General features: G+C 72.1%; 50 protein-coding genes (1 of these 50 running past the window's edge). 20 read left to right on the top strand and 30 right to left on the bottom strand.

Going from position 1 to position 57,295, the window contains the following annotated elements:
• Positions 1–437: 437 nt before the first annotated feature.
• The gene (locus tag NCI01_RS01355; RefSeq protein WP_254179665.1) at positions 438–1,307 is read right to left on the bottom strand and encodes a sigma-70 family RNA polymerase sigma factor; all 870 of its coding nucleotides are present in this window, start codon (positions 1,305–1,307) and stop codon (positions 438–440) included.
• 113 nt (positions 1,308–1,420) lie between these two features.
• On the opposite strand from NCI01_RS01355, the gene NCI01_RS01350 reads away from it, so the two are divergent.
• Both NCI01_RS01350 and NCI01_RS01345 read left to right on the top strand, forming a co-directional pair.
• A complete protein-coding gene (locus tag NCI01_RS01350) occupies positions 1,421–2,587 on the top strand; it encodes a prolyl oligopeptidase family serine peptidase (RefSeq protein ID WP_254179664.1) in 1,167 nt (388 codons plus the stop codon).
• A 78-nt stretch (positions 2,588–2,665) separates the two neighbouring features.
• Complete coding sequence (locus NCI01_RS01345; RefSeq protein WP_254179663.1) at positions 2,666–3,571, top strand: phosphatase PAP2 family protein; 906 nt, start codon at positions 2,666–2,668, stop codon at positions 3,569–3,571.
• On the opposite strand, the gene NCI01_RS01340 is transcribed toward NCI01_RS01345, so the two are convergent.
• A complete protein-coding gene (locus NCI01_RS01340; RefSeq protein ID WP_254179662.1) occupies positions 3,534–5,078 on the bottom strand; it encodes an alanine/glycine:cation symporter family protein in 1,545 nt (514 codons plus the stop codon). The two genes, NCI01_RS01345 and NCI01_RS01340, sit on opposite strands and share 38 nt — an antisense overlap.
• Before the next feature lie 89 nt (positions 5,079–5,167).
• On the opposite strand from NCI01_RS01340, the gene NCI01_RS01335 reads away from it, so the two are divergent.
• Positions 5,168–5,608, top strand: a complete 441-nt coding sequence (locus NCI01_RS01335; RefSeq protein ID WP_254179661.1) for an MOSC domain-containing protein — start codon at positions 5,168–5,170, stop codon at positions 5,606–5,608.
• A 110-nt stretch (positions 5,609–5,718) separates the two neighbouring features.
• Here NCI01_RS01335 and katG read toward each other — a convergent pair whose 3' ends face one another.
• From katG to NCI01_RS01300, 7 genes are all read right to left on the bottom strand, one after another.
• Complete coding sequence (gene katG / locus NCI01_RS01330) at positions 5,719–7,992, bottom strand: catalase/peroxidase HPI (RefSeq protein WP_254179660.1); 2,274 nt, start codon at positions 7,990–7,992, stop codon at positions 5,719–5,721.
• A 46-nt stretch (positions 7,993–8,038) separates the two neighbouring features.
• Positions 8,039–8,482 (bottom strand): Fur family transcriptional regulator, encoded by a 444-nt coding sequence (locus tag NCI01_RS01325; RefSeq protein WP_254179659.1) that lies wholly within the window; start codon positions 8,480–8,482, stop codon positions 8,039–8,041.
• Positions 8,483–8,595: 113 nt separating this feature from the next.
• Positions 8,596–9,150 (bottom strand): GNAT family N-acetyltransferase, encoded by a 555-nt coding sequence (locus NCI01_RS01320; protein WP_254179658.1) that lies wholly within the window; start codon positions 9,148–9,150, stop codon positions 8,596–8,598.
• A gap of 10 nt (positions 9,151–9,160) precedes the next feature.
• On the bottom strand, positions 9,161–10,147 hold the full coding sequence (locus tag NCI01_RS01315) for an SDR family NAD(P)-dependent oxidoreductase (RefSeq protein WP_254179657.1): 987 nt from the start codon (positions 10,145–10,147) through the stop codon (positions 9,161–9,163).
• A 16-nt stretch (positions 10,148–10,163) separates the two neighbouring features.
• Positions 10,164–11,033 (bottom strand): aldo/keto reductase, encoded by an 870-nt coding sequence (locus tag NCI01_RS01310; RefSeq protein ID WP_254179656.1) that lies wholly within the window; start codon positions 11,031–11,033, stop codon positions 10,164–10,166.
• 89 nt (positions 11,034–11,122) lie between these two features.
• Entirely contained in the window at positions 11,123–11,572 is a 450-nt protein-coding gene (locus tag NCI01_RS01305) for a BLUF domain-containing protein (protein ID WP_254179655.1), read from the bottom strand.
• 82 nt (positions 11,573–11,654) lie between these two features.
• Positions 11,655–11,966: a hypothetical protein gene (locus NCI01_RS01300; protein ID WP_254179654.1), complete on the bottom strand. Its 312-nt coding sequence runs from the start codon at positions 11,964–11,966 to the stop codon at positions 11,655–11,657.
• A 123-nt stretch (positions 11,967–12,089) separates the two neighbouring features.
• Here NCI01_RS01300 and NCI01_RS01295 point away from each other — a divergent pair, with 123 nt between their 5' ends.
• Positions 12,090–12,446 carry an MmcQ/YjbR family DNA-binding protein gene (locus NCI01_RS01295; RefSeq protein ID WP_254179653.1) on the top strand — a complete coding sequence of 119 codons (357 nt, stop codon included), beginning with the start codon at positions 12,090–12,092 and terminating at the stop codon, positions 12,444–12,446.
• A 57-nt stretch (positions 12,447–12,503) separates the two neighbouring features.
• Here NCI01_RS01295 and NCI01_RS01290 read toward each other — a convergent pair whose 3' ends face one another.
• The 5 genes from NCI01_RS01290 to NCI01_RS01270 all read right to left on the bottom strand — a co-directional run bounded on the left by NCI01_RS01290 (position 12,504) and on the right by NCI01_RS01270 (position 18,037).
• Entirely contained in the window at positions 12,504–12,917 is a 414-nt protein-coding gene (locus tag NCI01_RS01290) for a DUF6069 family protein (RefSeq protein ID WP_254179652.1), read from the bottom strand.
• Positions 12,914–13,903: an RNA polymerase subunit sigma-70 gene (locus NCI01_RS01285; RefSeq protein WP_254179651.1), complete on the bottom strand. Its 990-nt coding sequence runs from the start codon at positions 13,901–13,903 to the stop codon at positions 12,914–12,916. The genes NCI01_RS01290 and NCI01_RS01285 overlap by 4 nt, the downstream gene beginning before the upstream one ends.
• Positions 13,904–13,990: 87 nt before the next feature.
• Positions 13,991–14,671 carry a response regulator gene (locus NCI01_RS01280; RefSeq protein ID WP_254179650.1) on the bottom strand — a complete coding sequence of 227 codons (681 nt, stop codon included), beginning with the start codon at positions 14,669–14,671 and terminating at the stop codon, positions 13,991–13,993.
• The gene (locus tag NCI01_RS22510; RefSeq protein WP_254179649.1) at positions 14,668–15,858 is read right to left on the bottom strand and encodes a sensor histidine kinase; all 1,191 of its coding nucleotides are present in this window, start codon (positions 15,856–15,858) and stop codon (positions 14,668–14,670) included. Before NCI01_RS22510 ends, NCI01_RS01280 begins: the two co-directional genes overlap by 4 nt.
• A 49-nt stretch (positions 15,859–15,907) precedes the next feature.
• Positions 15,908–18,037, bottom strand: coding sequence for an MMPL family transporter (locus NCI01_RS01270; RefSeq protein WP_254179648.1), 2,130 nt, complete (start codon positions 18,035–18,037; stop codon positions 15,908–15,910).
• 199 nt (positions 18,038–18,236) lie between these two features.
• Between NCI01_RS01270 and NCI01_RS21915 the strand changes: the two genes are divergently transcribed.
• Together NCI01_RS21915 and NCI01_RS01265 are read left to right on the top strand one after the other, a co-directional pair.
• Entirely contained in the window at positions 18,237–18,365 is a 129-nt protein-coding gene (locus NCI01_RS21915) for a hypothetical protein (RefSeq protein ID WP_302181424.1), read from the top strand.
• A gap of 36 nt (positions 18,366–18,401) precedes the next feature.
• Positions 18,402–21,287, top strand: a complete 2,886-nt coding sequence (locus NCI01_RS01265) for a reprolysin-like metallopeptidase (protein WP_254179647.1) — start codon at positions 18,402–18,404, stop codon at positions 21,285–21,287.
• Positions 21,288–21,367: 80 nt separating this feature from the next.
• On the opposite strand, the gene NCI01_RS01260 is transcribed toward NCI01_RS01265, so the two are convergent.
• The 7 genes from NCI01_RS01260 to dnaB form a co-directional block, all read right to left on the bottom strand.
• Positions 21,368–22,654 carry a nucleotide disphospho-sugar-binding domain-containing protein gene (locus tag NCI01_RS01260; protein WP_254179646.1) on the bottom strand — a complete coding sequence of 429 codons (1,287 nt, stop codon included), beginning with the start codon at positions 22,652–22,654 and terminating at the stop codon, positions 21,368–21,370.
• Positions 22,655–22,667: 13 nt separating this feature from the next.
• On the bottom strand, positions 22,668–24,788 hold the full coding sequence (locus NCI01_RS01255) for a glycosyltransferase (RefSeq protein ID WP_254179645.1): 2,121 nt from the start codon (positions 24,786–24,788) through the stop codon (positions 22,668–22,670).
• A 168-nt stretch (positions 24,789–24,956) separates the two neighbouring features.
• Positions 24,957–25,625, bottom strand: coding sequence for a hypothetical protein (locus NCI01_RS01250; protein ID WP_254179644.1), 669 nt, complete (start codon positions 25,623–25,625; stop codon positions 24,957–24,959).
• Positions 25,622–26,443 (bottom strand): DUF2382 domain-containing protein, encoded by an 822-nt coding sequence (locus tag NCI01_RS01245; RefSeq protein ID WP_254179643.1) that lies wholly within the window; start codon positions 26,441–26,443, stop codon positions 25,622–25,624. The genes NCI01_RS01250 and NCI01_RS01245 overlap by 4 nt, the downstream gene beginning before the upstream one ends.
• Positions 26,444–26,525: 82 nt before the next feature.
• Positions 26,526–27,335: a mechanosensitive ion channel family protein gene (locus NCI01_RS01240; protein WP_254179642.1), complete on the bottom strand. Its 810-nt coding sequence runs from the start codon at positions 27,333–27,335 to the stop codon at positions 26,526–26,528.
• A 173-nt stretch (positions 27,336–27,508) separates the two neighbouring features.
• Positions 27,509–28,261 (bottom strand): TetR/AcrR family transcriptional regulator C-terminal domain-containing protein, encoded by a 753-nt coding sequence (locus NCI01_RS01235; protein WP_254179641.1) that lies wholly within the window; start codon positions 28,259–28,261, stop codon positions 27,509–27,511.
• 79 nt (positions 28,262–28,340) lie between these two features.
• On the bottom strand, positions 28,341–29,744 hold the full coding sequence (dnaB, locus tag NCI01_RS01230) for a replicative DNA helicase (protein WP_254179640.1): 1,404 nt from the start codon (positions 29,742–29,744) through the stop codon (positions 28,341–28,343).
• Between the two features lie 548 nt (positions 29,745–30,292).
• On the opposite strand from dnaB, the gene NCI01_RS01225 reads away from it, so the two are divergent.
• The 4 genes from NCI01_RS01225 to NCI01_RS01210 all read left to right on the top strand — a co-directional run bounded on the left by NCI01_RS01225 (position 30,293) and on the right by NCI01_RS01210 (position 38,278).
• On the top strand, positions 30,293–31,654 hold the full coding sequence (locus tag NCI01_RS01225) for an MATE family efflux transporter (RefSeq protein WP_254179639.1): 1,362 nt from the start codon (positions 30,293–30,295) through the stop codon (positions 31,652–31,654).
• 55 nt (positions 31,655–31,709) lie between these two features.
• The gene (locus tag NCI01_RS01220; RefSeq protein WP_254179638.1) at positions 31,710–32,867 is read left to right on the top strand and encodes a hypothetical protein; all 1,158 of its coding nucleotides are present in this window, start codon (positions 31,710–31,712) and stop codon (positions 32,865–32,867) included.
• 190 nt (positions 32,868–33,057) lie between these two features.
• The gene (locus tag NCI01_RS01215) at positions 33,058–37,758 is read left to right on the top strand and encodes a S8 family serine peptidase (RefSeq protein ID WP_254179637.1); all 4,701 of its coding nucleotides are present in this window, start codon (positions 33,058–33,060) and stop codon (positions 37,756–37,758) included.
• Positions 37,759–37,864: 106 nt separating this feature from the next.
• A complete protein-coding gene (locus tag NCI01_RS01210; protein ID WP_254179636.1) occupies positions 37,865–38,278 on the top strand; it encodes a DUF8738 domain-containing protein in 414 nt (137 codons plus the stop codon).
• 68 nt (positions 38,279–38,346) lie between these two features.
• Here the strand turns inward: NCI01_RS01210 and rplI are convergent, their stop codons facing one another.
• From rplI to rpsF, 4 genes are all read right to left on the bottom strand, one after another.
• The gene (rplI, locus tag NCI01_RS01205) at positions 38,347–38,793 is read right to left on the bottom strand and encodes a 50S ribosomal protein L9 (protein ID WP_254179635.1); all 447 of its coding nucleotides are present in this window, start codon (positions 38,791–38,793) and stop codon (positions 38,347–38,349) included.
• A 14-nt stretch (positions 38,794–38,807) separates the two neighbouring features.
• Positions 38,808–39,044 carry a 30S ribosomal protein S18 gene (gene rpsR, locus NCI01_RS01200; protein WP_056603689.1) on the bottom strand — a complete coding sequence of 79 codons (237 nt, stop codon included), beginning with the start codon at positions 39,042–39,044 and terminating at the stop codon, positions 38,808–38,810.
• Positions 39,045–39,241: 197 nt separating this feature from the next.
• A complete protein-coding gene (locus NCI01_RS01195) occupies positions 39,242–39,850 on the bottom strand; it encodes a single-stranded DNA-binding protein (protein ID WP_254179634.1) in 609 nt (202 codons plus the stop codon).
• Positions 39,851–39,977: 127 nt separating this feature from the next.
• Positions 39,978–40,268, bottom strand: a complete 291-nt coding sequence (gene rpsF / locus NCI01_RS01190) for a 30S ribosomal protein S6 (protein ID WP_186339658.1) — start codon at positions 40,266–40,268, stop codon at positions 39,978–39,980.
• A gap of 225 nt (positions 40,269–40,493) precedes the next feature.
• Between rpsF and NCI01_RS01185 the strand changes: the two genes are divergently transcribed.
• Positions 40,494–41,444 (top strand): serine/threonine-protein kinase, encoded by a 951-nt coding sequence (locus NCI01_RS01185; protein ID WP_254179633.1) that lies wholly within the window; start codon positions 40,494–40,496, stop codon positions 41,442–41,444.
• A complete protein-coding gene (locus NCI01_RS01180) occupies positions 41,441–42,241 on the top strand; it encodes a deoxyribonuclease IV (protein ID WP_254179632.1) in 801 nt (266 codons plus the stop codon). The genes NCI01_RS01185 and NCI01_RS01180 overlap by 4 nt, the downstream gene beginning before the upstream one ends.
• Here the strand turns inward: NCI01_RS01180 and NCI01_RS01175 are convergent, their stop codons facing one another.
• The gene (locus NCI01_RS01175; RefSeq protein ID WP_254179631.1) at positions 42,242–42,739 is read right to left on the bottom strand and encodes a class F sortase; all 498 of its coding nucleotides are present in this window, start codon (positions 42,737–42,739) and stop codon (positions 42,242–42,244) included.
• A gap of 166 nt (positions 42,740–42,905) precedes the next feature.
• Positions 42,906–44,393: a hypothetical protein gene (locus NCI01_RS01170; RefSeq protein WP_254179630.1), complete on the bottom strand. Its 1,488-nt coding sequence runs from the start codon at positions 44,391–44,393 to the stop codon at positions 42,906–42,908.
• 372 nt (positions 44,394–44,765) lie between these two features.
• Here NCI01_RS01170 and NCI01_RS01165 point away from each other — a divergent pair, with 372 nt between their 5' ends.
• Positions 44,766–45,911, top strand: a complete 1,146-nt coding sequence (locus NCI01_RS01165) for a lipid II:glycine glycyltransferase FemX (protein WP_254179629.1) — start codon at positions 44,766–44,768, stop codon at positions 45,909–45,911.
• A complete protein-coding gene (locus NCI01_RS01160) occupies positions 45,908–46,996 on the top strand; it encodes an alanine racemase (protein WP_254179628.1) in 1,089 nt (362 codons plus the stop codon). The genes NCI01_RS01165 and NCI01_RS01160 overlap by 4 nt, the downstream gene beginning before the upstream one ends.
• Here NCI01_RS01160 and NCI01_RS01155 read toward each other — a convergent pair.
• Both NCI01_RS01155 and NCI01_RS01150 read right to left on the bottom strand, forming a co-directional pair.
• The gene (locus NCI01_RS01155) at positions 46,907–48,187 is read right to left on the bottom strand and encodes a glycosyltransferase family protein (RefSeq protein ID WP_254179627.1); all 1,281 of its coding nucleotides are present in this window, start codon (positions 48,185–48,187) and stop codon (positions 46,907–46,909) included. The genes NCI01_RS01160 and NCI01_RS01155 overlap by 90 nt on opposite strands.
• An 8-nt stretch (positions 48,188–48,195) precedes the next feature.
• On the bottom strand, positions 48,196–50,565 hold the full coding sequence (locus NCI01_RS01150) for a transglycosylase domain-containing protein (protein ID WP_254179626.1): 2,370 nt from the start codon (positions 50,563–50,565) through the stop codon (positions 48,196–48,198).
• 74 nt (positions 50,566–50,639) lie between these two features.
• Here NCI01_RS01150 and NCI01_RS01145 point away from each other — a divergent pair, with 74 nt between their 5' ends.
• The 6 genes from NCI01_RS01145 to NCI01_RS01120 all read left to right on the top strand — a co-directional run bounded on the left by NCI01_RS01145 (position 50,640) and on the right by NCI01_RS01120 (position 56,342).
• On the top strand, positions 50,640–51,218 hold the full coding sequence (locus NCI01_RS01145; RefSeq protein ID WP_254179625.1) for a PadR family transcriptional regulator: 579 nt from the start codon (positions 50,640–50,642) through the stop codon (positions 51,216–51,218).
• Positions 51,219–51,284: 66 nt separating this feature from the next.
• Positions 51,285–52,367: an inositol-3-phosphate synthase gene (locus NCI01_RS01140; RefSeq protein WP_254179624.1), complete on the top strand. Its 1,083-nt coding sequence runs from the start codon at positions 51,285–51,287 to the stop codon at positions 52,365–52,367.
• Positions 52,368–52,516: 149 nt separating this feature from the next.
• The gene (locus NCI01_RS01135; RefSeq protein ID WP_254179623.1) at positions 52,517–53,890 is read left to right on the top strand and encodes a type 2 periplasmic-binding domain-containing protein; all 1,374 of its coding nucleotides are present in this window, start codon (positions 52,517–52,519) and stop codon (positions 53,888–53,890) included.
• Positions 53,866–54,849 carry a carbohydrate ABC transporter permease gene (locus NCI01_RS01130; protein WP_254179622.1) on the top strand — a complete coding sequence of 328 codons (984 nt, stop codon included), beginning with the start codon at positions 53,866–53,868 and terminating at the stop codon, positions 54,847–54,849. Before NCI01_RS01135 ends, NCI01_RS01130 begins: the two co-directional genes overlap by 25 nt.
• Positions 54,846–55,787, top strand: a complete 942-nt coding sequence (locus tag NCI01_RS01125; RefSeq protein WP_254179621.1) for a carbohydrate ABC transporter permease — start codon at positions 54,846–54,848, stop codon at positions 55,785–55,787. Before NCI01_RS01130 ends, NCI01_RS01125 begins: the two co-directional genes overlap by 4 nt.
• Positions 55,788–56,000: 213 nt before the next feature.
• Positions 56,001–56,342 carry an HAD family hydrolase gene (locus NCI01_RS01120; protein WP_254179620.1) on the top strand — a complete coding sequence of 114 codons (342 nt, stop codon included), beginning with the start codon at positions 56,001–56,003 and terminating at the stop codon, positions 56,340–56,342.
• Positions 56,343–56,468: 126 nt separating this feature from the next.
• On the opposite strand, the gene NCI01_RS01115 is transcribed toward NCI01_RS01120, so the two are convergent.
• Positions 56,469–57,295 carry the 3' portion of a CCA tRNA nucleotidyltransferase gene (locus NCI01_RS01115; RefSeq protein ID WP_254179619.1) on the bottom strand. The gene runs 622 nt beyond the window's last position, so the window shows 827 of its 1,449 coding nt (coding positions 623–1,449); its start codon lies beyond the right edge, outside the window; it ends in the stop codon at positions 56,469–56,471.

The following is a 57,295-nucleotide window of genomic DNA, read 5'->3' as shown; positions in this document are numbered from 1 at the left end:
GCCACCTTGGAGATCCGGCTGCGTACGCCGCCGCGGGGTGGCGGCGGATCGCGCATCCGCCGGCTCCCGGCGTGCGATGTGCCGCCACCTTCGACATCCGGCTGGGTACGCCGCCGCGGGGTGGCGGCAGATCGCGCATCCGCCGGCCCCCGGCGTGCGATGTGCCGCCACCTTCGCGACCGGCTGCCTACGCCGCCGCGGGGTGGCGGCAGACCGCGCATCCGCCGGCTCCCGGCGTGCGATGTGCCGCCACCTTGGAGATCGGGCTGCGTACGCCGCCGCGGGGTGGCGGCAGATCGCGCATCCGCCGGCTCCCGGCGTGCGATGTGCCGCCACCTTGGAGATCCGGCCGCGTACGCCGCCGCGGGGTGGCGGCAGATCGCGCATCCGCCGGCTCCCGGCGTGCGATGTGCCGCCACCTCGGAGATCCGGCTGGGTCACCTCGCCGTCGGCCCGTCCCGGCGCACGACGCGGGCCAGGACGGACGGCTCGGCACGGAAGGTGATCGCCCGGACCTTCCCGCCGGAGACCTCGAAGTCGAAGACCACGGCGGCCGAGCCCCGGTGGAACCACGCCGACGCCGGGCGGTCGCCCACGAAGACGGCCATCGCCGCCTGCGCACTGCCGTTGAAGAACGCAGCGACCTCGTCGCGGCCCTCGATGGAGGCCGGGGTGCCGGCGAGCACCGCGGCCTCGTCGGCACCGACCACCGCGTCGGGCGCCAGGAGCTGGAGGAGCCGCTCGAAGTCGCCGCCGCGGGCCGCGGCCATGAAGGCGTCGACGACCTCCCAGTCGGCCAGCGCGTCCTCGGGGGCGGGCTGCGCGACCTTCGCCCGGGCCCGGGAGGTGAGCTTGCGTGCCGCCACGGGTGAGGTGTCGAGGACCGCGCCGATCGTGGCGAAGTCGAAGCCGAAGCTGTCGTGCAGCACGAAGGCCACCCGTTCCCGCGGCGACAGCCGGTCGATGACCGCCTGCAGCGCGATGCCGACCGTGTCGGCCAGCGCGACGTCGTCCGCCGGGTCGGGCACCGGGTCGGACCACGGCTCGAGGGCGGCGTCCTCGAGGTGCGGGTCCTCCACCGGGACGGGCGTGCGGGCCCGCAGCCGGTCGAGGCAGAGGCGGGTGGTGACGGTCGTCAGCCACGCCGCGAGGTTGTCGATCTCGGTGCCGTCGCGTCTCACGGCCCGGTCGAGCCGGAGCCAGGCCTGCTGCACCACGTCCTCGGCCTCGGCGTGGTCGCCCAGCACGCGCGTCGCGATGCCGAGCAACCGGGGCCGTTCGTCCTCGAAGCCCTCGGTCCGATCCATGGGTCCCACCCTTCCGCGTGCCGGTCGTCTCGACCAGTCGACGCACCAGCCGGCCCAGACGTGACCGGACGGACGTGGCCAGCCGTGACCAGGCGTCGCGCACACTGGGGGACATGCCCGCCCTCCGGCCCCGGGCCGCCGGCCCGCTCGCGACCGCCACCGCCCTGCTGGTGCTGCTCACCGGCTGCTCCACCGGGAGCTCGGAGGCCGACCCGCCCGGCTCCGCCGACACCTCGAGCGCGACGCCGACCAGCGAGCCGACCAGCGAGCCGACCAGCGAGCCCACCCAGGAGCCGAGCAGCGAGCCCACCCAAGAACCGAGTAGTGAGCCGAGTGAGGAGCCCACGGAGAAGCCGGAGCCGAAGCCCGCGCGCCCGGTCTCGATGGCCGCCCTCGCCCAGGCCGACCTGACCGGCGGCGACCTGCGGCTGGGCGCGGTGCGCGAGCGCACCCCCGCCTACACGTCGTACGACGTCACCTTCGCCTCCACGACCATGGGGCGGGGCACCGAGCCGCTGCGGATCAGCGGCGTGCTCAACGTGCCGGCCGGGCGCGGTCCCCGGGGTGGTCAGGGATGGCCGGCGGTGGTGCTGGCCCACGGCTACATCGACCCGGCCGTCTACGTCCGCGGCCAGGGCATGACGCGCGAGCGCGGCTTCCTGGCGCAGCGCGGCTACGTCGCGCTGCACGTCGACTACCGCAACCACGCCGAGTCGACCGACGACCCGCGCATCGAGCAGGCCGTCCGCCTCGGCTACGCCGCCGACGCGATCGCCGCCCTCCGCGCCCTCCGGAGCTCCGACGACGTGCGGGTCGACCCCGACCGGATCGCGCTGTTCGGGCGGTCGATGGGCGGCGGCGTGATGATGAAGGCGCTCGCGGCCGAGCCCGGGCTCTTTGCCGCGGGTGTCGGCTGGGCGTCGGTCTCCAGCCTCGAGGCGGAGAACTTCGCGCAGTTCCAGCGCCCGGACGCACCGCTGACCGAGCTCAAGGCCGGCTTCCGCGGCCGGCACGGCCTGCCGGCCGAGGACCCGGAGTTCTGGCGCGGCGTCTCGCCGCGACCGCTCTTCGACGAGATCACCGAGCCGGTGCTGATGGTGCACGGGCGCTTCGACGACACCTGCCCGCCACCGTGGGCGCGCGCCACCCAGCGCGCCATGACGAAGGCCGGCGTGGACGCCACGTTGGAGTGGTACGACGACGGCCACGCGTTCGGCCCGGCCTTCATCGCCGCGATGGACCGGACCGTCCGCTTCCTCGACGCCCGGATGCCCGCCTGAGCAGGCCGACCCTCCAGACCGGCTGACCGGACCGGCTGACCAGAAAGGCCGCAGACGTCCCCGTGCCACGATGTCGGCATGACGGCGGAGCGCATCACCTCGGTGGCGCGGCCCGCCCGGAAGCAGTGGCGGCGCTGGCGCAGCACTGCGGCCTGTCTCGGCGTCTGCCTGCTGAGCTGGGTGGCCCTGCTGTGGCTGGGCGACCGCAGCCAGCAGACCCGCCTGGGCCAGGCGCTCGACCAGGCCGGCATGGACGTCGTCGTCGGTGACCGGATCGCCACCCGCCAGCTCGTCGCCGTGCTCGGCAACGTCTCGCTGGGTTCGGTCGCGCTCGCCGTCCTGCTGGTGACCGCAACGGCCGCGGTGCGCCGGCGCTACGCCGCCGCCGCCGCGGCCGCCGCCCTGGTGCTCGGCGCCAACCTCACCACCCAGGCGCTCAAGGCGTGGTCCGAGCGACCCGACTACGGCAACCTCACCGTCGCCAGCTACCCGAGCGGCCACGCGACCGTGGTCGTCTCGCTGGTGTTCGCGGCCCTGCTGGTCGTGCCGGGTCAGGCACGCACCGCGGTGTCGCTGGTGGGCTCCGCCGCCATCACCGTCACGGCCACTGCGATGCTCGTGGCCAGCTGGCACCGGCCCGCCGACATCGTCGGCGCCGTGCTCGTGTGCCTGTCGTGGGGGACCGCCGTCCTGGTGGTGTGGAGCGTGCTGCGCGGTGGCATGTCGGGCGTCGACCCCGGCCGCCCGCACCGCATCTTCGCCACCACCGGGGTGGTGCTCGCCGTCGCCGGCCTCCTCGCGGTCGGCGTACGCCCCGGCGGCGGCTGGTCGGGCTTCCTCGACGCCGGGGTCGTCCTGGCCGGCATCGCCCTGATCACCGCCCTGACCGTCACGACGTACGCCCAGCTGTCGGCGCCGATGGGGGTGGGCGAGGACCAGCGGCCCGTCAAGTCGTCGCGCGCTCCTCGACCGGGACCTCCTTGATCGCGCCCGTACGACGACCCTCCCGGAAGGACCGCAGCTCCTCGCGCACCTTCGGCAGGAGCAGGTAGCAGGCCAGCAGGTTGACGATCGCGCAGACGAAGAGCATCGAGTCCGCGAAGGTGAGGACCGAGGTGAAGGTGATGACGCTGCCGATCACGGTGAAGGTGCAGAAGACGATCTTGAAGATTGCCTCACTGCGCTTCGAACGGCCGAAGAGCTCGGTCCATGCCTTCATCGTGTAGTAGGACCACGTGATGAGCGTGGAGAACGCGAAGAGCGCCACCGCGATCGCCAGGATCACCGGGAACTGCGGCAGGAACGTCTCGAAGGCCCGCGAGGTGACGACGACGCCGTCCGGCGTGGGTCCCCCACCGGCCACCACCTCGCGCTGCTCGGCGTAGTAGGCGGAGTCGGCGATGACGATGGTCAGCGCCGTCATCGTGCAGATGACGACGGTGTCGATGAAGGGTTCGAGCAGCGCCACGAAGCCCTCGCTGACCGGGTGCTTGGTCTTCACCGCCGAGTGGGCGATGGGGGCGGAGCCGACACCGGCCTCGTTGGAGAAGGCCGCGCGCTGGAAGCCGATGATGAGCACGCCCAGGAAGCCGCCGGCCACGCCTTCGGGGTTGAACGCCCCGGAGATGATCTCGCCGATCGCCGCGGGGACGTTGGCGATGTTGCCGAGGATGACCAGGAGGCAGGTGCCGAGGTAGAGCAGTGCCATTGCGGGGACGAGTCGGGAGGTCACCCGGGCGATCGAGGTGATTCCGCCGATGATCACGGCGCCGACGAGGAACGCCAGCACGAGGCCGAAGATCAGGGCCGATCCCGACGAGCCGAGGAAGCCGTCCTCACCCCCGGTGACCTCCTGCGCCTGCGCGAAGGTCTGGTTGGCCTGGAACATGTTGCCGCCGACCGCCCCGAAGAGGAACAGTGCGACTGCGAAGACGACGGTCAACGTGCGCGACGTGGCCCAGCCGAACCGCTCGAAGGCCACCGGAAGGTAGCGGAACGGGCCACCCGTGACCGTCCCGTCCTCGTGGACCTCGCGGTACTTCACGCCGAGGGTGCACTCGACGAACTTCGTGCACATGCCGAGGAGTCCGGCGATGATCATCCAGAACGTCGCGCCCGGGCCGCCGAGCGTGACCGCCGCGCCGACGCCGGCGATGTTGCCCAGCCCGACCGTGCCCGACACCGCCGAGGACAGCGCCTGGAAGTGGGTGACCTCGCCGGGGTCGCTGGCCCGCGAGAACTTGCCCCGGACCAGGCCGATGCTGGTGCGCCACGAGACGAACTGGATGCCCTTGAAGTAGATGGTGAAGACGATCGCGGCCACTACGAGCCACAGCACGATCAGCGGGAACGAGACCCCGCCGATGCTCGGCGCGTAGAAGATCACCGAGGCCACCGCGTCGGCGATCGGGTTGAAGGCCGAGTTGATGGCCTCCTCGACAGTGGAGATCCACTCCCACTGGGTGGCCAGGACCGTCGCATCCGAGTACATCCCAGTGATGCAACCAGTTGTCGTCGGGCGACCTCAACGACGGGGATGTGACAGTTGTGTGGCAGAACTGGCGCAGTACGGTCGCACCCGTGAGCTCCCGCGTCCACGCCATCCACGTCGCCCCTGGTCGCAAGATCCCGACGAGGTCGGTCGCGTCCGTGGAGGCCGAGGCGGGCGTCGGCCTGGTCGGCGACCGCTACCACGGCAGCCGGCACCGGCACGTGACCGTGCAGGCGCTCGACGACCTCGAGGCGGCGGCCGAGGTGCTGGGCCGCCCGGTCGACCCGGGCCTCACCCGACGCAACATCACCCTCGACCACGGACCGATCCCCACGCGACCGGGCGAGCGGATGACGATCGCCGGCGTCGAGCTCGAGGTCGTGCGCATCGCCGCTCCCTGCCGCCTCCTCGACGACTGGCTGGGCCCGGGCGCGATGCAGGCGCTGCGCTCACCGCGCGGCGGCACGGTCTTCCGGCTGCTCTCGTCGGGCACCATCCGGGTCGGCGACGAGGCGGTCGCAACGTCATGAGCCTCGGCGGTCCGAGCCGCCGATTCCCATGACGTCTGCGGCTCAGGGTCCTGGCACGCACGACGGCCCGGCCTCCGCGAGGGAGACCGGGCCGACGAGGCGTACGACGGTCAGCGCAGGTCGAACCGGTCGTTGTCCATGACCTGGGCCCACGCGGCCACGAAGTCGCCGACGAACTTCTCGCTCGCGTCCTCGCTGGCGTAGACCTCCGAGAGCGCCCGGAGCTGGGAGTTGGAGCCCATCACCAGGTCGACCGCGGTGGCCGTCCACTTCAGGTCGCCCGAGGCGAGGTCGCGGATCTCGTAGACGCCCTCGTCGGACTGCGACGCCTTCCACTGCGTGCCCGGGGACAGCAGGTTGGCGAAGAAGTCGTTGGTCAGCACGCCCGGCCGGTCGGTGAGGACACCGTGCGAGGTGCCGCCGGCGTTGGCGCCGAGCGCCCGGAGGCCGCCGAGCAGGACGGTCATCTGCGGCGCCGAGAGGCCCAGCATGTAGGCCTTCTCGACCAGCAGCTTCTCCGGCTGCAGCTTCTCGCCCTGGCGCAGCCAGTTGCGGAAGCCGTCGGCGCGCGGCTCGAGCCAGCGGAACGAGTCGACGTCGGTCTCCTCCTGCGAGGCGTCCGTACGACCCGGGGTGAAGGGCACGGTCACGTCGTGGCCGGCGTCCTTGGCCGCCTTCTCGATCGCGGCCGCACCGCCGAGGACGATGAGGTCGGCCAGCGACACCTGCGCCCCACCGGCGCCGTTGAAGTCCTGCTGGACCTGCTCGATCGCCGCGAGCGAGGCGTCGAGGTCGAGGTCGGCGTGCGCCGCCCAGCTGCGCTGCGGCTCGAGGCGGATGCGGGCGCCGTTGGCACCGCCGCGCCGGTCGGTGTGGCGGTAGGTCGCGGCGGACGCCCACGCCAGGCCGACGAGCTGCGCGACCGACAGGCCCGAGTCAAGGAGCTTCTGCTTGAGGGTCGCGACGTCGGCGTCGCCGACGAGCTCGCCCTCGACCGGCGGGACCGGGTCCTGCCAGAGCTGCGCCTCGGGGACCCACGGGCCGAGCAGGTGCGGGCCGACCGGACCCATGTCGCGGTGCAGCAGCTTGTACCAGGCCTTGGCGAACGCCTTGGCGAACTCGTCGGGGTTCTCGAGGTAGCGGCGCGAGATCTTCTCGTACGCCGGGTCGAAGCGCAGCGCGAGGTCGGAGGTCAGCATCGTCGGGCGGTGCTTCTTCGACGGGTCGTGCGCGTCGGGGATGATCGCGTCGTCGGTCTTGGCGACCCACTGCTTGGCGCCGGCCGGGCTCTCGGTGAGCTCCCACTCGTAGCCGAAGAGGATCTCGAAGTAGCGGTTGCTCCACTGGGTGGGCACGTCGGTCCAGGTGACCTCGAGGCCCGAGGTGATGGTGTCGCCACCCTTGCCCGAGCCGTAGGAGCTGATCCAGCCCAGGCCCTGGTTCTCCAGCGGGGCACCCTCGGGCTCGGGGCCGATGAGGTCGGCGTCGCCGTTGCCGTGGGTCTTGCCGAAGGTGTGGCCACCGGCGATGAGGGCGACGGTCTCCTCGTCGTTCATCGCCATCCGGGCGAAGGTCTCGCGGATGTCGCGCGCCGAGGCGACCGGGTCGGGGTTGCCGTTGGGGCCCTCGGGGTTGACGTAGATCAGGCCCATCTGCACGGCGCCGAGGCCCTCGCCGAGCTCACGCTCACCGGAGTAGCGCTCGTCGCCGAGCCAGGTGTCCTCGGGGCCCCAGAAGATCTCCTCGGGCTCCCACACGTCCTCGCGGCCGAAGGCGAAGCCGAAGGTCTCGAAGCCCATGTCCTCCAGCGCCACGTTGCCGGCGAGCACCAGCAGGTCGGCCCACGAGATCTTCTGGCCGTACTTCTGCTTCACCGGCCACAGCAGGCGGCGGGCCTTGTCGAGGTTGGCGTTGTCGGGCCAGGAGTTGAGCGGGGCGAAGCGCTGGCCACCGTCGCCCGCGCCACCGCGGCCGTCCTGGACGCGGTAGGTGCCCGCGGAGTGCCAGCTCATCCGGATCATCAGGCCGCCGTAGTGGCCGAAGTCGGCGGGCCACCAGTCCTGCGAGGTGCGCAGGGTCTGCGCGATGTCGGCCTTGAGGGCCTCGACGTCGAGGGTCGCGAACGCCTCGGGATAGCTGAAGTCGGCGCCGAGCGGGTTGCCCTTGGGCGAGTGGGCGTGCAGCACCGACAGGTCGAGCTGGTTGGGCCACCAGTCCTGGTTGGTGCGCGGGCGGTGCCCCTTCGGGTCCGGCGCGTCGATGACCGGGTTCTCGCTCTCGCTGCCCTGGGCGGTCGCGGAGTCGTGCATCACCGGGCAGCCAGCCTCGGCCTTGCGGTCGACTCCCTGTGGGCTCTCGGGGGTGGTGTCCTGGCTGTCGGTCATGGCGAATCCTTTTCGTCGGTGGCGGTCGATCGGTCGTACGGGGATGTCACGGCGCGGCAGTGGCGCCGGTGGGGCTGGTGGAGCACGCGGGGCACAGGCCCCAGTAGGTGACCTCGGCCTCGTCGATGACGAAGCCGTGGGTGTCGGAGGCGTCGAGGCAGGGGCGTACGCCGATCGCGCAGTCGACGTCGGCGACGACGCCGCACGTGCGGCACACCACGTGGTGGTGGTTGTCGCCGACGCGCAGCTCGTAGCGCGCCACCGAGCCGGCGGGCTGGATCCGGCGGACCAGCCCGGAGTCGGTGAGCGCGCCGAGGACGTCGTAGACGGCCTGGTGGGAGACGGTCGGCTCCTCGGTGCGCACGGCGGCGAGGAGACTGCCGGTGTCGGCGTGCGGCTGGCGGCGTACGGCGCGCAGCACGGCGAGGCGCGGGCGGGTGACCCTCAGCTCAGCGCTGCGGAGCAGGTGCTCGAACTCGACGTCGTCCATCCCGATCCACCCTGCCGCCTTTTCTTGAACCAGTCAAGTCTTTCCGCGGGTCTCCGGTAGTCCACCGGGAAACGGCTGCCGAATGGTCCCGACGACGACAGGTTCCCGGTGGACTACCCCACGTGGGGCGGCAGGCCCGACCACTCGCGGGCCAGCAGCGACCAGACCTCGAGGTCCTGGCGCTCCTCGCGCACCGGGAACACCTCGCGCAGGGTGCCCTCGTGGGTGAAGCCGAGCCGCTCGGCGACGCGTCGGCTCGGGAGGTTGCCGGGGGCGCAGCGCCACTCGACCCGGTGCAGGCCGCGCTCGGTGAAGGCCCAGTCGAGCATGGCGGCGACGGCGCGGGTCACGATCCCACGGCCCCGGGCGGACGCCGCGAGGAAGACGCCGGCCTCCGCGGTGCGCGCGCGGGCGTTGATGCTCGGGAAGAGGGTGCCGCCGACGAGCTCGTCGTCGACCCAGATGCCGTAGAGCCGCCGGGTGCCCTCGCCGCGGGCCTTGGCGAAGGACTCGATGAAGCCGCGCGCGCCGTCGACCTCCTCGAAGCCCTCCCACGGCAGCCAGTCGTAGAAGTCGGCGCCGTGGGCACGGAAGAGCGCCGCGAGCTGGTCGGCGTGCCAGGGCTCGAGGTCGGCAAGGCGGGCGTCGTCGATGGGAAGGCTCAGCACCCGCGACACCCTAGGCGTCCGCGGACCCGCCCAACCCGGCCGCCTCCCGCAGCCAGGCCCACGCGCGGACCCGGTCGCGCTCGCTCGCGCGCGTCGTCGGCAGCAGGTGGGTCGCCCGCTCGACCCGGTCGTGCCAGAAGCGACCGGTCGGCGGAGACGGCTCGACGGCGGTGAGCCAGACGCTGGTGTCGGCGCCCTGCGCGTCGTCGCGCAGGACCGGGCGGGTGATCCGGCGGAACGCCGGCAACGAATCGCGTACGCCCGGGGTGTCGGCCCAGCCCGGGTGCATCGTCGCGATGCTGATGCCGTCGGCGGCCCACCGGTCGGCGAGCACCGGCGCCATCTCCACCTGCCAGCGCTTCGACCGCGCGTAGGAGGTGGTCGGCGAGTAGTCACCGGTCGTGTAGCCCGGGTCGTCGGCGCGCAGGGACTGCGCATACATCCCGCCGCTGCTGACGAGCACCACCCGCCCGCCCGAGCCAGCCGAGAGCGATCCGCGGAGCGCCTCGGTCATCACCACGGGCCCGACGAGGTGTACCGCCATGCTCAGCTCGAAGCCCTGCGGCGACTCGGTGCGCTCGGGCGGCATCACCCCGGCGTTGTGCACCACCGCGTGGAGGTCGGGGACCTCGGCGGCGAGAGCGGCTGCGAAGCGTCGTACGTCGTCGAGGTCGGCGACGTCGCACCGCCACAGCCGCAGCTCCACGCCGGGGTGCGCGGCCCGGATCCGGTCGGCGACCCCGGCGCCCTTGGCCTCGTCGCGCACCAGCATGTGCACCACCGCGCCGAGGCCCGCCAACCCCTCGACCGTCGCGACGCCGAGGCCGGAGCTCGCCCCGGTGACCAGGACGTGCCGGCCCTCCAGCGACCGCGGCAGCGGGTCGGCCGGCCAGCCGGGCAGCGCCTTGCGCACCGCGAGGCCGATGGTCGTGTAGCCGAGGACCAGCGTGCGGTCCATGACGGCGTCGACCACGCGGGTCAGGGTGGGGCGGGCCATGGCGCAGGGCCTCGGATCAGCTGGCGTCGAGCCGGGCGAGCTCGTCGGCGGTGAGCTCGATCCCGGCCGCTGCGGCCGAGTCGGTGATCGAGGAGGGTCGCTTGGCGCCCGGGATCGGGATCACGACCGGCGACTGGGCGAGCTCCCACGCCAGCGCGACCTGCTGGGCGCTGACCCCGCGGTCCTGCGCGATCTCGGCGAAGGCCGGGTGCTTGTCGGCCAGCTCCTTGGCGTCGGACAACCCACCGAGCGGGCTCCACGGCAGGAAGGCCAGGCCGAGCTCCTCGCAGACGTCGATCTCGGGCCTGCTCGAGCGGAACTTGGGGCTGAACTGGTTCTGCACGCTGGCCAGCCGGTCGCCGAGCACGGCGTGGGCGTCGCGGATCTGCTGCGGGTCGGCGTTGGACAGCCCGACGTGGGCGACCTTGCCGCTGTCGGCGATCTCCTTCAGCGTCCCGATGACCTCGTCGTAGGGGACCTTCGGGTCGGGCCGGTGGTGCTGCCAGAGCGCGATCTGCTCCACGCCGAGGCGCTGCAGGCTGGCGTCGACGGCCTCGTGGAGGTGGGCCGCGGAGCTGTCGGTGTCCCAGCCGCCGCCCTCGGTGCGCACGTGCCCGCCCTTGGTCGCGAGGACGACCCGGTCCCGGACGCCGAGCTCGTCGAGGATCGAGGCGATGAGCCGCTCGTTCTCGCCCTGCGCGCCGGCGCCCAACTCGTCGCCGGGGCCGTAGGCGTCGGCGGTGTCGAAGAGCGTCACGCCCGCCTCCAGCGCGGCCGTGACGGTGTCGAGGAGCTGCTGGCGCGGCTGCGTGCCGGTCTGGTCGAAGGTCATGAGGCCGAGGCCGATGGCGCCGACCTTCTGGTTGCCGAGGGTGCGAGTCTGCATGTCAGCGACACTACGACCCGCGCGGTCGGGGCCGTCCACCCCGCCGGGCGAGGGACGGCGTGGGTCCGGTCGCCCGACCGTGGCGGGCCTCAGGCGGTGTTGAGGCGGAACGTCTCGAGCAGCTCGAAGGCCGGCGCGGCGTGGGTGACGAGGTCGTGCCCCACCGACTGGCGGGCGAACTCGTTGAAGTCCTGCAGGTCGGCGATCTCGCGTGCCGACACGTTGCGGAAGCCCATCGACCACGACGCGAACGAACGGTCGTCGACCAGGCGCCGGTCCACCACGCGTACGTCGCCGTGGCGGGCGTCGGCCCGGATCGTGTCGAACACCGCGTCGACGGCGTAGGACGTGCCCTCGAGCGTCTGGATGACGTTGCCGCCGCTGTAGAGCAGGAGGCCGGTGAGTCCGAGGCGCTCGTTCTTGGGGCGGATCTGCTCGATCAGCTCGACGAGCTGGGTGACCGACATGAGGGTGGTCGCCGAGCTCGTGTAGGTCAGCGTGAGGATCCGGGGATCGTCGCTGGAGAGGTCCCTGCGCATGGTTGAGCGGGACGCTACTGGCGCCGCGGGCGGGCCGCACCACCCCAAGGGGGACTGTGACCCGCCTCCCGCGCAGACCAGCTCAGTCGAGGTCGATCGTGCCGACCCACCGCTCGCCGGCGTCGCCGCCCCAGGCGTCCCACGCCACGCGCCCCGGCGACGGGTAGCCGTCCCCGCCCCGCGTGAAGCCCTCGGCGTCCTTGTCGACGGTGTGGCGGGCGAAGTAGGCCTGCATCTTCTTCACGTCGCCGTCGCTCACCTCCTTGCCGTCGCCGAGCTGGTGGGCGCGGTGGCGTCCGACGTCGGTGAAGCCCTTGCCGGCCTTCCCCTCCTCGATCCAGCGGACCGCGCGCTGCGCGGCCTCCTGCACGTCCTTCGGTGGCTGGTGTCCCATGACTCGACGCTAGGAGGCTCGTGCGCCGTTCACCTCACCCCGTCGACGGGTCCCGTCATGGTTGCCGCAGCCGCAGCAGGAAACCCCGGTGGACACCGCATGTGGCGGGGGCGACACTGGCGCATGGCCGTGGTCGACGACGTGCTGGCCCTGGGCTCGGGCCTGGACCGGTCGTACGTCGTCACCGTCAGGGGGCGCCTGAAGTTCCGGGTGGGCTCGATCGTCTACACCGCGTTCTCGCACGACGAGTCGGTGATGGGGTTCGCGTTCCCCAAGGAGGAGCGAGCCGCGCTGGTCGACAGCGACCGGCGCTTCCACCTGCCGGCCGAGTCCGACATGCGCTTCAACTGGGTGCATGCCACGCTCGCGGAGCTCGAGGCGGCGGAGGCTCGCGAGCTGGTCGTCGACGCCTGGCGGATGGTCGTGCCCCAGAAGGTGTGGCGCGCCTGGGACGAGGCCCATCCCGACGGGCCCGGCTGAGTGACGGCGGCCCACGTCGACTGCCGCACGGTCGCGGCTGCCTGACGCGACCTGGGGTCAGGCCGCCAGCGACCGCGCCAGGTCGCGGTCCGGTCGGAGCGCGGCGGCGAGCGCCGGGACGACCAGCGCCGCGGCGAGCAGGTGGAGCAGCACGAGCGTCGTCGTGGTCGCCGCGTCAGCCCCGGCCAGGAACGGCGGCACGAGCGAGAGCGCGGTGAGCGCCGCGGTCGTCCGCACGAAGGCCGTGGCGGGCCGGCGGCTCCAGCGCGCGACGGCGGCGGCGATCGGGACGCCGACCAGCGACAGGACGCCGGTGACGAAGGCGATGCCTCCCACCGGGATGCTCTCGCCGGACGCCACCTCGAAGTCAACGCCGGCGGCGCGGGCGAGCCCCGCGGCGACCGCGTTGGCCGTGGCCGCGGCGGCGGCAGCCGCGACGCCCCGGGCGAGGACCCGACGTCCGCGGCTCATCGCCGGCCGCCCTCGTCCTCGAGACGCTCGGGGAGGCCGAGCGAGGGGAACCGGTCGGCGCCGAAGATGAACACCTCGCTCACCTTGCCGCCGGAGACGCGCAGCACGTCGATGGTGAGCGGAAGGTAGGCCCGCTCGCCGGCATCCCACTGGTACGCCGCCACCGCGGGCTGGCGGTTGACCGAGGTCGGGACCGCGCGCAGGCCGGTCATCTCCGGGAAGCCGTTGGCCGTCCAGTCGGCCACCACCTCGTCGCGACCGACCAGCAGCCCCGCCCACGGCGGCATGGCGTAGCGGACGTCGTCGCGCAGCATGCTCGCCACCGTGTCGATGTCCGCGGCCACGCTGGCGTCGGCGAATCGGCGTACGAGGTCGGCGTTGTCGTCGTCGGCGCCGGTCCACTCCTGACGGTCCGCGGGAAGGTGCTCCCGCATCCCGGCCCGGGCGCGCTGGAGCGCACTGTTGACCGAGTTGACCGAGTCGCCGAGCAGGTCGGCGACCTCCTTGGCCGGCCAGCCGAGCACGTCGCGCAGGATCAGCGCAGCCCGCGGGCGCGGAGCGAGGTGCTGCACCGCGACGACGTACGCCAGCTCGATGGTCTCGCGGGCGACGGCGAGCGCCTCGGGCTCGTCGGCGCCGGCGGCGGGCAGCTCGTCGAGGAGGGCGTCGGGGTAGGGCTGCAGCCACATCACCTCACCACCGGTGGCGGGCTGCGGTCGCTTCCGCGCGAGCATGTCGAGGCAGGTGTTGGTGGCGATCCGGTAGAGCCAGGCCCGGAACGTCGAGCGGCCCTCGAAGGTCTCCCGGCGACGCCAGGCGCGCAGGAAGGTCTCCTGCACCGCGTCCTCGGCGTCCTGGAACGATCCGAGCATCCGGTAGCAGTGCACGTGCAGCTCGCGGCGGTGCCGTTCGGCGGCCGCGGCGAACGTCGCCTCGTCGAGCTGGGCCACGCCGACCTCCTCGAGTCGCATGCCGAGCGTCGTCATCATGTCGTCCTTCCGTCCGTCGTGTCCTGGTGGAGGTATGACGGTCGGAGGGTCCAGAAACTCATCACTCGAGCCGGGGAGCCGGGCTCAGCGGCCGGCGGTGACCAGGCCTGCCTCGTAGGCCGCGACCACCAGCTGGGCGCGGTCGCGGGCCGCGAGCTTGGACATGATGCGGGACACGTGGGTCTTCGCGGTGAGCGGCGAGAGGACCAGCTCAGCGGCGATCTCGTGGTTGGACCGGCCGGACCCGACCAGGGCGAGGATCTCGCGCTCGCGCGTGGTCAGCTGGTCGATGCCCGGCACGGGAGCGGCTGCAGCGGGCTCGACCGCACCCGGCCCGACGAAGGCCTCGATGAGCCGGCGGGTGACCCGGGGCGCGAGGAGCGCCTGCCCGTCGTGCACGACGCGTACGGCGTCGATGAGGGCCTGCGGCTCGATGTCCTTCAGCAGGAAGCCGGAGGCGCCCGCGCGGAGCGCGCCGAAGACGTACTCGTCGAGCTCGAAGGTCGTCAGCACCACCACCTTCGTCGCGGCCAGCGCGGGCGTCGCGGTGATGCGGGCGGTCGCGGCGAGCCCGTCGACCCGGGGCATCTGGACGTCCATCAGCACCACGTCGGGCGAGGTCTCGGTCGCCAGGCGCACCGCCTCGGCGCCGTCGACCGCCTCGCCGACCACCGTGATCCCGGGGTCGGAGTCGAGCAGCGCGCGGAACCCGGCCCGGAGCAGGGCCTGGTCGTCGACCAGGAGGACCCGGATAGGGGCGGTCACGGGGTCGGCACCTCCGCGCCGTCCGGCACCGACGGGCTCGCCTCGGTGCCGACCGGGACCGTGGCCGCGACCCGCCACCCGCCCCCGTCGCGCGGCCCGGCCTCGAGGGTCCCGCCCAGGGCGGCGACGCGCTCCCGCATGCCCTGCAGGCCGTGGCCCGCGCCGGAGTCGCGCAGTGGCGTGGCCGACGTGCCCCCGTCGTCGACGACCTCCAGCACGACGCGATCAGCCGCGCGTGCCACGCGGACGCGTGCCGTGGTGGACCCGGCGTGGCGCAGCGTGTTGGTCAGCGCCTCCTGCACGATGCGGAAGCACGTCGCGTCGACAGCGGCGGGCAGCAAGCGGGCAGCCGGGTCGACGTCGAAGGCGACGTCCACCCCCGCCGCGAGCAGGCTCTCGCGCAGGACGCCGAGGTCGGCGAGCCGCTGGACCGGCGGCGCCGGCGCCTCTCCCTGCTCCTCGCGGAGCAGGCCGAGCATCGCCCGGAGGTCGGTGAGGGCGTCGCCGCTGACCTGCTTGATGGAGCGCAGGGTGTCGTAGGCCTGGCTCGGGTCGCGGTCGAGCAGGTGGGCGCCCACCCCGGCCTGGACGTTGATCGTGACCATCGCGTGCGCGACGACGTCGTGCACGTCGCGGGCGATCCGCAGGCGCTCCTCGCCGACCCTGCGCAGCGCCTCGGCCTCGCGGGAGTGCTCGGCCGCCTCCGCGCGCTCGATGAGCATCGAGGTGTAGCCGCGCCGGGCGTGGGCCGCGACGCCGAGCGCCAGCGGCAGGGGCACCAGTGCGAGGTTCTGCGCGGTGCCCCAGCTGAGGAGCTCGTGCGGGCTGAAGACCTGCAGGATCAGCAGCACGATCGGCAGCGAGCACACTCCCGTGACCAGGGCGGCACGCAGGCCGTGGCGCTCGGCGATGACGTAGGCGCAGAGCACCACGGGTGCCGGCATGGTGTTGTAGGTCGCGATGGTCGCGATGACGCCGTACATCGTGATGAAGCCGAGGACGTAGGCCACCACCGGCGCCTGGCTGCGCAGCAGCAGCGGCAGCGACGCGACCACGATGGCGAGGCTGCCGATCGCGCTCGGCTCCGCCTTGTCGTTGAGCGGGATCTCGAGGTGCATGAGCACGACGCACCCGACGGCGAGCGCGACGTCGACCCACCGGGGTCGTCGGAGCTCGAGCCGGGCCACCCACCCAACGGTAGCGGCGGGCGACCCGGCTCGGCGTGGGCTCACGGGATCAGACGCCCGCCGGCTCGGGCGTCCGGGACGGCTGGTCCGGCTCCGCGACGGGCGCGACCTCGCCGTGCTCGCTCAGGCCGACGCGGTCGTGGACCCGGCGCAGCCACATCGGGGACCACCAGTTCCACTTGCCCATCATGGCCATCAGCGAGGGCACGAGGAGCGAGCGGACGACGAACGCGTCGACCAGCACGCCGACCGCGGTGGCGATGCCGATCTGCTGCATGAAGCTGATCTCGCTGGTGCTGAAGGCACCGATCGCCACGGCCATCAGGATCGCCGCCGCCGTGACGATGGCGCCGGTGCGGCCGAGCCCGGTGGCGATGGCCTCGCGCTCGCCCAGGCCCGCGTCGCGCATCTCCTTGATGCGGCCGAGGAGGAAGACGCCGTAGTCGGTGGAGAGGGCGAAGACCACGGCTGCGGCGATGAGGAAGTTGCTCAGCTCGATGCCGCCGTTGGGGGTGTAGCCGAGCAGGTCGGTGAAGCGGCCGGCCTGGTAGACGAAGGTGATCGCGCCGAGCGAGACGCCGACGGTGAGCAGGTTCATCACGACCGCCTTGACCGGCAGCACCACCGAGCCGGTCATCAGCCACAGCACCAGCATGGTGAGGGAGACGAGCACGACGAGCGCGAGCGGAAGGGTGTCGGCGATGGCCTGGACCTGGTCGTCGAACTCGGCGGCGGCACCCGTGACGAGGGCGTCGACCCGGGCGGTGTCGGCGAGGGCGCGGACGTCGTCGACCACCTGCTGTGCATCGGTCCCGGCAGGGTCGCCGGTCACGGCGAGGTCGACCTGCCAGACGCCGTCGCCGAGGTCGGTGACCGTGGCCGGCGCGACGACGCCGTCCACGCTCGAGGCCTCGTCGGCGAAGGCCGTCACGGCGGCGCCGTCGGCGCTGCTGACGGCGACCGTGACCGGCGTCGCGCCGTCGCCGGCGTACTGCTCGAGGAGGGTGTCGTTGACCGTGCGCGAGCTCAGGTCCTCGGGGATGACGCTCCCGTCGACCGGGGTGAACTCGGCCCGGACCGCCGGGGCGGCGAGCACCACCATGACGGCGGCCGTCGCGGCCGCGATCGCGCCGGGGCGGCGCATGACGGCGTGGGAGAACCGGTACCAGCGCCCCTCGGCGGCCCGGTCCGTACGCCGGCGCCCGAGCTTGGCGCCCCACAGGCCGAACACGGCGGGCGAGATGACCAGGGCCGAGGCCGCGGCGACGAGCGCGACCGCGGCGCCGGCGATGCCCATCGTCCGCAGGAAGCCCAGCGGGAAGAGGGTGAGGGTGGCGAGCGCGACGGCGACGGTGGCCGAGGAGTAGACGACGGTCCGTCCGGCGGTGGCCATGGTGGTGCGGACGGCGCCCGCCGTCGGGCCCTGTGCGGCGAGCTCCTCGCGGTAGCGGCTGACCAGGAAGAGCGTGTAGTCGATGGCGAGACCGAGGCCCAGCCCGATCACGAGGTTGAGCGCGAAGATGCTGAGCCCGTAGACCTGGTTGATGCCGGCGAGCACGAGGAACGTGCCGAGCACCGTGGTGACGCCGACCACGAGCGGCAGCAGGGCGGCACGGCCGCGGAAGATCAGGATCGAGAGCAGCACGAGGATCGGCAGCGCCATCAGCTCGGCGCGGCTGAGGTCCTGCTCGACCTGCTCGCCCATCTGGAGCCCCATGACGGCCGGGCCGCCGACCGTCACCCCGTCGGTGCCCGCGAAGGCCTCGACCACGTCGGCGGCGACGTCCTCCTCCCCGACCGACGCCTCCAGCACGCCGGCGACGAGGGCGCTGGACCCGTCCTCGGCCACACCGGCCGGGACGGCGCTGGCGACGCCCTCGATCCCGCCCAGGGTCGCGACGGCGTCGGCGACACCGGCGTCGTCACCGCCGGGGGTGTCGACCAGCAGCAGGATGCCGGCGCTGGGCTGGACACCGGTCGCGTCCTCGATCCGCTCCAGCGCGAGCGCGGAGTCGGAGTCGTCCGGGGCGAAGCCACCCTCGGTCTCCAGGGCGCCGGCGACGGGGCCGCCGACGACGCCGGCGAGTGCGACGAAGAGCAGGACGGCCGCGAGCGACCGACGTGGGAAGTCGTGCAGGACCGTGATGATCCGGCGGGTCAGGGTGGGTGTCGTGTCCATGGCCCCACGCTCCCGTCGAGCGCCGGTGGTCCGCGTCCGCCGGGAGGAGTCAGTCGCGCCGGGGCGTACTCCCGGTGGAGTACGCCACTGGGTGACAAGGCTCGGGGAGGGTGGGCCGCACCCCCCTTCGGGTACTGCCCGCCGCCGTCGAACGCCCCTAGTCTCAAGCCCCGTCCTGCCGTGAGATCGAGGGTTCTGCATGTCCCGTCCGCTGCGTCACCTGGCCCTGCTCGTCGCCGTCGTGCTCTCCCTCGCGGGACTGCAGGCCCTGACCCTGTCCGGATCGGCCGCCCCACCGGGCGACGGCTACTGGACCGCGACCGACTAGCGGCCCGCGGGTGACCGGGGTGCCATCGAGCGGCGCGTGGAGCCGAGGCGCTACGCGGCCTTCACGCTCGACCGCGCTGGCATCCGCGCGGCCCTCGACCGCGCCCCGGCCGAGGATGCCGCACGCACCGACGACGACGGCATCGTCGTCAGCGTGCCCGCCCCCAACGGTGAGCTGGTCGACTTCCGCGTCCAGCAGGTCGCCGTGATGGAGGACGGACTGGCCGCCCGCCACCCCGAGCTGACGACGTACGCCGGCCGCGCGGTGGCCGACCCCACCGCCACCATCCGCCTCGACCTCACGCCGATGGGCTTCCACGCCGCCGTGCGCGGCGCCGGCGACCGCGCCGCGTGGTACGTCGACCCGGCCTGGAACGGTGACGACAGCCTCTACCTCTCCTACCGCCACGGCGACCTCCCGCGCAGCGACCGCGGCCTGGTCGAGCCCGAGCTCGACGAGGAGACCGTGAAGAAGATCGGGACGACCGCGGGCGAGGCCCCAGGGACGGAGGTCTCGCTGCGGACCTACCGGCTCGCGCTGGTGACCGACCCGTCCTACGCCACCTACTTCGGCACCGAGAACGTGCTGGCCGAGAAGGTCACCCTGATGAACCGGGTGAACCAGCTCTACAACGACGACCTCGCCGTGCGCATGGTCCTGATCAACGACACCGACAAGCTCAACCTCGACACCGCCGCCAAGGCCACCGAGGCCAACGGACCCTGCGGCTCGGCACCGTGCTTCCCGCCCGCCACGCTCGCCAACGGCTGCACCGGCGCGCTGCTCAACCGCAACCGTGTCGTGCTCGGCCAGCTCGTCGGCGCGTCCGCCTACGACGTGGGCCACATCGCGCTCGGCGTCAACGGCGGCGGCGTCGCCGGCCTCGGCGTGATCGGCGGCGACGGCAAGGCCCGCGGCTGCACCGGCCTGCCCACGCCCGAGGGCGACTACTTCGCCGTCGACTACGTGGCCCACGAGATCGGCCACCAGTTCGGCGGACCGCACACCTTCAACGGCACCGAGTTCAACTGCTCGGGCAACCGCGGCGGCTCGCCCTACGAGCCGGGCTCGGGCAGCTCGATCATGGCCTACGCCGGCATCTGCCAGCAGGACAACCTGCAGCCGCACAGCGACCCCTACTTCTCCCAGCGCAGCATCACCGACATCACCAACACGATGCTGGCCTCGCGGGCGCCGATCAACGACGTCCAGACGGTCTCGCTGCGCGGCTTCGACACCGACGGCGAGTCGTTCACGCTCACCTTCGAGGGCGAGCAGACCGCGCCGATCGTGCGTGGCACCACCTACGACCTGGTCGGCATCGACGCGGCGATCGAGGCCGTGACCGGCGTCGGCAGCGTCGAGGTGCGCGGGTTCGGCGACCTGAGGGTGCCTGCGACACCGCCCGCGACAGGCACCGTCCCGGCGCTGGACGACACCGGGTTCGAGGTGCGCTTCAACGGCGCGCCCTACGCCGGCACCGACGTCGCCGCACTCAGCTTCACGCCCGCCTCGGGCGACGTCACCGGCTTCGTGGGCGAGACCGCCCACGGCGGCCCGCAGCGCAACGGCGGCTACACCGTCGCCCCCAGCGGCAACCACGCCCCGGTCGTGACGGCCCCGGAGACCAAGACGATCCCGATCCGGACGCCGTTCGCCCTGACCGGCCAGGCGTCCGACCCCGACGGCGACCCGCTCGTCCACATCTGGGAGCAGAACGACCGCGGCGGTGCTGCCGGCACCGCTCTCGGCGCGCAACGCACGACCGAGACCGTGCCCACGCCCGTGGGCAAGATCGACGGCCCGCTCTTCCGGATCTTCGGACAGTACGCCCCGGTGACCCCGGCCGGAGCGCTTCAGATCGAGTCGCCCGGCGAGAACCTCGCCACGTCGAGCCCGACGCGGGTGTTCCCGGACATGGCGCAGGTCCTCGCCAACAACACCAACGCCAACACGGGGACCTGCCCGGCCATGCCGCCCAAGCCGCCGAGCGGTGGCGCGACCAACGTGCCGGTCCCGACCATCGAGTGCTTCTCGGAGTGGCTGCCGACCGCCGACTACGTCGGCTCCCCCGCGCAGCCGACGGTCGGATGGGCGGGCAACACCGAGCCGTCGCTCAACTTCCGGTTCACGGCGCGTGACCTCGCCCCCGAGGGCGGCGGCTACGCCTACGGCGACGTCAAGCTGCTGCTCGACAAGGCCAGCGGTCCGTTCCGGGTGACGTCCAAGGCCGCGACCACCGCAGCGGCTGTCGGCGGGCGCACGGAGACGGTCTACTGGACCGCCAACACGACGGCGCTGTCGCCCAACGTGAAGATCAGCCTGTCGCTCGACGGCGGCCAGACGTTCCCGACGGTGCTCGCGGAGAGCACGCCCAACGACGGCAACGCCCAGGTCACCTGGCCCGACGTGCCGTCGACGACGGCGCGCATCAAGGTCGAGGCGGTGGAGAACTACTTCTTCGACGTCAACGACGCTGACATCACGATCCTGTCCGACAACGTGCCGGACGACGGTGGCACCACGTCGCCGACCCCGACGCCCACCACGTCCCCGACCACGTCCCCGACCACGTCCCCGACCACGGCTCCGACCACGCCGCCGGCTGAGGCGGTCGCGTCGCGGATCTCCACCAAGATGGTGAAGCCGGTCGAGGTCAACACCCGCGTGAAGCTCCGGGTGACCGTGCGGGCCAAGGGCGTCGTCCCGTCCGGCAAGGTCAGGGTCAAGGTCAGGGGCGCCGGACGGTCGAAGTCCTGGACGAAGACGCTCAGCGTTCGTGGCCGGACCAGTGTCCTGCTGCCTCGCTACGCCCGGACCGGCAAGGTCAGGGTCGTCGTCCGCTACCGCGGCGACGAGGCGGTCGAGGCCAACACCAAGAGGATCAAGTTCGCGGTCGTCGACCGCGACCGCGTCCGCTGACCGGAGGACAGCTTGAGCGAGGGGCCGTCGGTGGAGACACCGGCGGCCCCTTCGCCGTAGGACCTCGTCCCGTGCGGGGGTCAGGCCAGCAGGGCCGCGCGGGCCACGTCGCGGCCCGGTGACCGGCGCAGGTCCTCGCCGATCGTGCGGGCCAGCTGCGGGGCGGGCCCGTCGAGGACCGCACGGACGGCGGCACACAGGTCGGCGGACGTCGCCGCGTTGGGGTCAAGTGCCACCCCCAGCTGCGCCGCCTCGATCGCGGCCGCGCCGGCGAACTGGTCGGTGGAGAACGGCAGCACCACCATCGGCACCCCGGCCGTGAGCGCCTCCGTCACGCTGTTGTTGCCTCCGTGGGTGACCATCACCGCGGCCTGCTCCAGCAGGGCCACCTGCGGCAGGAAGGACCGCACGAGCCAGTCCGGCGGGACGTCCGGCAGGCCGGTGGCGGACCCGGTCGCCACCGCCACCCGGAGCCCGAGGGGACGGAGCGCGTCCAGCACCCTCGCCAGGACGTCCCCGCGTGCGGACAGGAAGCTGCCGAAGCTGACGTAGACCACCGGCCGGTCGTCGGCCGCGAGCCAGTCCCGTACGTCGTCGTCGGCCGGCTCGTCGCGCACCGCCGAGCCGAGGAAGGCGTGCGGCGGCAGCAGCGCCGTACGTGTCGGGTCGTGCAGGGCCTGTGGGTAGTTCAGCATCAGCAGGTCACCGTGCTCGGCGAACGCGTCCTCCGACGGCGTGGCACCGGGCGCCAGCGCGCGCAGTGCGGCGTTCCACTCCGCGGTGAAGGCGTCGCGCACGTCGCGGCACAGCCGGTGCAGGTCGTCGAGGTCGGACTCGGAGGCGGCGAAGGCGGCCGGCCAGGCGGGCGGGTAGCCGTAGACCTCAGCACCCACCGGCAGCGCGGACGGGTGCCCGAGGACGACGTCGGCGTGCGGGACTCCCGCGACGGTGAGCGCCAGCCGGGCGCTGAAGGCCAGGTGGTCGACGATCACCTGGTCGGGCTGCACCCGGTCGACGACGTCCAGGACGGCCCGGGCCCGACCCACCGGGTCCCACAGCAGGTCGGTACGTCGTGCCTCGGCCTGGTAGCGAAGCGTCGCCACCATGCCGTGCCGGGTCGCGTCGAAGAAGCCGCGCAGCGCGGCGTCCTCGCCGGGCGGCTGCTGCTCGGCCCGGATGACGCCCGGGTTGGAGCCGCGACCCAGCACCAGGTCGACCCGCTGGAAGCCGAACCCCGCGACGATGCCTTCGGTCGCCGGCCCGGTCGCCACCACCACCGACTCGCCGGCCTCGCGCCACGGGGCCGCGAGCGTCGCCAGCGGGAGCAGGTGCGAGGCGTAGTCAGGGCTGATCACCAGCAGGGTCATGGGCGCAACCGTGTCACGCGGGGCCCACCGCACGAGCGGCGCCGGCGTAGATGTCGGTCAACCGGTCGGCCATGGCCTGCACGGTGAAGTCGGCGCTGACCCGTCGCCGGGCCCGGTCCACCCGTGCGGCCTGGTCGGGCGCGTCGGCGAGGTCGAACGCCTCGCGCATCGCGCGGGCCACCTCCTCGGGCCGGCGGGTGTCGACCAGCACGCCGGTCTGGCCGTGGTCGATGTAGGTGGCCGGCCCACCCGCTGCCGGCCCCACCACCACCAGCCCGGAGGCCAGGGCCTCGACCAGCGCCAGGCCGAACTCCTCCTTGAGGCTGCTGCACACGTACACCCCGCCCGGGCCGATGCCGCCCGCCCGGCCCGCCTGGGCGGCAGCCAGCCAGAGAGCCACGACGTCGTTGGGGCGGTGGCCGGGCATCATCAGGCCCGAGGCGGCCGCGGGGGACCGCCGCAGCACGCCGTCGATCAGGTCCAGCTGCTCGCGCTCGTCCGCCGAGGGGTCGGCCAGGTCCCCTCCGACGATCAGCAGGTTGGACCGCTCCACCAGCTCCGCGTCGCCGGCCCACGCCTCGACGAGCGTCGCCATCCCCTTGACGCGGTGCAGGCGTCCCACACTGACCACCAGCGGCAGGCCCCTGCGGTGCTCGGGGAGCGCGGCGACGAGGTCGTCGAGCTCGGCCAGCGCCGGGGTGGGCGGTCCCGGGCGCTCCAGCTCCGCGGCGGCAGCCGCGCTCACCTCGAGGTCGACACCCTCCGGCACCACGGTGTAGCGGCTGGGCTCGCCGGCGACGTCGAGGCCGAGCAGCTCGCGCATGTCGTGCTGCAGCTCGGGCCGGGGGAAGAGGACGACGTGGGCCGAGTCCGCGGCCAGGCGCTGCACCAGCCGGGCACGGAACCAGTAGTGCTCCCGTTCGTCCTCGGCACCGAAGTTGCCGCGGTGCAGGCCGCCGGTCATGTCGAGGGCGTGGATGACGGCGTGGGGGTCGGGCGCGAGGGTGAACACCACCGGGATCTCCAGCTCGCGGGCCACCTCTGCCGCGGCCAGGCTGCCCACCTCCGCCATGCGCAGGTGCAGCACGTCGGCACCGTACGTCCGCAGCACCCGCCGGATCCCTCGTCGGGCCGCGACCCGCGACGGCCACGCCTGTGCGGCACCGGCGGCTCCGGTCGGCAGGGGGATCGGGGTCAGGAGGTGCCCCTCGTCCGCGCCCAGCGCACCGAGGGCAGCGTCGACGCTGCCGCGGGACATCGTCAGCACCCGACCCACACCCGGCTCGTTCGCCAGCGCATCGCCCAGTCGCACCAGCAGCGTGGCGACACCCCCGTTGTCGCCGGCGCCGGCCCTGCTCAGGTCACGGTCGATGTCGGCGTGCAGGAAGAGCTGCGCCACGGTCAGGCCGGACCCGGCCGCACCGGTCGCGCCGAGGCCGATCGGGTCGATGCCGAGGTCGATCGCGGCCAGTCGCGCGACGGTGCCCAGGTCGCCGTCAGCGGTGCTGAGGCGGCGCACCGCCGCGACCGCGTCGGGATCGGCCGGGCGGTCACCGAGGGCGGCGACGGCGGTCTGCCGCACCACCGAGGGCTCGACGCTGTCGACGGCGAGCCGGAGCAGCGCGCGACCGGCGATCGGACCGGGCACGAGACCGAGGGTCTCGACCAACCGGCTACGCACCTCCGGACCGGCCGTCTCGACGAGCGTGGCTTCGACGGCGCCCGCGACCTGGCCCGGCGCGGAGACGGCCCACCGTGCGAGCGTGCGCTGGGCGAGCATGCCGGAGAACCCACCGCCCACGACGACCCCGACCAGCCGGTCGATCGCGTCGAGGCGCGGGAGCCTGGCCCCCAGCGCCCAGCTCGCGTGCTCGCGCACGAACGGCCGGGGGTGCGACAGGAGCTCGGACAGGACGGCGTCGGCACCGTCGTCGGACACCCGGGCGAGTGCGTGCACCGCGGCGACCGCGGTCAGCTCGTCGCGCTCACGGACCACCGCGGCGAGCACGTCCACCGCGCGCGGCGAGGCCTCACGGCTCGCGGCAGCAGCGAGCCGGTCGCCGCTGCGCAGCACGTCCACCACGAAGGGCGCCTGCTGGACCTCGTCGAGGATGCGCCGAAGAAAGCTGTCCACGCCGCGTGTTCGGAGCCGCGCACCACATCGGATGGGCCGCGGGCTCGACTTCATGGTCGTGCTCGGCATGGTGACGGTCGCTGGTGTGCTCGTCGTCCACGCAGGGGCCGCGACGAGGACAACCGCCCGCCCCTCCGGGGGGAGGGACGGGCGGCTGTGTGGGACGGGTCAGGCTCCGAGCCCCGTGCGGTCGACCTTGCGGTGGAACCGCATCCCGGCGAGGCCGCCGAGGATCGCACCGCCCAGGCTCGCGACGATCGCGGCCACGGCGGTGATGATGCCGCCGGTCGCCAGGTCGCCCTCGCTGATCGGCACCCGCGGCAGGCTGTTGAGCTGCGACAGCACGTTGTACTCGCTGCCCGCGACCGCCACGACCACCGCCACGACGACGGCGATGACCAGGGCCCACAGCCACACGGCGATGCCCTGCTTGGCACCGTCGAAGCGGGCCATCCGGCCGGCCACGTAGCCGCCCGCGTAGTAGGCGACGAACAGGACGACCAGCAGCGCGATCGCGCCGATCAGGCCGACCGTCTCGGCATTCTGCGTCGCCTCGCTCTCGGCCTGCTGCGGTCCGGAGAGGGCTCCGAGGCCCACGGCCGTGCCGATCGCGCTCAGCAGGGCGGTGACGAGGATGGCGGTGCCGGCGGCGGTGAGCCAGCCGAAGAAGGCCGAGCCCCACTTGATGCCACCGTGCTCCTCCTTCTCGCGCGCCACGACCGTCTTCCGGTCGGGGGTCCGGTCGGGTACGCCGTCGTGGTCGCTGTCGCGGACCACGTCGCCGTCGACATGGCGACCGTGGACGTCGTGACGCGGCTGGTCAGCGCTGGTGCTCATCGCGTGCCGCGACGATCGTCGACGTCGCCCTCGGCCTCGATGTGCTCCTTGCGGACCTCCTCGGTGACGGTCTCCTCGTCGGTGACCGTCTCGGTGCCGAGGCGTACGCGCTCGACGGGCTCCGTGGTCTTGCCGACGACGGGACGCTCCTCGTTCAGGACGACCTCGTGCTCCTCCTCGGAGATGGAGGGCCCCGAGAGCGCCTCGTCGCGGTTCCCGCCGGTCACCGGCTCGGTCTCGAGGACCGCCCGCTCCTTCTTCACCGGGACGGTGACGGTCTCCTGCTCGGTGGTGACGTACTTCCGGAGCCGGGCGCGGCCGGCCTCCTGCGACGTCGTCCCGACGTCGAGCCGCTCCTCCGAGCGGGTCATGGCCTCGTCGGTGTTCGGACCGGAGGTGTCGTGGCCCTCACCGGTGAAGGTGTCGGTCGTGCCGGTCGTGCCGGTGGTCCCGGCGGCGAGGCCGGTCCCGCCCTCGGGGAGGCCGGAGTCGCTGGCGCGCTCGGAGTAGCTCATGCCGTAGTGGCTGTAGAGCCGCTGCTCCTCGGACTGGTCGAGGTGTCCGCTGGCGACGTCGACGTTGGGCGCGTCCTTGATCTGGTCCTTGGTGAAGGGGACGCGTACGCCGTCACCGTTGACGTCGGCGTCGGCGGCCGGGACGAACGACTCGTTCATGCCGAACAGACCGGTGTTCACGGTGAGGAACTCGGGCCGGTCGGTCTCGTCGTCGAGGAAGACCTGGCCGATCTTGCCGACCTTCTCGTTGTCGCTGGAGTAGAGCGTCTGGCCGATGAAGCGGTCGTGGCTGGTGGTGTCCATTGCGTGTTCTCCTTCGTGGTCGTCGGGAGAGGACCGGTTGCGTCGCCCGCCCGACGGGTTGGATGGCTCGTTCTGGGCGTGCTCAGTACTGGCGCGGCGTGGAGCCGTAGCCACTGGTGTTGCCGTCGATGTCCTGGGTGGCGCTCTGGTCGTAGACAGCGGTGCTGCCGTTGCCACTCGCGCTGGTGCCGGACGGGCTGAAGTCCTGTGCAGCGGACGCCGCCTGGTCGCGCACCGACGGCGCGCTGTCGGCGTGTGCCTTCATGCGCGGCGCCTCACGCTCCGCGGTGGTGAGGTAGCCCTCCCAGCGCTGCTGCATGGGACGGATCAGGCCGCCACCGACCCCGACGATGATGACACCGGCCACGGTGGCCAGGATCGCGACGAGCACCGGGGTGGTGACCGTCGTCGCGACGCCGACCTGGTTGAGGGCGGCGATGACACCGAGGAAGAGGATGAACGCCGAGGCGATGTTGGCCAGCGCGCGTCCGTAGGACAGCCCGCCGATCATGTTCTCCAGCAGCCCCTTGACCGCGGCCGCGATGGAGGCGGCGACGACGAGGATGATGATCGCCACGATGAGGCTCGGGATGAACCGGATGACGTCCTCGATGAGGCGGCTGATCGGGTTGGCCCCGAAGACGCCGAACGCGAGCTGCAGGACGAAGAGCAGCAGCGTGTAGTAGATGAGCTTGGCGACGATGTCGCTGGCGTCCATCTTGGAGCTGGACAGCGCGCGCTTGATGCCGCCCCGTTCGACGGCCCGATCGAACCCGGCCCGCTCGAGCAGTGCGTTGAGCGCCTTTGCGATGACCTTGGCGACGATGATGCCGACGACCAGGATGACCAAGAACAGCGCCAGCTTCGGCACGAACTCGGCGATGGTGCTCAAGCCGTCACGTAGTGCGTCTCTCATGTGTCCTCCGTCCGCGGTGGACGCGCTGTCGCCCCGTCACGGAGTAGGGGCGTCGACGTGCCACCGCTGTGTAGTGGTTTACGTCGTAAGCCGTACCCAGACGATGGACAGCCATGCAGGACGCCGGAAACTCCACCCTCAGGAGGGGGTCAGCCCTCCACGTGCTCGTTGCGGACGACCGTCATGCGGTCCAGCAGTGCTTCGAGGGCTTCCTCGAACTCGATCGCGGACCGGTCCTCCGACAGCGCGTCACGCAGACGGGCCACGGTCGGGTAGGCCGAGACGCCGGCTTCGCCGGTCTGGTCGTCGAGGACGTCGAGGGGGCCGACGTCCGCTCCGTGCACGGCGACCTCGAGGAGCAGGTGGCCCAGCAGGAAGCTGGTGTAGGCGCGATATCCCTCGATGGCGGCCTCGTCGCTGAACCCCTCCTCGAGGAGGCCCGACAGGAACGTCTCGACCCACTCGAGGCTTCGCAGCGGCGGCCGCAGCCACGGCGCCTCCGCAGGCCGGGAGGCCACGAGCGGGAAGGCCTTCGGGTGGTCCAGCGCCATCCGCCGGACGCCGTGGGCCAGACGCTGCAGGAAGTCCTGCCACCCGTCCTGGGGGGCGTCCAGCACGACCTCGTCGGAGCGGACGTCGCGCACCAGGGACTCCACCACGGCGTCCAGCAGGTCCTCCTTGCTGGGCACGTAGCGGTAGAGCGCCATCGCCTCGACGCCCAGCTTCTCGCCGAGCCGGCGCATCGTGAGCCCGGGCAGGCCGTTGGCCTCGATGAACTCCAGCGCTGCCGCCACGATCCGCTCACGGCTCAGTGGCACCCGGCTGGACGGTGCCGGCTCGTCCTCGACCACCGCCCGGTCGGCGTCGGGATAGTCGTCACCCGTCGTGCTGTCGTCGCTCACGCTGACGCCCCCTCTCGCAGCCGTTCGCTCCACCAACGTAGCGCGCGACACCGCGGGGCCACGCCGCCCGTCAGGCTGCTCAGCCCTGGGCCATGTCCACGAAGCGGGAGTAGTGGCCCTGGAAGGCGACGGTGAGGTCGCGGGTGGGGCCGTTGCGGTGCTTGGCGACGATCAGGTCGGCCTCGCCGGGGCGGGTCGACTCCTTCTCGTAGACGTCGTCGCGGTGGAGCAGGATCACCATGTCGGCGTCCTGCTCGAGCGAGCCCGACTCACGCAGGTCGCTCATCATCGGGCGCTTGTCGCCACGCTGCTCGGGACCACGGTTGAGCTGGGACAGCGCGATGATCGGGCACTCGAGCTCCTTGGCGAGGAGCTTGATGTTGCGGGAGAACTCCGAGACCTCGAGCTGGCGGGACTCGACCTTCTTGCCCGAGCTCATCAGCTGCATGTAGTCGATGACGATGAGCTTGAGGTCGTGGCGCTGCTTGAGCCGCCGCGCCTTGGCGCGGATCTCCATCATCGTCATGTTGGGGCTGTCGTCGATGAACATCGGCGCCCCGGAGACCTGGCCCATCTTGCGGGCGAGCTTCTCCCAGTCGTCGTCGCGCATCGTGCCGTTGCGGATGTGGTTGAGCGGGACCTTCGCCTCGGCGGAGAGCAGGCGCATCATGATCTCCGAGCGCGTCATCTCGAGGCTGAAGAAGACGCTGGTGAGGTTGTTGTGGATCGACGCCGCCCGGCAGAAGTCGAGGGCGAGGGTGCTCTTGCCCATGGCGGGACGCGCCGCGACGATGATCATCTGGCCGGAGTGGAGACCGTTGGTCAGGTCGTCGAGGTCGGCGAAGCCGGTGGGCACGCCGTAGAGCCCGGCCTCCCGGTTGCCGATCGCCTCGATCTCGTCGAGGACGCCGCTCATGATGTCGCTCAGGGGCGCGTAGTCGACGCTCGCGCGCCGGTCGGTGACCTTGTAGACCTCGGCCTGGGCGCTGTCGACGACGTCGTCGATCTCGCCCTCGCCGGCGTAGCCGAGGGAGGCGATCCGGGTGCCGGCCTCGACCAGGCGGCGCAGGATCGCCTTGTCGCGCACGATCTCGGCGTAGTAGCCGGCGTTGGCCGCGATCGGCACGTTGGCCGAGAGGGTGTGGAGGTAGGGGGCGCCACCGATGCGCTGCAGCTCGCCGCGCTTGACCAGCTCGGCCGCCACGGTGATCGGGTCGGCCGGCTCGCCGCGACCGTAGAGGTCGATGATCGCGTCGTGGATCACCTCGTGGGCGGGGCGGTAGTAGTCGACGCCCTTGATCACGTCGACGACGTCGGCGATGGCGTCCTTCGACAGCAGCATCGAGCCGAGCACGCTCTGCTCGGCCGCGTTGTCCTGCGGAGGTGTCCGGTCACCCGGTGAGCGGGGCGAGGCACCGGGCTCGTAGGCCGCCGGCCCGTCGCCCCAGGCCTCGTCGGTGTCCCCCTCGAAGGTGACGCTCACCGGTGCTCCCTTCCCACTCGTTGGGTCTCGCTCGGGTCCGTTGACCACGACGTTAGGGACGACCACTGACATCGATCCGACATCGCCGCCGGCTCCGCTCGCGCCCGAGTTCCACCAGCAGATCCGTGACTGGCTCGCGCAGGACCGTACGTGCTCGCGGCCCCCGGTGGGAAGCCGACGACCCCGAGTTATCCACAGGCTCTGTGGAGAAGGTGGGCACGAGCGTGGACGACACGCGGTCCCACGTGCACACGCCGTGGACCACCCTGTGGACGCGCCGGGGAAATCTGACCCGTGTAGGCCGCTGACCTGCGCAAACAGATCCCACACCCTGTGGACACGAAATTGTTGCCTCACAGGACCGTTCACCTGCCCGCCATCTGGAGGATGCCCGCCGATCCGTCGTCCCGCGGCCGTGACCAGCGCCACCGCACCGTCATCCACACGGCCATGCACAGGTAGCTCCAACGGGCTATGTACGTCGATGCACAGTCCTCGCTACGCCGCCCCGGATTCGGTCGAGTCTGCGGGGTTCCTAGGGTGAACCCGTGAAGGCGCCCCACCGCCAGTCAGCCCGCGAGTCAGGCCGCGAGACGGACCGCGAGATCCTCCGCCTGGCCGTGCCGGCCTTCCTCGCCCTCGTCGCCGAACCGCTCTTCCTGCTCTCCGACGCCGCCATCGTCGGGCACCTCGGCACGCCGGAGCTCGCCGGCCTGGGCGTCGCCGCGGTCGTCCTGCAGACCGTGGTCGGGCTCTGCGTCTTCCTGGCCTACGGCACCACGGCGAGCGTCGCCCGCCACCTCGGGGCCGGCGACCTGCGCGGCGCGCTCGCCCAGGGCGTCGACGGCGTGTGGCTCGCCGTCCTCATCGGGGTCATCGCCACCGCCGGCGGCATCGCGCTCACCCCGGCGCTGGTCGGCGTCTTCGACACCGGAGCCGAGGTCGCCGGCCACGCGGAGACCTACCTGTCCATCGCCTTCCTCGGCACCACCCCGCTGCTGGTCATGCTCGCGGCGACCGGCGTGCTGCGCGGCCTGCAGGACACGCGTACGCCGTTGCTGGTCGCGGTCGTCGGCAACGGGCTCAACATCGTGTTCAACGTCGTGCTCGTCTACGGCCTCGACCTCGGGATCGCCGGGTCGGCCATCGGATCGGTCCTCGCCCAGGTCATCAGCGCGGTCTGGTTCCTCGTCGTCGTGGTCCGCGCCGCCCGCGAGCACGACGCGCCGCTGAGCCCGGACCGCGCCGGCATCGGCGCCGCGGCCCACGCCGCGGTCGCCCTCGTCATCCGCACCCTCGCCCTGCGCGCCTGCCTCCTCGTGGGCACCTACGCGGTGACCCGGGTGGGCACCGGGGCGACCGACGTCAACGTCGCCACCCACCAGATCGCCATCACCCTGTGGAGCTTCCTCGCCTTCGCCCTCGACGCGATCGCCATCGCCGCGCAGGCGCTCACCGGTCGCGCCCTCGGGAGCGGCGACGTCGAGGGCACCCGCCGCCTCACCCGGCGGATGGTCCGGTGGGGATGGGGCAGCGGCATCGCCGCGGGGCTCGCGCTGGCCGCGGTCGCACCCTTCATCGGGGCGCTCTTCACCACCGACCCGGCGGTGCGCGACCTGCTCGTGCCGGTCCTGCTGGTCGCCGCGATCGGCCAGCCGGTCGCCGGCCTGGTCTTCGTCCTCGACGGGGTGCTCATCGGTGCCGGCGACGGCGCCTACCTCGCGTGGGCCGGCCTCGTGGTGCTGGCGGCGTACGCCCCTGCGGCGATCTGGGCGGCCACCCTCCCGCACGGGATGGTCGCGGTCTGGGTCGCGATGACGGTCGTCTTCATGGGCGCCCGCGGCGTCCTCCTCTCCTGGCGGGCCCGCGGTGACCGCTGGCTCGTGACCGGAGCGGCCGCCGCTCGTTGAGCCCGGTGACGGGGCCCGGGAGGGGGCCTCGCGAGACGTCGGACGAGGGAGAACCATGCAACGTCACCGCATCGCCACCCGGCTCGGAGTGCTGGCCCTGCTCGGGGGCGGCCTGGTGCCGCTGGCCGCAGCGCCCGCCGGCGCGAGCCCGGGCTGCGTGGACGAGACCGCGCCGGGCATCCTGCAGAACGGCTGTGACGACAGCACGCCCCCCGAGACCACGCTGACGCCGTCCACGACGCCCAACGCCGCCGGCCTCGTGACCGTGTCGTCCATGACCTTCACGCTCGCGTGGCAGGTCTCCGACGGCGACCCCGGGCCCTTCGGCCTCGAGTGCCGCCTGACCGGCGGCCCGCAGGCCCACGACTGGCGCGCCTGCACCAGCCCGGTGACGTACGCCGACCTCCCGGACGCCGCGGCCGGCACCTACGTCCTCGAGGCCCGCGCCGTCGACACCGGTGACCGGGCCCGGACGCCGGACACCTCTCCGGCGCTCCCGCCCACCGTGCCGGACACCCCCGACGAGGACCCGACGCCCGCCACGTTCACGTGGGGACAGGACACCACGGCGCCGTTCGTGTTCGTCACCGGCACCTCCTACGACGAGACCACCCCGACCCAGCCGGTGGTCACCGGGGCCGGCGTGCCGATCCGCATCAACAGCAGCGAGCCGGGCTCACGCTTCGAGTGCACCGACAACGACCTGCCCGTCGCCTGCGCGGGCGGTCGGTGGGAGCTCCCCGACCCGGCCGCCGGTCGGCACCGCTTCTCCGCCCGCACGATCGACGCCGCCGGCAACGCCAGCGCGTGGTCGGAGCCGATCGAGTTCTTCGTCCCCCGCAACCTCACCCGACAGCGGGGCTGGAAGAAGGTCACCGACCCGGGCTACTTCCGCGGCGACGCCGTCAAGGCGTCGCGTCGTGGCGCGCGGCTCGTGCTGCCCCGCACCACGGTCGGCGAGCTCCGGCTCCTCGCCTCGGCGGGACCCAGGCACGGCAAGGTGCGGGTCCGCGTGGGCAGGCGCGACTGGCACGTCGTGAACCTCTCCGGGCCGAGGACGGCGATGAAGCAGCTCGTCGTCATCGACCGCTACTCCGGCCTGCGCACCGGCAGGATCGTCATCGAGTCGCTGAGCGCGAAGCCGGTCGTCCTCGACGCCGTCGTCGCGCGCCCCAACCGGTTCCCCGCCGCAACGCGCGACTCTGGACGCTGATCGCGACCGGACATCCTCCGGCGTTACGTCTTGGTTAAGGGACACGTTCCGTCGGTTGTTTCCGTTGACAGGTGCGACTCCTGTGACTTCAGATACGTCTGTTCACTCTCTGCCCGCACGGCGGGCGCACTCGATCTCGGGGGCGTTCCGGCGTGCAGTGGGGCCACTTCACTCCGAACGGGAGATCCGTGTGATCCGTCGTACCATCGCGGCCGGCGCCGCCACCAGCGTCGCAGCCGCACTCCTCGTGCCGTGGGGGACGGCTGCCAACGCAGCCGACTCCGACCCCGGCGACCTGTTGCCTGCGGAGTCCTCGCTGGCGAAGTCCCTCGAGCGGGGGACGGTGCTCGAGCTCGGCACCGGCTCGGCTCCGGAGACCTACTTCGTGCAGCTGCAGGCGCCGGCCGTTCCGCGGCGAGCGGTCGCTGTCGAGCGTGGGATGACCTCGACGAAGTCCGAGTCCGGCTACCGCCGCGAGCTGCAGGAGCAGCAGTCCGACCTGGTCGACTCGATCTCGCGCGTCACCAGCGGCGACGTCACCGTGCTCAAGCGCTACACCGAGGCCCTCAACGGCGTCGCCGTGCGGATGACCCGCGCCCAGGCCAAGAAGGTCGCCGACATCGACGGCGTCTCCGCGGTCCAGGTCGACTTCGAGCGCGAGCTCACCACGGACAAGGGCCCCGAGTGGATCGGCGCACCCACCGTGTGGGACGGCACCAACGTCCCCGGTGGCGTCGGCAGCAAGGGCGAGGGCGTCATCGTCGGCATCCTCGACTCCGGCCTCAACCCGGCCAACCCGTCGTTCGCCGACAGCGTCTCGGAGGCCGACGGCGGTGACGGCTTCGACCACACCAACCCGCTCGGCGCCGGCAACTACCTAGGCATGTGCGACTCCTCCAACGAGGACCAGTACTACGAGGGCTGGGGCTGCAACGACAAGCTCATCGGCTACTACAACTTCGAGGACCCGGAGAACCCCGCCTCCGACCCGTTCGACGACGTCTACGACGACGACGGCCACGGCAGCCACACCGGCAGCACCACGGCCGGCAACCAGGTCGAGGCGACGGCGTACGCCGCGAAGGGCACCGAGCACGAGTTCTCGGTGACCTCGAAGATCAAGGGCGTCGCCCCGCACGCGAACATCATCGGCTACGACGTCTGCGACGGCGGTTGCCAGGGCTACTCGATCGTCACCTCGATCGAGCAGGCCATCGAGGACGGCGTCGACGTCATCAACTACTCGATCGGCTCGAGCGCCCCCTCCAGCCCCTGGACCGACCTCGACGCCATCGGCTTCCTCAACGCCCGCGCCGCCGGCATCCACGTGGCCACCTCGGCCGGCAACGACGGTCCCGGTGCGGCCACCCTCGGCAGCCCCGGTGACGTCCCGTGGATGACGACGGTCGGCGCGACCACGCACGACCGCAAGTACGTCGCCTCGGTCACCGGCATCACCGCGACCGACGCCGAGACCCGGCCCGACATCACCGGCGCCGGCCTGTCCGGGCCGACCGACGGTGCGTTCCCGGTCGTCTACGCGGGCTCCGCGCCCTACAACAACGCCCGGTGCAGCCAGCCCGACGACGAGACCCCGGTCGGCTCCTTCCCGGCGGACACGGACCTGACGGGCCTCATCGTCGTCTGCGACCGCGGTGGCAACGGCCGCGTCGAGAAGGGCGAGAACCTCGCCGAGCTCGGCGCCGAGGGCATGATCCTGGCCAACGACCAGGCCAGCGGCACCTCGCTCAACGGTGACGCGCACGCCCTCCCGGCCGCGCACATCACCTACGCCGACGGCGTCGCGCTGAAGGCGTTCATGGCCGCCCACCCGGGCACCAAGGCCGCCCTGTCCGGCGCGGTGGCCGACGTCAAGGACGCCAACGGCGACATCATGGCCGCGTTCTCCAGCCGCGGCCCCAACCGGTCGGTCTCCTCGATCAGCCCGTCCGTCTCTGCTCCCGGCGTCGACATCCTCGCCGCCGCCGGCACCGACAACAGCGTCGAGTGGCACTTCATCTCCGGCACCTCGATGGCCAGCCCCCACACCGCGGGTGCCCTCGCGCTGCTCAAGGGGGTCCAGCCCGACTGGACCCCGGCGGAGTCGCAGTCGGCGCTGATGACGACGGCCGAGCGTGACATCACCGACAACGACGGCACCCAGGCCGACTGGTTCGACATGGGCTCGGGTCGCATCGAGCTCCGTCGCGCCGCGAAGGCGGGCCTGGTGCTCGACGAGACGCTCGCCGGCTACCAGGGTGCCAACCCGGCCGTCGGCGGCGACGTCCGCGCGCTCAACACCGCCAGCATGGCCGACGAGGAGTGCCTGCAGACGTGTGCCTGGACGCGTACGTTCACCGGCACCTCGACCGGTGTCGGCACGTGGAGCGTCTCGGTGGAGAACCTGTCCCCCGGCCTGACGCTGTCGACCGACAAGACCAGCGTCGCGGTCACCGACGGCGGCGACGTCGACGTGACGGTCACCGCCCAGCTCGGCCCGGACGTCGCGACCGACACGTGGCTCTTCGGCACCCTGGTGCTGACGCCGCCCTCCGGCTCGCAGGCCCCGGTGGCGCACCTGCCCGTCGGCGTCCTGCCGTCGGCCGGCGTGCTGCCCACCTCGATCGACATCACGACCCGTCGTGACGCCGGTTCGCAGGTGGAGGAGGGTCTCGAGGCGGTCGCCATCTCCGACCTGCAGGTCGACGCCAGCGGCCTGGTGCCCGAGGACAGGGTCGAGCTGACCATCCCGCAGGACACGACCAACCCCAACGCGTTCGACGGCAACGGCACGCACGCCGAGGAGCTCGCGGTGCCTGCCGGCGCCACGAGCCTCATCGCCGAGCTGCAGAACTCGACCGCTCCCGACTTCGACCTCTACGTCGGGACGGGCGAGGTCTCGGAGGCCAACGTGGTCGCGATGAGCGCGAGCGCCGGCTCCGACGAGCGGGTCGAGATCGCCGACCCGGAGCCGGGCACGTACTGGGTGCTGGTGCAGAACTGGCAGTCCTCGCCCTCCGGCACCGACACGACCGACCTGGTGACCGCCGTGGTCGCCGGCGACCAGGGCAACCTGCGCGCCGAGGGCCCCGACGGTGCCCTGCCCGCCGCCACGCCGTTCTCGATCCGCACCTTCTGGGACGAGGACGCCATGGAGGCCGGGCAGACCTGGCACGGCACGCTCACGCTCGGTACCTCGTCGGCCAACCCGGGTGACATCGGCGTCGTACCGGTGGTCGTCAGGAGGATCGAGGACGACGTGACCAAGACGGCGGACGTGACCGAGGCGGGACCGGGTGACACGATCACCTACACCGTCGAGGTGGCGCCCAACGTCACCCGCGAGGACCTCACGTACTCGATCACCGACACCCTGCCGGCGGGGACGACATACGTCGAGGGCTCGGCCACCGGCGGCGCCACCTACGCCGACGGCAAGGTGACGTGGACGGCAGACCTGCCCTCCACCTACGGCGAGCAGGGGACGTACGACATCACGTCGAGCAAGACCGACACGTCCTGCGTCAACCCGTTCTCGGGCAGGGCCGACTACACCGACCTCTTCGCCGCCACGGGTGGCGCCCTGAAGGCCGACCCGGCGGTCTCCGGCGACTCCAAGCTGTGGAACGCCTTCACCTCGACCGACCTCGGCCTCTACGGCGGGTCGTTCCGGGGTGTCGGCTACACCGACGACGGCTTCCTGGTCTACGGCGGGGCCGACAACTGGGCCCAGACCAACGACGACGAGCCCTGGGTCCCCCAGACCCTGCCCAACCCGGCGCTGCCCAACAACATCGCCGCGGGCATGTGGCGCGACGGCCAGGTCTTCTACGACGCCGCGTCGAACTCGGGCGTCACCACGGCCCAGACGAGCTCCGGCCTGCGGATCATCGAGTGGGACAACCACGGTGGCTGGAACGCGCCGGGCGACTCGCTCGACATGCAGGTCTTCCTGCAGGAGGGCAGCAACGACCTGGTGTGGGTCTACGACGACATGAAGGCCGACCTGTCGGAGGTGACCGTCGGCACGGAGAACGCGGACGGCACCAACGGCCAGGCGCTGGTCAACAAGGCCGACGTGGGCACGAAGATCACCGACGGGACCGTCGTGTGCATGACCTACGAGTCGGCGCTCGGCGACCCGGTGTCGTTCACCTACCAGGTGACCGTCGACGGTGACGTCCACGAGCGCCAGCGGCTGGTCAACGAGGCCGTCCACACCACGAGCGACCCGGGCGCCAAGCCGGCGTCGGTCACCAACACCGTCGTGGTGAAGGGCGCGAAGGAGCGTGCCGAGGTCGCACTGTCGATCAGCCCGGACCGCATCGAGACCGGCAAGACGACCGCGGCCACGGCCACGGTCTTCAGCGCGGGCGAGACGGTCGCGACGGGGTCGGTCGAGTTCTGGGCGGGCGACCGCCTCATCACCGCCGCCCCGCTCGACGCGGGGAAGGTCACTGCCACGCTGAGCGGTTTCCCGACGGCCGGGACCATCCCGGTCACCGCGAAGTACCTCGGTGACACCGCCAACCTGGCCAGCACCTCGGACCCGGTCAACCTGGTGGTCTCGGCCCCCGGTGCCCCCGCGCCGAAGGTGAAGTCGCGGCTCGAGGTGGACGCCCCGAAGGTGGTCAAGCAGGGCAAGAGGGCCAAGCTCAAGATCGCCGTGTCCGCTCCGAAGGTGACGCCTACCGGCACGGTGGAGGTCACCGTCAAGGGCGCGCTGAAGAAGCAGACCTGGACGCTGACGCTCAACCGCTTCGGCAAGGCGCAGCTCGTGCTGCCGAAGGCCCGGAAGGTCGGCAACATCAAGGTCAGGGTCGAGTACCTCGGTGACGCCGCGGTGCTCGGGTCCAAGGACCGGCTGAAGATCAAGGTCGCGAAGAAGTGACCTGATCCTCACCTCTCCACATGACGAGGGGCCGGCGGTGGCAACACCGTCGGCCCCTTCGTCATGTCCGGAACATCGATGTCGAGCGTGCCGTCAGACTGCCATGATGACCACGAGCCGTCGCCTCTCCCTGCTGCTCGCGTCGAGCGCCCTGCTCGCGTCGTGCGGCACGCCCGACGAGGGTGCCGACCAGCCGACCACCGACCCGCCCGTCGCCGAGGAGACGACCGTGAACCCCACCCCCAGCCCGACGGGCGCCCCCGCCCCCAGGCGCGACGTCCTCCTCGCGGTGGAGGACCTGGCCGCCACCCTCGTCGTCGACCCCGCCGAGGTCGAGGTCGTCTCGGTGGAGGAGGTCACCTGGCGCGACGGCAGCCGCGGCTGCGCCGAGCCCGGGATGTCCTACACGCAGGCGCTCGTCGACGGCTCGCGGATCACGTTGCGGGCCGGCGGGAAGACGTACGAGTACCACGCCGGCGGCAGTCGGCCGCCCGAGCGCTGCGCGAAGCCCACGCAGTGAGGGCGTCCGGACGCACCACGGCCCGCCACCCCTGAGGGGTGGCGGGCCGTGTGAGTGAGTCGGTCGCGTCAGGCGGGGACGACGTTGAGGGCCACCGTGGCGGACACCTCGTCGTGCAGCTTGACGGACACCTCGTGGGCGCCGAGCGACTTGATCGGGTTGACCACCACGATGGTGCGGCGGTCGACCTTCTCGCCGGAGACGTCCGTGATGGCGTCGGCGATCTCGGTGGTGGTGACGGCGCCGAACAGGCGGCCGCCCTCACCGGCGCGGACCTTCACGTTGACGGCGTTGGCCTCGAGCTTGGCCTTGACGTCCTTGGCGTGGTCCTCGTCGCGCACCGCGCGGGCGGTGCGGGCGGCCTTGATCGACTCGATGGTCTTCTCGCCACCGCGGGTCCAGCGGATGCCGAGGCCACGGGGGACGAGGTAGTTGCGGCCGTAGCCGTCCTTGACCTCGACCACGTCACCGGGGGCGCCGAGTCCGTCGACCTCCTGGGTCAGGATGAGCTTCATGTCCCGTGCTCCTCTCAGCGACCGGTGGACGTGTAGGGCAGCAGGGCGAGCTCGCGCGCGTTCTTGACGGCGATGGCCACGTCGCGCTGGTGCTGGACGCAGTTGCCGGTCACGCGGCGGGCGCGGATCTTGCCGCGGTCGGAGATGAACTTGCGGAGCAGGGTGGTGTCCTTGTAGTCGACACCGGTCGCCTTCTCCTTGCAGAACTGGCAGACCTTCTTCTTGGGCTTGCGCAGAATTGCCTTGGCCATTGTGGTGCTCCCTTTCAGTGAGCCCGGCCCTGAGGCAAATCAGGGACGGAATGGTGATGGATGCTTCTTGTCTGGTCTCCCGGACCGAGGTCGAGGGTCTCGATACGCCCTGGTCACGGCTTCGCGAGCTCAGCCGTGCGGGCTACTCGACCTGGCGACCCGTCACTGCCTCGCTTCGCTCGGCAGTGGGTCGCACATCAGAAGGGGGGCTCGTCGTTGCCGCCGCTGACCCCGGGCGTGGCCCACGGGTCGTTGGGCGGAGCGGACTGGCCGCCACCCTGCTGGCCGCCCTGGGGCTGACCGCCCCAGCCGCTGCCGCCACCCTGCTGCGAGGGAGCCGGTGTGGCCCACGGGTCGTCGGCCGGAGCGGACTGCTGCCCGCCGCCGCCCGAGTAGCCGCCGCCACCGCCGCCACCGGAGTAGCCGCCACCGCCGCCCTGCCGCGTCGTCTTGGTGACCTTCGCCGATGCACTGCGCAGCGACGGGCCGACCTCCTCGACGTCGATCTCGAAGACGGTGCGCTTCTCACCCTCGCGGGTCTCGTACTGACGTGACTTCAGGCGACCCTGGACGATCACGCGCATGCCCCGCTGGAGGGACTCGGCGACGTTCTCCGCGGCCTGCCGCCACACAGCGCAGGAGAGGAACAGCGTGTCGCCGTCCTTCCACTCGTTGCTCTGGCGGTCGAAGGTGCGCGGCGTCGACGCGATCCGGAAGTTGGCCACGGGTGCCCCCGAGGGGGTGAACCGCAGCTCCGGGTCGTCGACGAGGTTGCCGATCACGGTGATGGTGGTCTCGCCTGCCATGTCAGGTCTCCTCAGAATGTCCTGCTGCTGTGCAGATGATCCGGGTGGGTGCTCCCGGTGATGCGCCCATCAAACAGGCACTCACCGACAGCGGGAAGTGTCTTTCCACAGATGCCCGGGAGGGCGATCAGTGGGCGTCGGGACGCATGACCTTCGTGCGCAGGATCGACTCGTTCAGCGTGAGCTGGCGGTCGAACTCCTTGACCGTCGCGGGCTCGGCCGTCAGCGTGATGACGGCGTAGATGCCCTCGGCGTTCTTCTTGATCTCGTACGCCATCCGGCGACGACCCCACACGTCGAGCGACTCGATCGAGCCACCGTCCTTGCGGATCACGTTGAGGTACTTGTCGAGCGACGGCTCGATGGTGCGCTCGTCGAGACTCGGGTCGAGGATGACCATCACTTCATAGGCACGCATAGCGGTCTCCACCTCCTCTGGGCTAGAGCGGCCACGGGCTTTCCGTGGCAGGAGGGACTGTGCGTTCGCGGCGGGAGTACGACGTTGGGTCGCGCGCCGCGGTCGCCCGAAGGCAACCGGGGAAGATTACCAGCGCACCGGCTCGGCGTCGGAATCGTCGTACCCCCGGGCATGCAGGGCTGTGGACGACGCCCCGGCGGCCGCCGGGCGGGCTAGCGTCGGGGGATGCGTGCGCCCACCTCCTCGTGGACCGCCCCGCGGACCTCCACGGTGGTGGCGGGCCGCTACCGGCTGCTCGACCAGGTGGGGTCGGGAGGCATGGGGTCGGTCTGGCGCGCGCACGACCTGCGCACCGGCCACGACGTCGCGCTGAAGGTCCTCGGACGGCACGGCTCCACGCTGCTGGCGAGGTTCGTGCGCGAGCAGGCCGTGCGGGTGCGGCACCCGCACGTGGTGGCGCCGCACGGCTGGGCCGCCGAGGACGACCTGGTCGTGCTGGCCATGGAGCTCGTGGCCGGCGGGTCGGTGGCCGACCTGGTGCGCGAGCACGGCCCGCTCGACGCCGGCACCTGTGCCCTGCTCGTCGAGCAGCTGCTGCTCGGCCTCGCTGCCGTCCACGGGGCCGGGCTGGTGCACCGCGACGTCAAGCCGGCCAACCTGCTCCTCGAGGCGACGGGCGACGGCCCGCCGCACCTGCGCCTGGGTGACTTCGGGGTCGCCGCCCCCGTCGCGGACCGCCGCTTCACGACCGTCCCCGGCGCCATCGGCACCGACGGCTACATGGCGCCCGAGCAGGCACGGGGAGCACCCCCGGAGCCGAGCCAGGACCTCTACGCGGTGGGACGCGTGGCGCTGGAGCTCGTCACCGGCGAGCCGCCCGCGCGTCAGGGCCCCATCCCGTCGCACCCCCTGCGACCCCTCGTCGAGCGGCTGCTGGTGACCGACCCCGAGCAACGCATCGCGACCGCCGACGCGGCGCTGCGCCTGCTCCGGCGGCTGCCGGTGCCGGCGCCTGCGGGTCCTCCGGTGCCCGACCGGCTGGGTCCGCCGCCACGCGGACGACGTACGACGTCCCGGCCGGGCGCGGCGGTCGACTGGGTCGGGTGGGCTGCGGTCGCGGTCCTCGCCGGCGTGGTCGTCGGATGTCTGTGGGTCCTCCTAGGGTGGACCGCATGACCAGCTCCCTCGCCATCGGCGCCCACGTCGAGCAGACCGACCCGATCGCGGAGGCGCTGGCGCGCGAGACCTCGCTGGTGCAGTTCTTCCTCGGCGACCCCCAGGGCTACAAGGGTCCGGAGGTCCGCTTCGCGGGCGGCGCCGAGGCGCTGCGGGCCGCGGCCGAGGAGGCCGGCGTCGACCTCTACGTGCACGCCCCCTACGTGGTCAACGTCGCCACGACCAACAACCGCATCCGGATCCCGAGCCGCAAGCTGCTGCAGCAGCACATGGATGCCGCGGCTGCGATCGGCGCCAAGGGGCTCATCGTCCACGGCGGCCACGTCAACAAGAGCGACGACCCGGCCGTCGGCTTCGACAACTGGCGCAAGGCCGTCGAGGCGACCGACATCAAGGTGCCCCTGCTCATCGAGAACACCGCCGGCGGCGACAACGCCATGGCCCGCCACCTCGACCGCATCGCCGGCGTCTGGGACGCGATCTCCTCGGCCGAGGGCGCCGAGATGGTCGGGTTCTGCCTCGACACCTGCCACGCGTGGGCGGGCGGCATCGAGCTCGGCGACGCGGTCGAGAAGGTGCTCGGCATCACCGGTCGCATCGACCTCGTCCATGCCAACGACTCGCGCGACACGTTCGGCTCCGGCGCCGACCGCCACGCCAACTTCGGGCAGGGGCACCTGCCGGCCGACGAGTTCGCCGGCGTGGTGCGTGCCGCCGGCGCGCCGGTGATCTGCGAGACGCCGGGTGGTGCGAGCGAGCACCAGGCCGACTTCGCCTGGCTCCGCGAGCACCTCTGATCAGTCGACGGGCTGCGCCGTGACCACCACGTTGCTGCGGTAGCCGGTGCCGTCCCAGTCCTCGCAGGTGATGAGGACCAGCCGGGACGGCCCGGTCGGACCGAAGACCTCGCGGTTGCGCCGGGCGAGCTCGTCGCGGCTCAGCACCTCGACGGTGCCGACCCGGTAGGCGAGCGTCTCGGAGCCCGAGCGCACCACCACCCGGTCGCCCGGCGACAGCGCGTCGAGATCGTCGAAGGCCCCGCCCCCCGTGTGGACCGTGTGGCCCGTCACGACGGCGGCGCCCTCGCTCGCGCCGGGCCGTGCGCCGCCCGACCACCAGCCGACCTGCTGCGGGTCCGAGGGCGGCGTGAGCGCACCGGCCTGGATGCTGATGGGCGTCACAGGCGCCTCGACCCCGAGGGCCGGTACGACGACCACCTCGGGCCGCAGGCCCGCAGCCGGGGCAGCAGGCCGAGCCGACGACCCGGGCTCGGGCCGCCCGGTGGGGGCGGCCACGCGGATCGCGGGTGGCGGCGCAGGCTGCGTCGTCGCGGTCCGCGGCTGGACCGGTGGGGGCGCAGGCTCCTCCAGTCCCCTGTCCGCCAGGAACAGCCCACCCACGACGAGCGCGGGTGCGGCTGTTCCCAGCAGGAGTGTCGTCAGGCGACGACGGCGACGCGTGTCAGCCACGGACGCGGTGCCACCCCACTCGGGCGAGCGCACCACCGGCGAGCACCATCAGCAGGCCCAGCAGGGCCTCGATCGGGCTGGGGCCGACCGGCGTCGCGCCCGCGGCGCCGGCGTTGACGGCCGTGGGGAGCGCGGACTGCGGCGACGAGGACGACGGGCTCGTGCTCTCCTGCGAGCCGGCACCCGAGTTGTTGTCACCACCGAACGCCTGGACCCCCAGCACCTCGGGCGACTCGGTGTCCTCGGCCTCCTGCGGCTGCTCCGTCGCGGTGCTCGGAGCCACCGCGGGCGGGGTCGTCGGCGGGGTGACCGGCGGGGTGACCGGCGGAGTGACCGGCGGAGTGACTGGCGGAGTCGTCGGCGGGGTGGCCGGCGGGGTCGTCGGCGGGGTGGCCGGCGGGGTCGTCGGCGGGGTCGTCGGCGGGGTCGTCGGCGGGGTCGTCGGCGGAGTCGTCGGCGGAGTCGTCGGCGGAGTCGTCGGCGGAGTCGTCGGCGGGGTCGTCGGCGGGGTCGTCGGCGCGCAACCCTGGACCCAGAAGACCTTGGTCTTGGTGTCGTTGCCGATCGAGCCGGGCGTGTGGATGGTGAGCTTCACGTGGTAGCCCTGCTTCGGGTGGGGCTGACCGGTGAAGGACAACGTGTACTGCTGGCGTCCGTCGAGCCCGGTGGGGGTGCCCGCGCCGGACGCGGGGTCACCTCCGACGAAGACCCGCGAAGGACCGCTCACCGTCATGCCGACGCCCGTGGTCGGGGGGTGCTCGGCGAAGGAGACGGTCGAGATGATGTCGGCGCCCTGGTCGAACCCGTACCACTCGACGAGGAAGGTGCAGCCGACGTGCGGCGTGTTGTTGGGGATGCCGTCGAAGTCACCGAGGGGGGCGATCTTCACGGTGCCGTTGTTGCCGGCCGGGTCGCTGGACCCACCGCCGCCGTTGCCGCCGCCGTTGCCGCCGCCGGGCTGGCCGCCACCGTTGCCGCCACCGGGCTGACCGCCACCGTTGCCGCCACCGGGCTGGCCGCCACCGTTGCCCTGGTTGCCGCCGTTGCCCTGGTTGCCGCCGTTGCCCTGGTTGCCGCCGTTGCCCTGGTTGCCGCCGTTGCCCTGGTTGCCGCCGTTGCCCTGGTTGCCCTGGTTGCCGCCGTTGCCCTGGTTGCCGCCGTTGCCCTGGTTGCCGCCGTTGCCCTGGTTGCCGGCCTGGCCGCCACCATTGCCCTGCCCACCGCCGTTGTTGCCGGGGTTCGGGGGAGCCGGGGCCTGCGTGGCAGGAGGCGTCGGGGCAGAAGTCGGGGCAGGGGCCGGGGCGTTGGAGGGGGACTGTCCCAGGCCCTGCCCCTGTCCCTGTCCCTGTCCCTGGCCCTGGCCGTTGCCCGGGTCGGCGTGCGCGAGGGGCATGGAGGTGAGCGCCATGGCGCCGGTGCAGAGCACCGCGGCGAGTCCCAGGCGTGGAGCGAGTCGGTAGCGGTCGTCGTTCGAAGTCATGCTGGTCCCCCAAAAAGGATCGGTCGCGGCGCGAGGTGCGCCCTCGATGGCAGAGGCCGGGGCACCTGGTCTCCCACAGACCGCCCGGTCCCTACTTGTGCAACGTCCTCGGGTACCCGCCTGGTACGGCCCCATAGACCTTTGAGGCCAACCTTGTGGTCGTCTTGACGATGTCCTGACGATCTCCACGGTTTCTCTCAAGTGAGCCTCACCCGCACGGGTGGCAGACGAGTGTCGCGGGACTCGTCAGCGACATTCGCGCGGACGAGCTCGCCGGGACATGGCAACCAAAGACAGGCGGACTGCGTCTGTATCGGTGGAGGGACCAGACGCGTACGGGGGTCGTGTCTGGTCCCTTGTAACCTGTCCGGAGTGACGACTCCCCTGACGCTGCGTCCGATCTCCACCCAGCAGCACCGAGACCTGATCGCGAGCCGGTCGTCCGCCAGCTTCCTCCAGACGCCCGGCTGGGCCAGCGTGAAGGCCGAGTGGCGGTCCGAGTCCATCGGCTGGTTCCGTGGCAGCGAGCTCGTCGGCGCGGGCCTCGTGCTCTACCGCCAGCTGCCGAAGGTCCGCCGCTACCTCGCCTACCTCCCCGAGGGCCCGGTCATCGACTGGTCCGACGACGACCTCGGCTCGTGGCTGGCACCGATGGTCGCCCACCTCAAGGCGCAGGGTGCCTTCGCCGTCCGGATGGGCCCGCCCGTCGTGACCCGCCGGTGGTCCGCCGAGCAGGTCAAGGCCGGCATCGCCGACGACTCGGTGCGCCGGCTCGGCGACGTACCTCCCCTCGAGCGGACCAAGGACGGCGCCTGCGTGATCGCGCAGCTGCACGAGCTGGGCTGGCAGCAGCAGACGGCCGAGGGCGGCTTCTCCGCCGGGCAGCCGCAGTTCAACTTCCAGGTCCCGCTGGTCGACGACGAGGGCCGGCCGCGCACCGAGGACGAGGTCCTCAAGGGCATGAACCAGCTGTGGCGCCGCAACATCAAGAAGGCCGACAAGGCCGGCGTCGAGGTCGCACTGGGCGACCGCACCGACCTCAAGGCCTTCCACGACCTCTACGTCCACACCGCCGAGCGCGACCACTTCACGCCGCGCCCGCTGTCCTACTTCGAGACGATGTACGACGCGCTCGCCGCCGAGGACCCCGGCCGCATCCAGGTCTGGCTGGCCCGGCACGAGGGCGACCTCGTCGCGTCGACGATCGGGATCCGCGTCGGGACCCACGCGTGGTACTCCTACGGCGCCTCGTCCACCGAGAAGCGCGAGGTCCGTGGCTCCAACGCCGTCCAGTGGGCGATGATGCGCCACGCCCTCGACGCCGGCGCCCACGTCTACGACCTGCGCGGCATCACCGAGACCCTCGACGCGGACGACCCGCACGTCGGACTGATCCAGTTCAAGGTCGGCACCGGCGGCGAGGCCGTCGAGCACGCCGGCGAGTGGGACCTCCCGCTCAACCGCGCGATCTACAAGGCCTTCCAGCTCTACCTGGCCCGGCGGGGAGCGCGCGCATGAGCCTGGTCCTGAGGGTCGACGGCGAGCGGTGGCGCTCCCACCTGCTCCGGACGGTCCGCACCCACCCGGGCATCGTGCCGGTCGCCAAGGGCAACGGCTACGGCCTGTCGGTCGGGCGTCTCGCCCGCCGCGCGCAGTGGCTGGCCGACCACGCCGACGACACCGGGGCGCCCGTCGACACGATCGCGGTCGGCACCTACGACGAGGTCGAGGACGCCGCCAGCCGCTATGCGGGCGACCTGCTCGTGCTCACGCCGTGGCGTCCGTTCGGGGCGGCGCTCGACCTCGACCCGCGGCTCGCCTCCCGCGTGGTGCACACGGTCAGCCGGCCCGACGACCTGGCGGCCCTGCGCGAGCGCGACCCGGACGCCCGGTTCGTGCTCGAGCAGCTGACCTCCATGCTGCGTCACGGGATGACGCGTCGCGGGCTCGCTGCCGCGGCGGCGACGCTCGGACCCGGACGCAGTGACCGGCGCGGCCTCTCGGGCGTGGCGATGCACCTCCCCCTCAACACCACGTCCCACCTCGGCGAGGTGAGCCGGCTGATCAACGACATCGTGGCCTCCGGCCTGCCGACCCGCACGGTCTTCGTCTCCCACCTGACCGCGGCCGAGCTCGACCGGCTGGCGACGACCTACCCGGACTTCACCATCCGTCCGCGCATCGGCACCGACCTGTGGCTCGGCGACCGGGGGGCGCTCACCGTCACCGCGACCGTCCTCGACGTCCACGAGGTCGAGCGCGGCGACACCTTCGGCTATCGAGGGCGCAGCGCGCCCAAGCACGGCCACATCGTCGTCGTGAGCGGCGGCACCGCCCACGGCATCGGCCTCGAGGCGCCCACCGGCGACCAGTCGCTGAAGGCACGCGCCGCGACGCTGGCCCGCGGCGGCCTCGACGCGGTCGGCTTCGTCCGCTCGCCGTTCTCCATCGACGGCAAGCAGCGGCTCTTCGCCGAGCCGCCCCACATGCAGGCGTCCATGCTGTTCGTCCCGTCAGGGGCGCGCGTCCCCCGCATCGGCGAGGACATCGAGGTCCGGGTCCGGTTCACCGCGACCGACTTCGACCGCGTGGTCGTCGACTGACCCCGCACCTGCGTCTCGCAGCACGGCCGCCACCAGCCACACCAGCCCGCCCACCCGCAGCAGGACCGCGAGCCAGTAGGCGCGTGCGTCGTCGGCGACGGTCGGCACGAGCGCCTGCCCGACGTACCAGCCGGTGAGCACCCAGCTCACCAGGTGCAGCGCCTGCCACACCAGCAGGTCGCGCCAGCGTCGTACGGCGATCGCGGCCAGCGGCAGCAGCAGCAGGGCGGTCTCGGGGGGTGCCGACGACACCACCGCGAGCGCGGCCGCGAGGAGGACCAGTCCGGCGCGCGCGCTGGTCAGCGCGTCGGGTCGCCCCGCCCGCCGGACGAGCCACCACGCAGCGCCCGCCGCCAGGGCGAGGACGACGACCTGGACGACGGTGCGCGCGGTGGTGGAACCGCCGACACCCGTCCGGGCGAGCAGGAACCAGATCGAGCCGATGTCGGGCGTCTCCGCCGTGGCGCGCCCGGGCAGGGTGACGACGACGTAGGCGGCCGCCGCTGCGAGCAGCGCGTCCACCCGGTCGCGGAGACGACCGCCGACGGCGACCACCCCCACGAAGGCGACGGCCACGGGCAGGGCGAACGCCGCACCCACCCCGGCGCCGACGCCGGCGAGCCAGGGCCGCCCCGACGTCCAGCCCCAGAGCAGCACGGCCACCCCCACGGCCGCCACCAGCTCCCACGACAGCCAGTGCACGAGCAGCACGGGTCCGAGGGCCCACCCGGCAGCAGCCCAGGGGCGGCGCCGGTCGACGCGCACCAGCAGGGCGGTCGCGAGCAGCGCGAGCCCCGCGAGGAGGACGGCGAGGGCGGCGGTCGTGGCGACCGCGCCGCCTCCGGGCAGCCACTCCGCCGCCTGCCGCACCCAGTCGGCGACCCGGGGAGGTGCGCCGGCGTCCACCGACGTGCCCGCCAGGTCGGTCCAGCACAGCTCGGTGAACGGCTGGTCCTCGTTGCCCCACGCCGACGGCACGCAGGCCGTCTTGCCCACCATGCCCGCGGCCAGCGTGAGGGCCGTCGCACCGGCCAGCACCCGACCGGCGTCCCACCAGTGGTGCCCACCGGCGTGGTCGCCCAGCGGGCCGCCCACCACCTCCGACATCGTCGCGGCGACCGGGTCGGTGCGCGTGGGCGCGTCGTGGTCGTCGAGGACGACCTCGGTCGCGGGACGGACGTGGGCGTCCACCGGCGGTCTCAGGGTCGTGCGTCAGCCAGCGGCTGGCGCAGCTGGGGCCGCCCGGCGGGCGGCGGCGTGGTCGGGCTCTCCGGCGGCGGGGGCGGCGCGGGCGGCGTCGTCGGGACCGGCGTCTCCGTCGGCACCGGCGGCGTCGTCGGGACCGGCGTCTCCGTCGGCACGGGCGTCTCCGTCGGAACCGGGGTCTCCGTCGGCGTCTCCGTCGGGGTCTCCGTCGGCGTCGGCGGTCCGCCCGTCTCCGTCGGCGTGTTGGACGGCTGCGGGGGCGGCGGCGGCGCGGACGAGGACGGCGGGGGCGGCGGCGGGGTGTAGTCGTGGCCCTCCTCCGGCGCGTCGCCGTCGACGTACACCGGCTCCGGGAACTCCTCGACGTCCTTGCCCTCCATCACGCGCTGCATGATCGAGGTCCAGGTCTTCGCGGGGTAGTTGCCGCCGAAGTAGCCGGACTTGCCGTCCGAGCTGGTCGGCAGCCACAGGTCGGCGCCGTCGGGGCGCGGGACGTCGAGGCCCTCGCGACCCCGGCCACGGACGTACATCACCGCGGTCGAGATCTGCGGGGTCATCCCGACGAACCACGAGGAGGACACCTCGTCGTCTTCGTTGGTGGCCGTGCCGGTCTTGCCCGCGGCGGGCCGGCCGAGGGCGAGGGCCTCCGTGCCCGAGCCGGACTCGACGACCTGCTGCAGCGCGTAGGTGACGTCGGCCGCGATGTCGGGGTCGACGGTCTCCTTGCTGCGCTTCTTGGCCTCGTAGAGGACGTTGCCGTCCTTGTCGACGACCTTCTGCAGGACGTGGACCTCGTTGCGTACGCCGTTGTTGGCGAGGGTCGCGTAGGCGTTGGCCATGTTGATCGGGCTGACCTGGGCGGTGCCGAGGGTCACGCCGACGTTGTCCTGGAAGTCGATGGAGCGGCGCGGGATGCCCCACCTCTGGGCCTCGTTGCCGGGGATGCCGAGGTCCTCGGCGGCCTGGATGACCTTCTGCGGGCCGTCGGCCATCGAGTCGACCATGTCGACGAACGCGGTGTTGACCGAGTTCTCGGTGGCGGACAGCATCGACACGGCCGAGCCGTAGTCGGTGTCGCCCTGGTTGCTGAACTCGGTGCCGGCGATGTCGATGGGACTGTTGCCCTCGAAGGTGTCGTTGAGCGAGAAGCCGTCCCGGATGGCGGCGACGTCGGTGGCCGCCTTCAACGTCGACCCGGCCATGCCGCCCGAGACCGCCCAGTTGATCTGGGAGTCGAGGTAGTCCTGGCCGCCGTAGAAACCGAGGAGCTCGCCGGTCGCGGTGTCCACGGTGGCGGCGCCGATGTGGAGGTCCTTGTTGCCCGCCTCGCCGGGCATGCCGGCGTCGGGCCGCTGCTCGTTCACGGCCTCCTCGACGTCGGCCATCACCTGCGGGTCGAACGTCGTGGTGATGCGGAGGCCACCGCCGTCGATCTCGTCCTCGTCGGCGATGCCGCGCGCCAGGATCTCCTGCTTGACCAGGGCCAGCATGTGGCCGCGCTGCCCACCGAACTGGCTCTGGGCCGCGATCTTCGGGAACTTCGGCAGCTTCTTGACCGCCTTGTCCCGCTGCTCGGGGGTGATGGTCTCCATCTCCGCCATGCTGTCGAGGACGTAGGCGTAGCGCCCCTTGAGGTCCTCCTTGGCCTCCTTGCCGTTGGCCGGGTCGTACCTCGAGGGGTTGTTGAGCACGGTGGCGAGGACGGCGGACTCGCGGAGGTTGAGCTCGCTGGCCGGGTGGTCGAAGTAGGCCTCGGAGGCGGCCTCGATGCCGTAGGCACCGCGACCGAAGTAGATGGTGTTGAGGTAGCCCTCGAGGACCTCTTCCTTGCTGAGCTGCTGCTGGATCTTGAGCGAGACGATGGCCTCGCGGATCTTGCGCTTGTAGCTCTGCTCGCTCGTCAGGTAGAGGATCTTGACGTACTGCTGGGTGATCGTGGACGCACCCTGCCGGTCGTTGCCGCGGGCGTTGGAGAACAGCGCGCGCACGATGCCCTTGGGGTCGATGCCCTTGTCGGTCCAGAACGTCTGGTTCTCCGCGGCGACCACCGCGTCCTGCATCGTCTCGGGCATCTCGCGCAGCGGGATCGAGACGCGGTTCTGGTCCTCGTAGTAGGTGCCGAGCTGCCGCTCGCCGTCGCGGTAGTAGACGAACGTGGTCTGGGCCTCGAAGTCCTCGTTGGGCTCCGGGATGCTGATCGCCTGGTAGAGGACGACGACGACGCCACCGAGGACGAGGGCTCCCACCACGCCGAGGATCGCGAGGACCTTGGCGATCCGGGCCGCCTGCTGCTTGCCCGTGCGCCGCGTCTTCGGCCGCCGGGTCATGGCCTTGCCGTCGGCCCTCCGCTTCTTAGCACTCACAGGGCAACAGGGTACGGGGCGGGGTCCGACAACCCAGATTCGTCACCCGCGGATATATCGGTACGATAGGTCACATGGCACGCCGTGGAGACACCATCGAGCTGGCAGTCCTCGGGCTGCTGCACGAGGGACCCATGCACGGCTACGAGCTGCGCAAGCGCCTCAACCTCATGCTCGGCTGGGGCCGCGTGCTGTCCTACGGCTCGCTCTACCCGGCACTGAAGAAGATGCTGCGGGCCAACCTCATCACCGAGGTCGCCACCACGACGACGCCGACGAGCCGCCGGCCCCGCATCGTCTACGAGGTCACCCCGGCCGGCAACGAGCAGTTCCAGCGCCTGATGTCGGAGGTCGGGCCCACGGCGTGGGAGGACGACAACTTCGACATCCGGTTCGCGTTCTTCTCCTCCACCGACATGGAGATCCGCCTGCGCGTCCTCGAGGGACGTCGCTCACGGCTCCAGGAGCGGCTCGCCCGGGTGCAGGACGAGCTGGCCCGCACCCAGGCCGAGGTCGACCGCTACGCCGGCGAGCTCCAGCGCCACGGCGTGGAGTCGGTCGAGCGTGAGGTCCGCTGGCTCTCCGACCTCATCAAGGCCGAGCGCGGCGACGAGCCCGGCAGTCCCGCCAACCAGACCAGCCAGACCAGCTGAGACCACAGCACCGAAGACCACCACTGACCAGCAGCCAGAAGGCCCAGCACAGAGAAGGAGAGCCCCATGGGTTCGGTACGAGTAGGGATCGTGGGAGTGGGCAACTGCGCCACCTCCCTCATCCAGGGTGTGGAGTACTACAAGGACGCGGACCCCTCCGGGACCGTCCCCGGGCTCATGCACGTCGTCTTCGGCGACTACCACGTCAAGGACGTGGAGTTCGTGGTCGCCTTCGACGTCGATGACAAGAAGGTCGGCAAGGACCTCTCCGAGGCCATCGACGCCTCCGAGAACAACACGATCAAGATCTGCGACGTCCCGACGCTCGGCGTCGAGGTCAAGCGCGGCCCCACGATGGACGGTCTCGGCAAGTACTACCGCCAGACCATCGAGGAGTCGGCCGCCGAGCCGGTCGACGTCGTCCAGGCCCTCAAGGACGCCCAGGTCGACGTGCTCGTGTCCTACCTGCCGGTGGGCTCGGAGGAGGCCGACAAGTTCTACGCCCAGTGCGCGATCGACGCCGGCGTCGCCTTCGTCAACGCGCTCCCCGTCTTCATCGCCTCCGATCCCGTGTGGGCCAAGAAGTTCGAGGACGCGGGCATCCCGATCGTCGGCGACGACATCAAGAGCCAGGTCGGCGCCACCATCACCCACCGCGTGATGGCCAAGCTGTTCGAGGACCGCGGCGTCGCGCTGGACCGCACGTACCAGCTCAACGTCGGCGGCAACATGGACTTCAAGAACATGCTCGAGCGCGAGCGCCTGGAGTCCAAGAAGGTCTCCAAGACCCAGGCCGTGACCTCCAACCTCAAGGGCGAGCTCGCCGACAAGGTCAGCGACCGCAACGTCCACATCGGCCCGTCCGACTACGTCGCGTGGCTCGACGACCGCAAGTGGGCCTACGTCCGTCTCGAGGGCCGCGCCTTCGGTGACGCCCCGCTCAACCTCGAGTACAAGCTCGAGGTCTGGGACTCCCCCAACTCGGCCGGCATCATCATCGACGCCGTCCGTGCGGCCAAGATCGCCAAGGACCGCGGCATCGGCGGCCCGATCCTGCCCGCGTCGGCCTACCTGATGAAGTCCCCGCCGGTGCAGATGGCCGACGAGGTCGGTCGCGCCGAGCTCGAGAAGTTCATCCGCGGCGAGTGACCCCGACGGCCCGCGCCGTCACCAGCACCATCAGCGGCCCCCCGGTCCACGTCAGGACCGGGGGGCCGCTGCGCGTGCGCGGATAGAAGCGCTTCTCCACGGGTACGGCTTCTCGGGCCGGAGGCTCCGGCCCAGGAGGAGGGACCGTGATGCGACTCGTGCGGACGACTGGACTTCTGGCCACCGCCTGCCTGCTGGCGGCGTGCGCCCAGGGGACCGGGGACTCGGAGGGGACCACCGACGCGACGTTCGACTCCGACGCCGACCTCTCCGGGACCGTGCAGGTGATGGGCTTCGGCGCCGGCGACGAGATCGCGACCGTCCGGCTCGACCGGGCGAAAAAGGAGCTCGGGGATGCGGAGGTCGAGCTGATCGAGGGCGACCTCGACATCCAGCAGTTCCTGTCCTCGGTCGCCTCCGGTGAGCCGCCGTCGCTGGTCTACGCCGAGCGCAGCCAGATCGGCACCTTCGCTTCACGCGGCGCCGTCGTACCGCTCACCGACTGCATCGAGGGCGAGGGCATCGACACCTCGGTCTTCCGCGAGTCCGCGCTCGCCGAGGTCACCTTCGCCGACGAGGTCTACGGGATCCCGGAGTTCAACGTCGTCCAGCTCACCCAGGCCAACGCCGACCTGCTGGAGCAGTCGGGCCACACCGTCGAGGACGTCAACGGCTCCGACTGGGACGCCGTCCTCGCCGCCAACAAGGACCTGATGAAGATGCAGGGCGGCGACCTCGCGACCATCGGCTACGACAGCAAGCTGCCCGAGTTCCTGCCGCTGTGGGCCAAGGCCAACGGCGCCGACCTGATCTCCGAGGACGGCCGCACGGCGCAGCTCGACGACCCGGCCGTCGTCGAGGCGCTCGAGTTCGCCGTGTCGGTCTACGACGCCCAGGGCGGGTTCGGCGAGGTCAAGGCGTTGCGAGACTCGGCCGACTTCTTCGGCGACGGCAACCAGTTCGCCAGCGGCACGCTCGGCGCGATGCCGATGGAGCAGTGGTACGTCAACGTGCTCAACGACGTCTCGCCCGACGCCCCCATGGCCTTCGACACGGTGCGCGACCTGCAGGGCGAGCCGGTCGCCTGGGCGTCCGGCTCCGCGTGGGCGATCCCGAAGGGCAGCCCGGACCCCGAGGCCGCCTGCCGCATGGCGCGGGTGATGACCGAGACCGACTCGTGGATGGCGGCCGCCGAGGAGCGGGCGTCGCTGCGCAAGGAGGAGGGCGGTCTCTTCACCGGCATCCTGACGGCCAACCAGGACGCCGACGAGGCGATCCGCGAGATGGCACCCACCGACGGTGGCTCGGCCTGGTCGCAGGCCGTGGCCGCGATGTACGAGGCCAACGACCACACCTTCGCGATGCCGGCCAACCCGGCCGGCGGCGAGTTCGAGCAGGCCTGGCAGGACGAGGTCAACAAGGTGCTCACCGGCGACAAGGAGCCGGCCGACGCCCTGGCCGACGCCCAGCAGGCCGCCCAGGAAGCGCTCGACGAGGCATGGGCGACCTGGGACGAGAAGTGAGCCTCACCGCTCCCGCCCGGCCCCCCGGGACCGACGCGGCGACCCGCCGGCGCCGGCCCCGGGGGCGGGGTCGGCACGAGGGCCGGATCGCGCTCCTCTTCATCAGCCCGTGGCTGATCGGCTTCGCCGTCTTCATGGCCTACCCGGTCCTCTACACGGCCTACCTCTCGCTGACCGACTACGACGTGATCAACGACCCGTCGTTCGTCGGCCTCGACAACTACCGCGAGCTGGTGGCCGACGAGAAGGTCACCCTCGCGCTGCGCAACACCTTCGTCTACACGGCGATGTCCGTGCCTGCGCAGCTGGTCTTCTCGCTGGCCCTGGCCCTGCTCCTGCAGCGCGCGGGCCGCGCGGCAGGGTTCTTCCGCACGGCGTTCTTCCTGCCCAAGATGACGCCGCCGGTCGCGGTCGGCGTCCTGCTGCTGATGCTGCTCAACGGCCAGAGCGGGCTGGTCAACGAGTTCCTCGGCTGGTTCGGCATCAACGGACCCAACTGGACCACCGACCCCGCCTGGGTGAAACCGGGCCTGGTGATCATGTCGCTGTGGACCGTCGGTGCATCCGTCATCATCCTGCTCGCCGCGCTGCAGCAGGTGCCCGAGGAGCTCCTCGACGCCGCCCGCGTCGACGGCGCCGGCTGGTGGCAACGCCTGTGGCACGTCACGCTGCCGATCATCAGCCCGGCGATCTACTTCATCGTGGTGGTCGACACGATCGCGTCGCTGCAGTCGTTCACCGAGGCCTACACGGCCTTCTTCGGCGCCGGCAACACGACGTACAGCAACGACGCCGCCCTGTTCTACGCCATCTACCTGTTCCAGCAGGCGTTCGAGTTCCTGCACATGGGGTACGCCTCGGCGCTGGCGATGCTGCTCTTCCTCATCGTGATGATCGTGACCGCGGTGCAGGTGTGGCTGAGCAGGCGCTACGTCCACTACACGGGGGACACGCGATGAGCACCCTCGACCGCACCACCGTCCCCGCCGACCCGGACCCCACGCCGACCGGGCCCGTGCCCGTCGACCTCGACCCGTCGTCGACGCGCCGTCCCGACACCTCGCGCCCCCGCGGCCGGGTCACCCGGGTCGTGGTGGGTGCGCTGCTCGTCCTCGTCACGATCGCGTTCGTCTACCCGTTCGTGTGGCTGGTCAGCGCCTCGCTCAAGCCGCGCAGCGACGTCTTCGACAACAGGCTGATCCCCGAGACGCTCACCTTCGACAACTACATCGAGGTGTGGAACGCCGCCCCCATGGCCGCGTGGCTGCTCAACACGGCGTTCGTCACCGTGATGGCGACCCTCACCGTCACGATCTCCAGCTCGCTGGTGGCGTGGGGCTTCGCGCGCTACCGCTTCCGCGGGCGCAACGCCCTCTTCGGCCTCGTGCTCGCCTCGATGATGGTCCCCGGCGCGGCCACGATGATCCCGACCTACCTCATCTGGAACTCGCTCGGCATGGTCGGGACGCTCACGCCGCTGTGGGCCGGCAACCTCTTCGCGACCGCCTTCTACGTCTTCCTGCTGCGGCAGTTCTTCCTCGGCCTGCCCACCGAGCTGTTCGACGCCGCCGAGATGGATGGCGCCGGGCACTGGAAGGTGTTCTGGCACATCGCGCTCCCGCTCACGCGTCCGGCCCTGGCGGTGGTCGCGCTGTTCGAGTTCCAGGCCGCCTGGACCGACCTGATGCGAGGCCTGATCTACCTGCGCGACCGCGAGGACTTCACCGTCCCCCGCGGGCTGAAGTCGATGCTCGACCAGTTCGGCTTCGGCGGCGAGTGGCACTGGGAGCTGGTCGTCACCGCCAGCGTGATCACCACCGTGCCGATGATCATCGTGTTCTTCATCGGCCAGAAGCAGATCATCCAGGGCGTCGCCACCACGGGCACGAAGGGCTGAGGCTCCCCCGTACGCTCACCACCGTGAGCGCACGCAGGCCCCTCGTCGTCGGGTTCGACCTCGACCTCACGCTGATCGACACCGCGGCCGGCTTCCGGCAGGTGCTGCTCGCGCTGGGCGCCGAGCTGGGCGTGGACTTCCCGGTCGAGGACATGACCGCCCGGCTGGGTCCGCCGCTCGGTCCTGCCCGGGGCGCACGAGTCGTTCGAGGCGGTGCGCGCCCACGGCGGTCGGGTCCTCGTCGTCACCGGGAAGTACGGCCCCAACGCCCAGCTGCACCTCGACCACCTCGGCCTCGAGGCCGACCACCTCGAGAGCTGGGTCTGGGGCGTGGGCAAGGCCGAGGTGCTGCGCCGCGAGGAAGCGCTGGCCTACGTCGGCGACCACGTCCACGACGTCGAGGGCGCCCGGGCCGCCGACGTGCTCAGCGTCTCGGTGCTGACGGGCGGGTGCACCCGCGCCGAGCTCGAGGAGGCCGGGACCGACGTCGTCCTCGACGACCTGACGGCCTTCCCGGCCTGGCTCGACGCCGCGGTCCTCGACCGCAGCGCCTGACGCCCGCGCTTCCCATCCACCCACCCGACCACCACTGCCACAGCGGGGAAGATCACCCCCCACATGTCACGACGATCGTCCCCACTGACGGGCCTGGGGCCCATCAGGTCGGGTCGGGTCACCTGGTCAGCCCCGCTCGGCCCACCAGGCGCGGAGCGCGGCCTCGGCCTCCTCGGGCGACTTCGGACCCTCGTCCATCCTGAGCTCGAGGAGGAAGGCGTAGGCCTGCCCGACCTCGCGGCCGGGTCCGATGCCGAGGATCCCCATGATCTGGTTGCCGTCGAGGTCGGGCCGGATGGAGGCGAGCTCCTCCTCCTCCGAGAGCCGGGCGATCCGCTCCTCGAGGGAGTCGTACGTCCGGCGGAGGCGGTCGGCCTTGCGCTGGTTGCGGGTGGTGCAGTCGGCGCGGGTGAGGATGTGCAGGCGCTCGAGCTGGTCGCCGGCGTCGCGGACGTAGCGGCGTACGGCGCTGTCGGTCCACTCCCCCGACCCGTAGCCGTGGAAGCGCAGGTGCAGCTCGACGAGCCGCGAGACGGCCTCGATGTCGTGGTTGGAGAACCGCAGCGCCTTCATCCGCTTGCGGGTCAGCTTGGCCCCGACGACGTCGTGGTGGTGGAAGGTCACGACACCACCGGACTCGAAGCGCCGGGTCCGGGGCTTGCCGACGTCGTGCATCAGCGCGGCGAAGCGCGCCACGAAGTCGGGGCCGCCGCCCAGCCGGTGCTCGAGGTCGATCGACTGCTCGAGGACGGTGAGGGTGTGCTCGTAGACGTCCTTGTGGCGGTGGTGCTCGTCGCGCTCGAGGGCGAGGGCGGGCAGCTCGGGCAGGACGTACGACGCCAGGCCGGTCTCGACGAGCAGCGTGAGCCCGAGCCGGGGGTGCGGGGCGCACACCAGCTTGACCAGCTCGTCACGGACCCGCTCGGCGGAGATGATCTCGATGCGCCCCGCCA

Source organism: Nocardioides pinisoli (assembly GCF_024199985.1).
Classification (GTDB): Bacteria; Actinomycetota; Actinomycetes; order Propionibacteriales; family Nocardioidaceae; genus Nocardioides; species Nocardioides pinisoli.
This window is presented reverse-complemented; position numbering and strand designations above follow the sequence as displayed.

What these genes read in the sequence shown, in the direction of transcription:
- NCI01_RS01355 (WP_254179665.1), bottom strand. Translation starts at nt 1,307, where the DNA reads ATGGATCGGACCGAGGGCTTCGAGGACGAACGGCCCCGGTTGCTCGGC.
- NCI01_RS01350 (WP_254179664.1), top strand. Translation starts at nt 1,421, where the DNA reads ATGCCCGCCCTCCGGCCCCGGGCCGCCGGCCCGCTCGCGACCGCCACC.
- NCI01_RS01345 (WP_254179663.1), top strand. Translation starts at nt 2,666, where the DNA reads ATGACGGCGGAGCGCATCACCTCGGTGGCGCGGCCCGCCCGGAAGCAG.
- NCI01_RS01340 (WP_254179662.1), bottom strand. Translation starts at nt 5,078, where the DNA reads ATGTACTCGGATGCGACGGTCCTGGCCACCCAGTGGGAGTGGATCTCC.
- katG (WP_254179660.1), bottom strand. Translation starts at nt 7,992, where the DNA reads ATGACCGACAGCCAGGACACCACCCCCGAGAGCCCACAGGGAGTCGAC.
- NCI01_RS01325 (WP_254179659.1), bottom strand. Translation starts at nt 8,482, where the DNA reads ATGGACGACGTCGAGTTCGAGCACCTGCTCCGCAGCGCTGAGCTGAGG.
- NCI01_RS01315 (WP_254179657.1), bottom strand. Translation starts at nt 10,147, where the DNA reads ATGGCCCGCCCCACCCTGACCCGCGTGGTCGACGCCGTCATGGACCGC.
- NCI01_RS01310 (WP_254179656.1), bottom strand. Translation starts at nt 11,033, where the DNA reads ATGCAGACTCGCACCCTCGGCAACCAGAAGGTCGGCGCCATCGGCCTC.
- NCI01_RS01305 (WP_254179655.1), bottom strand. Translation starts at nt 11,572, where the DNA reads ATGCGCAGGGACCTCTCCAGCGACGATCCCCGGATCCTCACGCTGACC.
- NCI01_RS01300 (WP_254179654.1), bottom strand. Translation starts at nt 11,966, where the DNA reads ATGGGACACCAGCCACCGAAGGACGTGCAGGAGGCCGCGCAGCGCGCG.
- NCI01_RS01295 (WP_254179653.1), top strand. Translation starts at nt 12,090, where the DNA reads ATGGCCGTGGTCGACGACGTGCTGGCCCTGGGCTCGGGCCTGGACCGG.
- NCI01_RS01290 (WP_254179652.1), bottom strand. Translation starts at nt 12,917, where the DNA reads ATGAGCCGCGGACGTCGGGTCCTCGCCCGGGGCGTCGCGGCTGCCGCC.
- NCI01_RS01285 (WP_254179651.1), bottom strand. Translation starts at nt 13,903, where the DNA reads ATGACGACGCTCGGCATGCGACTCGAGGAGGTCGGCGTGGCCCAGCTC.
- NCI01_RS01270 (WP_254179648.1), bottom strand. Translation starts at nt 18,037, where the DNA reads ATGGACACGACACCCACCCTGACCCGCCGGATCATCACGGTCCTGCAC.
- NCI01_RS21915 (WP_302181424.1), top strand. Translation starts at nt 18,237, where the DNA reads ATGTCCCGTCCGCTGCGTCACCTGGCCCTGCTCGTCGCCGTCGTGCTC.
- NCI01_RS01260 (WP_254179646.1), bottom strand. Translation starts at nt 22,654, where the DNA reads ATGACCCTGCTGGTGATCAGCCCTGACTACGCCTCGCACCTGCTCCCG.
- NCI01_RS01250 (WP_254179644.1), bottom strand. Translation starts at nt 25,625, where the DNA reads ATGAGCACCAGCGCTGACCAGCCGCGTCACGACGTCCACGGTCGCCAT.
- NCI01_RS01245 (WP_254179643.1), bottom strand. Translation starts at nt 26,443, where the DNA reads ATGGACACCACCAGCCACGACCGCTTCATCGGCCAGACGCTCTACTCC.
- NCI01_RS01220 (WP_254179638.1), top strand. Translation starts at nt 31,710, where the DNA reads ATGCAACGTCACCGCATCGCCACCCGGCTCGGAGTGCTGGCCCTGCTC.
- NCI01_RS01210 (WP_254179636.1), top strand. Translation starts at nt 37,865, where the DNA reads ATGACCACGAGCCGTCGCCTCTCCCTGCTGCTCGCGTCGAGCGCCCTG.
- rplI (WP_254179635.1), bottom strand. Translation starts at nt 38,793, where the DNA reads ATGAAGCTCATCCTGACCCAGGAGGTCGACGGACTCGGCGCCCCCGGT.
- rpsR (WP_056603689.1), bottom strand. Translation starts at nt 39,044, where the DNA reads ATGGCCAAGGCAATTCTGCGCAAGCCCAAGAAGAAGGTCTGCCAGTTC.
- NCI01_RS01195 (WP_254179634.1), bottom strand. Translation starts at nt 39,850, where the DNA reads ATGGCAGGCGAGACCACCATCACCGTGATCGGCAACCTCGTCGACGAC.
- rpsF (WP_186339658.1), bottom strand. Translation starts at nt 40,268, where the DNA reads ATGCGTGCCTATGAAGTGATGGTCATCCTCGACCCGAGTCTCGACGAG.
- NCI01_RS01185 (WP_254179633.1), top strand. Translation starts at nt 40,494, where the DNA reads ATGCGTGCGCCCACCTCCTCGTGGACCGCCCCGCGGACCTCCACGGTG.
- NCI01_RS01180 (WP_254179632.1), top strand. Translation starts at nt 41,441, where the DNA reads ATGACCAGCTCCCTCGCCATCGGCGCCCACGTCGAGCAGACCGACCCG.
- NCI01_RS01170 (WP_254179630.1), bottom strand. Translation starts at nt 44,393, where the DNA reads ATGACTTCGAACGACGACCGCTACCGACTCGCTCCACGCCTGGGACTC.
- NCI01_RS01160 (WP_254179628.1), top strand. Translation starts at nt 45,908, where the DNA reads ATGAGCCTGGTCCTGAGGGTCGACGGCGAGCGGTGGCGCTCCCACCTG.
- NCI01_RS01145 (WP_254179625.1), top strand. Translation starts at nt 50,640, where the DNA reads ATGGCACGCCGTGGAGACACCATCGAGCTGGCAGTCCTCGGGCTGCTG.
- NCI01_RS01140 (WP_254179624.1), top strand. Translation starts at nt 51,285, where the DNA reads ATGGGTTCGGTACGAGTAGGGATCGTGGGAGTGGGCAACTGCGCCACC.
- NCI01_RS01135 (WP_254179623.1), top strand. Translation starts at nt 52,517, where the DNA reads ATGCGACTCGTGCGGACGACTGGACTTCTGGCCACCGCCTGCCTGCTG.
- NCI01_RS01130 (WP_254179622.1), top strand. Translation starts at nt 53,866, where the DNA reads ATGGGCGACCTGGGACGAGAAGTGAGCCTCACCGCTCCCGCCCGGCCC.
- NCI01_RS01125 (WP_254179621.1), top strand. Translation starts at nt 54,846, where the DNA reads ATGAGCACCCTCGACCGCACCACCGTCCCCGCCGACCCGGACCCCACG.